General features: G+C 71.6%; 61 protein-coding genes and 2 tRNA genes (2 of these 63 running past the window's edge). 43 read left to right on the top strand and 20 right to left on the bottom strand.

Annotated features, from left to right (window positions below; genetic code table 11):
- On the bottom strand, positions 1–519 hold the 5' portion of the coding sequence (locus AC1Z4A_RS09605) for a M48 family metallopeptidase (RefSeq protein ID WP_483677461.1). The gene continues 615 nt to the left of window position 1, outside the view; 519 of the gene's 1,134 nt are visible here — the first part of the coding sequence; its start codon is at positions 517–519; the stop codon falls past the left edge of the window.
- 115 nt (positions 520–634) lie between these two features.
- Between AC1Z4A_RS09605 and AC1Z4A_RS09600 the strand changes: the two genes are divergently transcribed.
- The 16 genes from AC1Z4A_RS09600 (at position 635) to AC1Z4A_RS09525 (ending at position 17,040) form a co-directional block, all read left to right on the top strand.
- Positions 635–805, top strand: coding sequence for a hypothetical protein (locus tag AC1Z4A_RS09600; protein WP_483677460.1), 171 nt, complete (start codon positions 635–637; stop codon positions 803–805).
- 122 nt (positions 806–927) lie between these two features.
- Positions 928–1,089: a hypothetical protein gene (locus AC1Z4A_RS09595; protein ID WP_483677459.1), complete on the top strand. Its 162-nt coding sequence runs from the start codon at positions 928–930 to the stop codon at positions 1,087–1,089.
- 55 nt (positions 1,090–1,144) lie between these two features.
- Positions 1,145–1,756, top strand: a complete 612-nt coding sequence (nadD, locus tag AC1Z4A_RS09590) for a nicotinate-nucleotide adenylyltransferase (RefSeq protein ID WP_483677458.1) — start codon at positions 1,145–1,147, stop codon at positions 1,754–1,756.
- Positions 1,757–1,791: 35 nt separating this feature from the next.
- Positions 1,792–3,408: an LCP family protein gene (locus AC1Z4A_RS09585; protein ID WP_483677457.1), complete on the top strand. Its 1,617-nt coding sequence runs from the start codon at positions 1,792–1,794 to the stop codon at positions 3,406–3,408.
- A 109-nt stretch (positions 3,409–3,517) separates the two neighbouring features.
- Complete coding sequence (gene rsfS, locus AC1Z4A_RS09580) at positions 3,518–3,955, top strand: ribosome silencing factor (protein WP_483677456.1); 438 nt, start codon at positions 3,518–3,520, stop codon at positions 3,953–3,955.
- Entirely contained in the window at positions 3,952–4,605 is a 654-nt protein-coding gene (locus AC1Z4A_RS09575; protein ID WP_483683547.1) for a histidine phosphatase family protein, read from the top strand. The genes rsfS and AC1Z4A_RS09575 overlap by 4 nt, the downstream gene beginning before the upstream one ends.
- Positions 4,606–4,752: 147 nt before the next feature.
- Positions 4,753–4,825: transfer RNA gene (locus AC1Z4A_RS09570), tRNA-Ala, on the top strand.
- A 120-nt stretch (positions 4,826–4,945) separates the two neighbouring features.
- Positions 4,946–5,179: a hypothetical protein gene (locus AC1Z4A_RS09565; protein ID WP_483677455.1), complete on the top strand. Its 234-nt coding sequence runs from the start codon at positions 4,946–4,948 to the stop codon at positions 5,177–5,179.
- Between the two features lie 150 nt (positions 5,180–5,329).
- Positions 5,330–5,402: transfer RNA gene (locus AC1Z4A_RS09560), tRNA-Ala, on the top strand.
- 281 nt (positions 5,403–5,683) lie between these two features.
- A complete protein-coding gene (locus tag AC1Z4A_RS09555; RefSeq protein ID WP_483677454.1) occupies positions 5,684–7,651 on the top strand; it encodes a S53 family peptidase in 1,968 nt (655 codons plus the stop codon).
- A 273-nt stretch (positions 7,652–7,924) separates the two neighbouring features.
- Positions 7,925–10,774, top strand: a complete 2,850-nt coding sequence (gene leuS, locus AC1Z4A_RS09550) for a leucine--tRNA ligase (protein ID WP_483677453.1) — start codon at positions 7,925–7,927, stop codon at positions 10,772–10,774.
- 202 nt (positions 10,775–10,976) lie between these two features.
- Positions 10,977–11,735 (top strand): hypothetical protein, encoded by a 759-nt coding sequence (locus AC1Z4A_RS09545; protein WP_483683546.1) that lies wholly within the window; start codon positions 10,977–10,979, stop codon positions 11,733–11,735.
- A 95-nt stretch (positions 11,736–11,830) separates the two neighbouring features.
- A complete protein-coding gene (locus tag AC1Z4A_RS09540; RefSeq protein ID WP_483677452.1) occupies positions 11,831–12,676 on the top strand; it encodes a DegV family protein in 846 nt (281 codons plus the stop codon).
- A gap of 190 nt (positions 12,677–12,866) precedes the next feature.
- Positions 12,867–13,661, top strand: coding sequence for a ComEA family DNA-binding protein (locus tag AC1Z4A_RS09535; RefSeq protein WP_483677451.1), 795 nt, complete (start codon positions 12,867–12,869; stop codon positions 13,659–13,661).
- Positions 13,658–16,462, top strand: a complete 2,805-nt coding sequence (locus AC1Z4A_RS09530; protein WP_483677450.1) for a ComEC/Rec2 family competence protein — start codon at positions 13,658–13,660, stop codon at positions 16,460–16,462. The genes AC1Z4A_RS09535 and AC1Z4A_RS09530 overlap by 4 nt, the downstream gene beginning before the upstream one ends.
- Complete coding sequence (locus tag AC1Z4A_RS09525; protein WP_483683545.1) at positions 16,348–17,040, top strand: arylamine N-acetyltransferase family protein; 693 nt, start codon at positions 16,348–16,350, stop codon at positions 17,038–17,040. The genes AC1Z4A_RS09530 and AC1Z4A_RS09525 overlap by 115 nt, the downstream gene beginning before the upstream one ends.
- Positions 17,041–17,278: 238 nt before the next feature.
- Here the strand turns inward: AC1Z4A_RS09525 and AC1Z4A_RS09520 are convergent, their stop codons facing one another.
- Positions 17,279–17,560 carry a hypothetical protein gene (locus AC1Z4A_RS09520; protein WP_483683544.1) on the bottom strand — a complete coding sequence of 94 codons (282 nt, stop codon included), beginning with the start codon at positions 17,558–17,560 and terminating at the stop codon, positions 17,279–17,281.
- 65 nt (positions 17,561–17,625) lie between these two features.
- On the opposite strand from AC1Z4A_RS09520, the gene holA reads away from it, so the two are divergent.
- Entirely contained in the window at positions 17,626–18,612 is a 987-nt protein-coding gene (gene holA / locus AC1Z4A_RS09515) for a DNA polymerase III subunit delta (RefSeq protein WP_483677449.1), read from the top strand.
- Between the two features lie 314 nt (positions 18,613–18,926).
- On the opposite strand, the gene rpsT is transcribed toward holA, so the two are convergent.
- Positions 18,927–19,193, bottom strand: a complete 267-nt coding sequence (gene rpsT / locus AC1Z4A_RS09510; protein ID WP_483677448.1) for a 30S ribosomal protein S20 — start codon at positions 19,191–19,193, stop codon at positions 18,927–18,929.
- Between the two features lie 220 nt (positions 19,194–19,413).
- Here rpsT and lepA point away from each other — a divergent pair, with 220 nt between their 5' ends.
- Both lepA and AC1Z4A_RS09500 read left to right on the top strand, forming a co-directional pair.
- A complete protein-coding gene (gene lepA, locus AC1Z4A_RS09505) occupies positions 19,414–21,282 on the top strand; it encodes a translation elongation factor 4 (RefSeq protein WP_483677447.1) in 1,869 nt (622 codons plus the stop codon).
- Positions 21,283–21,498: 216 nt separating this feature from the next.
- Complete coding sequence (locus tag AC1Z4A_RS09500) at positions 21,499–23,388, top strand: AMP-dependent synthetase/ligase (protein ID WP_483677446.1); 1,890 nt, start codon at positions 21,499–21,501, stop codon at positions 23,386–23,388.
- Positions 23,389–23,505: 117 nt separating this feature from the next.
- Here AC1Z4A_RS09500 and AC1Z4A_RS09495 read toward each other — a convergent pair whose 3' ends face one another.
- Positions 23,506–24,177, bottom strand: coding sequence for a response regulator (locus AC1Z4A_RS09495; RefSeq protein ID WP_483677445.1), 672 nt, complete (start codon positions 24,175–24,177; stop codon positions 23,506–23,508).
- 146 nt (positions 24,178–24,323) lie between these two features.
- Here AC1Z4A_RS09495 and AC1Z4A_RS09490 point away from each other — a divergent pair, with 146 nt between their 5' ends.
- Both AC1Z4A_RS09490 and hemW read left to right on the top strand, forming a co-directional pair.
- A complete protein-coding gene (locus AC1Z4A_RS09490; RefSeq protein ID WP_483677444.1) occupies positions 24,324–26,174 on the top strand; it encodes a SpoIIE family protein phosphatase in 1,851 nt (616 codons plus the stop codon).
- A gap of 68 nt (positions 26,175–26,242) precedes the next feature.
- Positions 26,243–27,475: a radical SAM family heme chaperone HemW gene (gene hemW / locus AC1Z4A_RS09485; RefSeq protein WP_483677443.1), complete on the top strand. Its 1,233-nt coding sequence runs from the start codon at positions 26,243–26,245 to the stop codon at positions 27,473–27,475.
- Here hemW and AC1Z4A_RS09480 read toward each other — a convergent pair.
- Together AC1Z4A_RS09480 and AC1Z4A_RS09475 are read right to left on the bottom strand one after the other, a co-directional pair.
- A complete protein-coding gene (locus tag AC1Z4A_RS09480) occupies positions 27,456–28,289 on the bottom strand; it encodes a DUF3097 domain-containing protein (RefSeq protein ID WP_483677442.1) in 834 nt (277 codons plus the stop codon). The two genes, hemW and AC1Z4A_RS09480, sit on opposite strands and share 20 nt — an antisense overlap.
- 51 nt (positions 28,290–28,340) lie before the next feature.
- The gene (locus AC1Z4A_RS09475; RefSeq protein WP_483677441.1) at positions 28,341–29,081 is read right to left on the bottom strand and encodes an MBL fold metallo-hydrolase; all 741 of its coding nucleotides are present in this window, start codon (positions 29,079–29,081) and stop codon (positions 28,341–28,343) included.
- 219 nt (positions 29,082–29,300) lie between these two features.
- Here AC1Z4A_RS09475 and hrcA point away from each other — a divergent pair, with 219 nt between their 5' ends.
- The 8 genes from hrcA to AC1Z4A_RS09435 all read left to right on the top strand — a co-directional run bounded on the left by hrcA (position 29,301) and on the right by AC1Z4A_RS09435 (position 36,233).
- Positions 29,301–30,317, top strand: coding sequence for a heat-inducible transcriptional repressor HrcA (gene hrcA, locus AC1Z4A_RS09470; RefSeq protein ID WP_483677440.1), 1,017 nt, complete (start codon positions 29,301–29,303; stop codon positions 30,315–30,317).
- Positions 30,318–31,451, top strand: coding sequence for a molecular chaperone DnaJ (dnaJ, locus tag AC1Z4A_RS09465; RefSeq protein ID WP_483677439.1), 1,134 nt, complete (start codon positions 30,318–30,320; stop codon positions 31,449–31,451).
- Positions 31,452–31,626: 175 nt separating this feature from the next.
- The gene (locus tag AC1Z4A_RS09460; RefSeq protein WP_483677438.1) at positions 31,627–32,748 is read left to right on the top strand and encodes a nitronate monooxygenase; all 1,122 of its coding nucleotides are present in this window, start codon (positions 31,627–31,629) and stop codon (positions 32,746–32,748) included.
- A 21-nt stretch (positions 32,749–32,769) separates the two neighbouring features.
- A complete protein-coding gene (locus AC1Z4A_RS09455) occupies positions 32,770–33,519 on the top strand; it encodes a 16S rRNA (uracil(1498)-N(3))-methyltransferase (RefSeq protein WP_483677437.1) in 750 nt (249 codons plus the stop codon).
- Positions 33,520–33,559: 40 nt separating this feature from the next.
- A complete protein-coding gene (locus tag AC1Z4A_RS09450) occupies positions 33,560–34,330 on the top strand; it encodes a helix-turn-helix transcriptional regulator (RefSeq protein WP_483677436.1) in 771 nt (256 codons plus the stop codon).
- Between the two features lie 160 nt (positions 34,331–34,490).
- Positions 34,491–34,868 carry a hypothetical protein gene (locus AC1Z4A_RS09445; RefSeq protein WP_483677435.1) on the top strand — a complete coding sequence of 126 codons (378 nt, stop codon included), beginning with the start codon at positions 34,491–34,493 and terminating at the stop codon, positions 34,866–34,868.
- Positions 34,869–35,050: 182 nt separating this feature from the next.
- Positions 35,051–35,539: a GNAT family N-acetyltransferase gene (locus tag AC1Z4A_RS09440; protein ID WP_483677434.1), complete on the top strand. Its 489-nt coding sequence runs from the start codon at positions 35,051–35,053 to the stop codon at positions 35,537–35,539.
- Positions 35,540–35,657: 118 nt separating this feature from the next.
- Entirely contained in the window at positions 35,658–36,233 is a 576-nt protein-coding gene (locus AC1Z4A_RS09435; protein ID WP_483677433.1) for a hypothetical protein, read from the top strand.
- 197 nt (positions 36,234–36,430) lie between these two features.
- Here the strand turns inward: AC1Z4A_RS09435 and AC1Z4A_RS09430 are convergent, their stop codons facing one another.
- Complete coding sequence (locus AC1Z4A_RS09430; RefSeq protein WP_483677432.1) at positions 36,431–36,886, bottom strand: PPOX class F420-dependent oxidoreductase; 456 nt, start codon at positions 36,884–36,886, stop codon at positions 36,431–36,433.
- Between the two features lie 57 nt (positions 36,887–36,943).
- Here AC1Z4A_RS09430 and AC1Z4A_RS09425 point away from each other — a divergent pair, with 57 nt between their 5' ends.
- Entirely contained in the window at positions 36,944–37,435 is a 492-nt protein-coding gene (locus AC1Z4A_RS09425; protein ID WP_483677431.1) for a cupin domain-containing protein, read from the top strand.
- Positions 37,436–37,454: 19 nt separating this feature from the next.
- Positions 37,455–37,994 (top strand): GNAT family N-acetyltransferase, encoded by a 540-nt coding sequence (locus AC1Z4A_RS09420; RefSeq protein ID WP_483677430.1) that lies wholly within the window; start codon positions 37,455–37,457, stop codon positions 37,992–37,994.
- On the opposite strand, the gene AC1Z4A_RS09415 is transcribed toward AC1Z4A_RS09420, so the two are convergent.
- Positions 37,991–38,113, bottom strand: a complete 123-nt coding sequence (locus tag AC1Z4A_RS09415) for a hypothetical protein (protein WP_483677429.1) — start codon at positions 38,111–38,113, stop codon at positions 37,991–37,993. The two genes, AC1Z4A_RS09420 and AC1Z4A_RS09415, sit on opposite strands and share 4 nt — an antisense overlap.
- Before the next feature lie 111 nt (positions 38,114–38,224).
- Here AC1Z4A_RS09415 and AC1Z4A_RS09410 point away from each other — a divergent pair, with 111 nt between their 5' ends.
- Both AC1Z4A_RS09410 and AC1Z4A_RS09405 read left to right on the top strand, forming a co-directional pair.
- Positions 38,225–38,410 carry an isochorismatase family protein gene (locus AC1Z4A_RS09410; protein WP_483677428.1) on the top strand — a complete coding sequence of 62 codons (186 nt, stop codon included), beginning with the start codon at positions 38,225–38,227 and terminating at the stop codon, positions 38,408–38,410.
- 205 nt (positions 38,411–38,615) lie between these two features.
- Positions 38,616–39,098 (top strand): nitroreductase family deazaflavin-dependent oxidoreductase, encoded by a 483-nt coding sequence (locus tag AC1Z4A_RS09405; protein ID WP_483677427.1) that lies wholly within the window; start codon positions 38,616–38,618, stop codon positions 39,096–39,098.
- A 94-nt stretch (positions 39,099–39,192) separates the two neighbouring features.
- Here the strand turns inward: AC1Z4A_RS09405 and AC1Z4A_RS09400 are convergent, their stop codons facing one another.
- The 6 genes from AC1Z4A_RS09400 to AC1Z4A_RS09375 form a co-directional block, all read right to left on the bottom strand.
- Positions 39,193–39,411, bottom strand: a complete 219-nt coding sequence (locus AC1Z4A_RS09400; protein WP_483677426.1) for a hypothetical protein — start codon at positions 39,409–39,411, stop codon at positions 39,193–39,195.
- 32 nt (positions 39,412–39,443) lie between these two features.
- Positions 39,444–39,653 carry a cold-shock protein gene (locus tag AC1Z4A_RS09395; protein ID WP_483677425.1) on the bottom strand — a complete coding sequence of 70 codons (210 nt, stop codon included), beginning with the start codon at positions 39,651–39,653 and terminating at the stop codon, positions 39,444–39,446.
- 109 nt (positions 39,654–39,762) lie between these two features.
- On the bottom strand, positions 39,763–39,891 hold the full coding sequence (locus AC1Z4A_RS09390; RefSeq protein WP_483677424.1) for a hypothetical protein: 129 nt from the start codon (positions 39,889–39,891) through the stop codon (positions 39,763–39,765).
- Between the two features lie 81 nt (positions 39,892–39,972).
- Positions 39,973–40,416, bottom strand: coding sequence for a DUF2267 domain-containing protein (locus tag AC1Z4A_RS09385; RefSeq protein ID WP_483677423.1), 444 nt, complete (start codon positions 40,414–40,416; stop codon positions 39,973–39,975).
- 64 nt (positions 40,417–40,480) lie between these two features.
- The gene (locus AC1Z4A_RS09380; protein WP_483683543.1) at positions 40,481–40,876 is read right to left on the bottom strand and encodes a DUF2267 domain-containing protein; all 396 of its coding nucleotides are present in this window, start codon (positions 40,874–40,876) and stop codon (positions 40,481–40,483) included.
- 96 nt (positions 40,877–40,972) lie between these two features.
- Entirely contained in the window at positions 40,973–41,404 is a 432-nt protein-coding gene (locus AC1Z4A_RS09375; protein ID WP_483677422.1) for an Hsp20/alpha crystallin family protein, read from the bottom strand.
- Between the two features lie 128 nt (positions 41,405–41,532).
- On the opposite strand from AC1Z4A_RS09375, the gene AC1Z4A_RS09370 reads away from it, so the two are divergent.
- Positions 41,533–42,165: a type III effector protein gene (locus AC1Z4A_RS09370; protein WP_483677421.1), complete on the top strand. Its 633-nt coding sequence runs from the start codon at positions 41,533–41,535 to the stop codon at positions 42,163–42,165.
- A gap of 112 nt (positions 42,166–42,277) precedes the next feature.
- Here AC1Z4A_RS09370 and AC1Z4A_RS09365 read toward each other — a convergent pair whose 3' ends face one another.
- From AC1Z4A_RS09365 to AC1Z4A_RS09355, 3 genes are read right to left on the bottom strand one after another with little or no spacing between them, the layout of a single operon-like run.
- Positions 42,278–43,753: an FAD-binding oxidoreductase gene (locus AC1Z4A_RS09365; RefSeq protein WP_483677420.1), complete on the bottom strand. Its 1,476-nt coding sequence runs from the start codon at positions 43,751–43,753 to the stop codon at positions 42,278–42,280.
- Positions 43,754–43,795: 42 nt separating this feature from the next.
- Complete coding sequence (locus AC1Z4A_RS09360) at positions 43,796–44,005, bottom strand: DUF397 domain-containing protein (RefSeq protein WP_483677419.1); 210 nt, start codon at positions 44,003–44,005, stop codon at positions 43,796–43,798.
- A 1-nt stretch (position 44,006) separates the two neighbouring features.
- Positions 44,007–44,867: a helix-turn-helix domain-containing protein gene (locus AC1Z4A_RS09355; RefSeq protein WP_483677418.1), complete on the bottom strand. Its 861-nt coding sequence runs from the start codon at positions 44,865–44,867 to the stop codon at positions 44,007–44,009.
- Between the two features lie 153 nt (positions 44,868–45,020).
- On the opposite strand from AC1Z4A_RS09355, the gene AC1Z4A_RS09350 reads away from it, so the two are divergent.
- Together AC1Z4A_RS09350 and AC1Z4A_RS09345 are read left to right on the top strand one after the other, a co-directional pair.
- The gene (locus tag AC1Z4A_RS09350) at positions 45,021–45,593 is read left to right on the top strand and encodes an ATP-binding protein (RefSeq protein WP_483677417.1); all 573 of its coding nucleotides are present in this window, start codon (positions 45,021–45,023) and stop codon (positions 45,591–45,593) included.
- On the top strand, positions 45,587–45,850 hold the full coding sequence (locus AC1Z4A_RS09345; RefSeq protein WP_483677416.1) for a DUF6255 family natural product biosynthesis protein: 264 nt from the start codon (positions 45,587–45,589) through the stop codon (positions 45,848–45,850). Before AC1Z4A_RS09350 ends, AC1Z4A_RS09345 begins: the two co-directional genes overlap by 7 nt.
- Here AC1Z4A_RS09345 and AC1Z4A_RS09340 read toward each other — a convergent pair.
- Entirely contained in the window at positions 45,826–46,671 is an 846-nt protein-coding gene (locus AC1Z4A_RS09340) for an AraC family transcriptional regulator (protein ID WP_483677415.1), read from the bottom strand. The two genes, AC1Z4A_RS09345 and AC1Z4A_RS09340, sit on opposite strands and share 25 nt — an antisense overlap.
- 92 nt (positions 46,672–46,763) lie before the next feature.
- Between AC1Z4A_RS09340 and AC1Z4A_RS09335 the strand changes: the two genes are divergently transcribed.
- The 5 genes from AC1Z4A_RS09335 (at position 46,764) to AC1Z4A_RS09315 (ending at position 50,486) form a co-directional block, all read left to right on the top strand.
- Positions 46,764–47,651, top strand: coding sequence for an MBL fold metallo-hydrolase (locus AC1Z4A_RS09335; protein ID WP_483677414.1), 888 nt, complete (start codon positions 46,764–46,766; stop codon positions 47,649–47,651).
- A 122-nt stretch (positions 47,652–47,773) separates the two neighbouring features.
- Positions 47,774–48,235 (top strand): carboxymuconolactone decarboxylase family protein, encoded by a 462-nt coding sequence (locus tag AC1Z4A_RS09330; protein WP_483677413.1) that lies wholly within the window; start codon positions 47,774–47,776, stop codon positions 48,233–48,235.
- Positions 48,236–48,463: 228 nt separating this feature from the next.
- Positions 48,464–49,072, top strand: coding sequence for a hypothetical protein (locus tag AC1Z4A_RS09325; RefSeq protein ID WP_483677412.1), 609 nt, complete (start codon positions 48,464–48,466; stop codon positions 49,070–49,072).
- A gap of 80 nt (positions 49,073–49,152) precedes the next feature.
- Positions 49,153–49,509, top strand: coding sequence for a histidine triad nucleotide-binding protein (locus tag AC1Z4A_RS09320; protein WP_483677411.1), 357 nt, complete (start codon positions 49,153–49,155; stop codon positions 49,507–49,509).
- A gap of 68 nt (positions 49,510–49,577) precedes the next feature.
- The gene (locus AC1Z4A_RS09315) at positions 49,578–50,486 is read left to right on the top strand and encodes a ribonuclease Z (protein ID WP_483677410.1); all 909 of its coding nucleotides are present in this window, start codon (positions 49,578–49,580) and stop codon (positions 50,484–50,486) included.
- Positions 50,487–50,520: 34 nt separating this feature from the next.
- Here the strand turns inward: AC1Z4A_RS09315 and AC1Z4A_RS09310 are convergent, their stop codons facing one another.
- The gene (locus AC1Z4A_RS09310) at positions 50,521–51,330 is read right to left on the bottom strand and encodes an HAD family acid phosphatase (RefSeq protein ID WP_483677409.1); all 810 of its coding nucleotides are present in this window, start codon (positions 51,328–51,330) and stop codon (positions 50,521–50,523) included.
- A gap of 167 nt (positions 51,331–51,497) precedes the next feature.
- On the opposite strand from AC1Z4A_RS09310, the gene AC1Z4A_RS09305 reads away from it, so the two are divergent.
- Positions 51,498–52,589 carry an S-(hydroxymethyl)mycothiol dehydrogenase gene (locus AC1Z4A_RS09305; RefSeq protein ID WP_483677408.1) on the top strand — a complete coding sequence of 364 codons (1,092 nt, stop codon included), beginning with the start codon at positions 51,498–51,500 and terminating at the stop codon, positions 52,587–52,589.
- Between the two features lie 364 nt (positions 52,590–52,953).
- Here AC1Z4A_RS09305 and AC1Z4A_RS09300 read toward each other — a convergent pair whose 3' ends face one another.
- Complete coding sequence (locus AC1Z4A_RS09300; RefSeq protein ID WP_483677407.1) at positions 52,954–54,291, bottom strand: 6-phospho-beta-glucosidase; 1,338 nt, start codon at positions 54,289–54,291, stop codon at positions 52,954–52,956.
- A 78-nt stretch (positions 54,292–54,369) separates the two neighbouring features.
- Between AC1Z4A_RS09300 and AC1Z4A_RS09295 the strand changes: the two genes are divergently transcribed.
- Positions 54,370–54,657, top strand: the beginning of a protein-coding gene (locus tag AC1Z4A_RS09295; RefSeq protein ID WP_483677406.1) for a carbohydrate kinase family protein. It continues 846 nt past the right edge of the window; only the first 288 of its 1,134 coding nucleotides appear in the window; its start codon is at positions 54,370–54,372; its stop codon lies off the right edge, out of view.

Here is a 54,657-nt window from a genome sequence, read left to right as displayed (position 1 = left end):
GAAGTTCGTCAGGAACAGCAGGATCGTGCGGTAGACGGCGTGCCCCGACAGGGCGTGGCCCACCTCGTGGCCGACGACCGCCCGCATCTCCTCCTCGTCCAGCAGCTCCACCAGGCCGGTGGTCAGCACGATGATCGGCTCGTCCAGGCCGATGCACATCGCGTTGGGCTGCGGGTCCTGGGTGACGTACATCGCCGGGACCTTCTCCAGGTCCAGGACGTGGCAGGCGTCCAGCAGCATCGAGTGCAGGTGCGGGAACTGCTGCTCGCCCACCCGGACGGAGTCGGACAGGTACAGCAGCCGCAGGCTCCGCTCCGGGAGCAGCCCGCTCAGCGCCTTGAAGGCGGTGTCGAAGCCGCTCAGCTTGCGCAGCGCCACCAGCGCCGACCGGTCCGCCGGATGCTCGTACGCGCGCGAGGAGATGTCCGGGAAGCGCTTGCGCTCCCGGCCCGGCACCTGCTCGTGGCCGCCGTCCTTCTGCTGCTTCTCCTGGCCGCCGCCGCTGTTGCCGTCGCTCATCGAGACCCCCTACCTGGGCTGGATCAGTACTGGATCAATGTGCTCGATCATGGCCCGTCCCCCGGCTTCCGGACCCCAGCCTAGGCCGTGTTGCCCGCAGGGCTACCGTGGAGGCATGTCCCACATCGCTGCCCTCGCCACCCACCCCGCGTTCACGGAGTTCCTCGCCGTGTCCAAGGGCGACCAGGGGCCCGGCGCCCTGCTGCGCACCGTGCTGATCGTCTCCCTGATCGGCGTCCCCCTCGTGGCCTGGCTGCTCCTGCGCGGCTACCGCAAGGACGGCTGAGCGGCGCCCGGGAACGATCCGGCCGGGCGGACCCGCGGAGTCGGCGTGAGCGCGCCCGCACGCCCCGCATACGATGTGGCAGAAGTCTCCACCCGATCCCATCCCGGATAGGTCCTGCCGACGTGAACCTCATCTCCGCCCACAGCGCCCTCGTCGACCTCGCCTCCAAGAGCGAGCACGTGGACGAGCACGAGAGCATCAGCCCCTTCATGACCGGTGGCGCCGCCCTGGTCATCCTGCTGCTCCTGCTCTGGGTCACCACCCGCTTCAACCGCGACCGCTGAGCCGGAAGGTCCCTGAGGGGCAGGCGTGAAGGCGCGCCCAGTAGGGTCTGCACGCATGGGAGAGCAGACAGGGCCCGTGAAGCGGCGGCTCGGAGTGATGGGCGGGACGTTCGATCCCATCCACCACGGCCACCTGGTCGCCGCGAGCGAGGTGGCCTCGCAGTACCACCTGGACGAGGTCGTCTTCGTGCCGACCGGGCAGCCGTGGCAGAAGAGCCACAAGCAGGTGTCCCCGGCCGAGGACCGCTATCTGATGACGGTGATCGCCACCGCGTCGAATCCGCAGTTCTCGGTCAGCCGCATCGACATCGACCGCGGGGGCCCGACCTACACCACCGACACGCTGCGTGAGCTGCGGGACCTCAACGAGAACTCCGACCTGTTCTTCATCACCGGTGCCGATGCGCTTGCGCAGATCCTGACCTGGCGGGACACCGAGGAGCTGTTCTCGCTCGCGCACTTCATCGGCGTCACCCGCCCCGGCCACATACTGGCCAACCCCGGCCTGCCGGAGGACCGGGTCTCCTTCGTCGAGGTGCCCGCCCTCGCCATCTCCTCCTCGGACTGCCGCGCCCGCGTGGCGCGGGGCGAGCCCGTCTGGTACCTGGTGCCCGACGGTGTGGTGCGCTACATCGACAAGCGCAAGCTGTACCGTCACGACGGCTGAGACGACTTTCGGCCGATGGGCACCGAGGGGCACTGGTGAACGACCGACAGGACCCGTACGCGCACGACCCGTACGCACAACCGCAGGTGTACGGCTACGACGCCTACGGCCAACCCGTGTACCGGCCGGACGCCCCCGAACGCGTGTACGACCAGTACGGTCAGCCCCTCCAGCAGCAGCCCCCCGCCCGCCAGGGCGGCTACGGATACGACCCGTACGCGCAGCCCTACGACCCCTCGTACGAAACCCCCGCCGCCACCCCGGCCCAGGCCCCTGCTCCCGCCCAGGCCCCCGCGCCCGCCCCTGACGGGGCTCCCGCCCCGCCGCAGCAGACCGTGCGGCAGGAGCGCGTCCCGGAGCCGCGCACCGCACCGGACGCCGCGCCGGGCACCGCAGCGGATTCCGCGCCGGAGGCGTACCGCACCGAGCAGTTCTCGTTCATCGAGGAGCCCGACGAGGACTCCGAGGACGTCATCGACTGGCTCAAGTTCAGCGAGAGCCGCACCGAGCGCCGCGACGAGCGCAAGCGCAGGGGCCGCAACCGCATCGTGGCCCTCGCGGTGGTGCTCGTCCTGGCCGTCGGCGGCGGCATCGGCTGGTTCCTGCTCTCCGGCGACGACGCCAAGAAGGGCGGCGCGGCCGCGGGCGGCGGGCAGAAGCGCGACGTCATCGTGGTGCACCTGCGGGAGACCCGGGGCGGCGCCAGCTCCACGGCCCTGCTGGTCGACAACGAGACGACCAGGAAGGGCACCACGGTGCTGCTGCCCAACTCGCTCACCGTCTCCCGGGACGGCAGCGGGGCCACGACGCTCGGCAAGTCCGTCCAGGACGCGGGCACCGGCGACACCAGGGACTCCCTGAACACCCTGCTCGGCGCCGACATCAAGGGCAGCTGGCGGCTGGACACTCCGTACCTGGAGAACCTCGTCGAGCTGGTCGGCGGCATCTCCGTGGACACGGACGCCACCGTCGCCGACCCGAAGGCGGGCGACCGGCCGCTGGTGACCCAGGGCAAGGACCAGACCCTCCACGGCCCGGCCGCGGTCGCCTACGCCACCTACCGGGCCCCGGGCGAGGACCAGAACAAGCAGCTGGCGCGGTTCGGGCAGGTCATGCAGGCCGTGCTGCGGAAGGTGTCCAGCGACCCCGGGGCGGCGACCACCACCGTGGAGTCGCTCGCCCAGATCCCCGACCCCTCGCTGTCCGTGCCGCAGCTCGGCGCCTCGCTGGCCCACCTCGCGGCGAAGGCCAAGCAGGGCTCGTACGAGACCACCGTGCTGCCCGTGCAGCCGGACGGGACCCTGGGCGACCAGGCCGCCGACAAGGTGGTCAAGGACGTCCTGGGCGGCACCGTGAAGAACGCCGGCAAGAACGCACCGCCCCGGGTGGGCGTGCGGAACGCCTCGGGCGGCGCGGCCGCCGCCCGGACGGCCCAGGTCGCGCTGGTCAACGGCGGCTACACCTACCTCGACGCCGGCACCGCGGGCTCGGCCGAGGCGGCCTCCTCCGTGGTCTACGCGGACGACGGGCGGGCGGCCGAGGCCAAGGAGGTCGCCAGGACGCTGGGCCTGCCGGACCGCGCCGTGAAGAAGGGCAAGGGCGCGGGGAACGCCGACATCACCGTGGTGCTGGGCAAGGACTACAAGGGCTGACCGGCCCCGGAGGGGGGCGCACCGAGGCCCGGAAATAACCCCGGGAGCGCCCGCGGTGGGTCGTGAGACCCTTGAGGTGTACTGACCCTCTTTACCGAAAGCATGGCTTGTGACCGCCACGGACCGCTCCATCGAGCTCATCCAGGCCGCCGCCCAGGCTGCCGCCGACAAGCTCGCGCACGATGTCATCGCCTACGACGTCAGCGACGTACTGTCGATCACGGACGCCTTCCTGCTGGCCTCCGCCCCCAGTGACCGCCAGGTCAAGTCGATCGTCGACGAGATCGAGGAGCGGCTGCTCAAGGAGCTGGGCGCCAAGCCGGTCCGGCGCGAGGGCGACCGCGACGCCCGCTGGGTGCTGCTGGACTACATCGACATCGTCGTGCACGTCCAGCACAGCGAGGAGCGCGTCTTCTACGCCCTGGAGCGGCTGTGGAAGGACTGCCCGGAGATCGGGCTGCCCGCCGACGCCGTCGCCACCCGGGGCAAGGCCGAGGAGCACGCCCGGGCCCAGGGCGCCGAAGCCGCCGACGGAGAGCTGCGCTGAACGGCAGCGCGGCCGGCCGGGGCCGGCGCATCGTCCTGTGGCGTCACGGCCAGACCGCCTGGAACGTCGAGCGGCGCTTCCAGGGCTCCACGGACATCGAGCTGACCGGCACCGGCGTCGCGCAGGCGCGCCGGTCCGCCCGGCTGCTGGCCGCGCTGCGGCCGCACGCGATCGTCGCCTCCGACCTGAAGCGCGCCCGGGACACCGCCACCGAGCTGTCGACCGTCACGGGCCTCGAGGTCTCCACCCACGCCGGGCTGCGCGAGACGTACGCGGGCGTGTGGCAGGGCCTCACCCACGAGGAGATCATCGAGCGCCACGGCGAGGAGTACGCGGCGTGGAAGCGCGGCGAGCCCGTGCGGCGCGGTGGCGGCGAGCTGGAGACCGAGGTCGCCGAGCGGGCCGCCCCCGTGGTGCTCTCGCACGCCGAGAAGCTGCCGGACGGCGGCACTCTCGTCGTGGTCAGCCACGGCGGCACCATCCGCACCACCATCGGCCGGCTGCTCGGCCTGGAGCCGCGCTCCTGGGAGGCCCTGGGCGGCCTCTCCAACTGCTGCTGGTCGGTGCTGGGCGAGGGTGCCCGGGGCTGGCGGCTGCTGGAGCACAACGCCGGGACGCTGCCGGAGCCGGTCCTCGGCGACGACGACTGAGCGACGGCCGAGCGACGGCTGAGCACCGCCGGGCCTGTCGCCGGGAGGCTCCTGAGGCCCGATTTCACATCCGGGCTGGTGGCAGGCTAAAGTTCTTCTTGTTCGCGGGGAACGCGGGGGAAAACCTCCGGGGGAGCCGAGAACAGCGGGGCTATAGCTCAGTTGGTAGAGCGCCTGCATGGCATGCAGGAGGTCAGGAGTTCAATTCTCCTTAGCTCCACAGTCGAGACGATCCCGTCCTCTGGTTCAGAGGGCGGGATCGTTGCTGTTCCCGCGGGGTCTCGTGGCAGAATCGGACAGTCGGGGCCACGCGGGCCGAAGGGGAGGGAACGGGCTGCCCATGGGTGCTCACAGCCGGAAGTGCGATTGGTGCGGCAGCGGCACGCCGATCGTCCGCGACATGGAGCCGCTCAACTCCGCCTATCAGTACTGGTGTGTGGAGTGCGCACGCGCGCTGATCATAAAAGGCGACCCGATCGAGACCTACCGCGAACTCGAGGGCGAGCCGATCTACGGCCGGCTGCTCGACGAGCACTGCGCGCTGAAGCGGTTCTACTCCTTCGTCGCGGCGTAGGTCCGTCCGCAAATCCCCCCAAAGAGGGCCGGGCCGGTCCGCCCGGGGAATCGATTTGGCAGATGGGGGGTAGGTCCGTGTAATGTAATCCGTGTCGCCAGGGGGAACCGGAAGGGAAGCCCGAGGGAAACCCGGCGGAAAACAAAACAAGGGGCTATAGCTCAGTTGGTAGAGCGCCTGCATGGCATGCAGGAGGTCAGGAGTTCAATTCTCCTTAGCTCCACAGGAAACGAGAGGGCCGTCCGCAAGGGCGGCCCTCTCGTCTGTTGTGTGCGGCTCCGGCGGGACGGGGCCCCGGTCCGGCGAGTGCACCCCGGCGCGTACCACAACCCCCCTTCCCCCGGCGCCTCTTCAGTCCCGCACTTCCCAACAAACCACCCTTGCAAGGGTGTTGCTTGCCGGTTCCTGGCGCTCCCTTGATCATTTCTTGGCGAACACATGCCCCATGGATGAACTGTTCATCGACAGAGTGACGTGACCATACGCATCAATGGGGGTTTTCCTTTGACTTCACGTCGCTCCAGAGTGCGCACCGGCCTGTCCCTGACGGCCGCGCTGCCCCTGGTCGCCGGGGCCCTGGCCCTCGGCACGCCCGCCGCCCACGCCGACACCGTCCCGCCGCACCGGCAGGCGCTGGCGGGCACCAAGCCGCAGTGGGCCACTGACCAGGCCGACCGCGGCACCACCTCCTCGGACAACGCCGTCACCGCCCGGGTCTACCTGGCCGGCCGCGACGCCAAGGGGCTGGCCGACTACGCCCGTGCCGTCTCGGACCCGAAGTCGCCGTCGTACGGCAAGTACCTCACCGCCCAGCAGGCGAAGGAACGTTTCGGTGTCTCCAAGGAGCAGATAGCCAAGGTCACCGCCTGGCTGAAGTCCTCCGGCCTCAAGGTGACCGGCACCAACGACCACTACGTCACCGTGACCGGTGACGCCAAGGCGGCCCAGAAGGCGTTCGGCACCGAACTCCACGACTACGTGAAGGACGGGAAGACCTACCACGCCCCGTCCCGCACGGCCTCCGTGCCCGCCTCCCTGGACGGCGCCGTGCTGACCGTCGTGGGCCTGAACAACGCCCCCCGGCTCGCCCGTCACCAGGACACCCTGCCGGGCCCCAGCTCGGCCTTCCGCAACGCCGGGCCGTTCTCCACGTACTACGGCTCCAAGGTGAACGACAGCCTCCCCTCGGCCTTCGGCGGCCACGTGCCGTACGCGATCAAGGGCTACACCGGCAAGCAGCTGCGCGCCGTGTACGGGGCCAAGAACTTCACCGGCAAGGGCGTGACCGTCGCGATCACCGACGCGTACGCCTCGCCGACGATCGCCAAGGACATCTCGGAGTACGCCAAGCGCAACGGCGACAAGCCCTACCGCAAGGGCCAGTTCTCCCAGGTGCTGCCCGCGAACTGGACGCACGCCGACCCCAAGGAGTGCGACGCGGCCGGCTGGTACGGCGAGGAGACCCTCGACATCGAGGCCCTCCACGGCGTCGCCCCGGACGCGAACGTCGTCTACGTCGCCGGCTCCTCCTGCCAGGACGACGACCTGATCGACTCCCTGCACAAGATCGTCGACGGGCGGCTGGCCGACATCGTCTCCAACTCCTGGGGCGACATCGAGACCAACGAGACCCCCGACGTGGCCGCCGCCTACGACCAGCTCTTCCAGCAGGGCGCCGTCGAGGGCATCGGCTTCTACTTCTCCTCCGGCGACGACGGCGACAACACCGTCAAGCACGGGGTGAAGCAGGTCGACACGCCCGCCAACTCCCCTTGGGTCACCTCCGTCGGCGGCACCTCGCTCGCCGTCGGCAAGGGCGACAAGTACCTGTGGGAGACCGGCTGGGGCACCCACAAGGCCAACCTGTCCAAGGACGGCCTGACCTGGGAGGGCTTCCCCGGCGCCTTCACCGGCGGGGCCGGCGGCGGCACCAGCAAGGCCTACGAGCAGCCCTTCTACCAGCGGGGCGTCGTGCCGGACGCGCTGTCCAAGGCGAACGGCACCGCCAAGCCGATGCGCGTCGAGCCGGACATCGCGGCCGTCGCCGACTCCAGCACCGGCTTCCTGGTCGGCCAGACCCAGACCTTCCCGGACGGCTCCCAGAAGTACGACGAGTACCGCATCGGCGGCACCTCGCTCGCCGCTCCGGTGATCGCGGGCGTCCAGGCCCTGGCGCAGCAGGCCCGGCACGGCGTGCCGATCGGCTTTGCGAACCCGGGCATCTACGACCGCTACGGCACCGCCGCGTACCACGACGTCACCGACCACCCGCTGGGCCAGGGCCAGGGGCTCGGCGTCATCCGCGTCGACTACGCCAACGGTGTGGACGACAAGGGCGGCCTGGTGACCTCGCTGCGCAGCATGGGCGGCGACACCTCGCTGTCCGCGACCGTCGGCTATGACAACGTCACCGGCGTCGGCACCCCGGGCGACGGCTATGTGACCTCGTACGTGCCCCGTCAGCACCGCTGACCACGGACGCCCCGGGGCTCGCACCGGCCGCCCGGTCTCGGTGCGGGCCCCGTGGGCCCTGGGGTACCCTGAGCCCATGCGTGCCGTACGCCTCCTGCTTAGCGAGCCGCGCTGATCAGTGCCGGCCGGTGAATCCCGGTCGGAATCGGCGCGGCGTCCCCTCCTGTGCGAGGGGATTTTTCATTTCCTGGAACACCCTCCGGGGAAAGCCGGCCCCGCCGGTTCCTCGCAGCGCAGGCAGAGACGACGACGATCGATGGAGCTTTGAGGACGATGAGCGAGACCCCCACTGCCGCCGAGCCGGCCGCCCCGCACCGCTACACGGCCGCGCTGGCCGCGGACATCGAGGCGCGCTGGCAGGACCTCTGGGACGCGAACGGCACCTACGAGGCGCCCAACCCCGGCGGTGAGCTGGCCGGCGACCCGCAGATCGTGGAGCGGCCCCGGAAGTTCGTCATGGACATGTTCCCGTACCCCTCGGGCGCGGGCCTCCACGTTGGTCACCCGCTGGGCTACATCGCGACCGACGTCTACGCGCGCTTCCACCGCATGACGGGCCACAACGTCCTGCACACCCTCGGCTTCGACGCCTTCGGCCTGCCCGCCGAGCAGTACGCCGTGCAGACCGGCACCCACCCGCGGGTGTCCACCGAGGCCAACATCGTCAACATGAAGGCGCAGCTGCGCCGCCTGGGCCTGGGTCACGACAAGCGCCGGTCGTTCGCGACGATCGACCCCGCGTACTACAAGTGGACCCAGTGGATCTTCCTCCAGATCTTCAACTCCTGGTACGACGAGAAGGCGCGGACGGCCCGCCCGATCGCCGAGCTGGTCGAGCAGTTCGAGAGCGGGGAGCGTACGACTCCGGACGCGCGCCCGTGGAGTGAGCTGAGCGCCGCCGAGCGCTCCGACGTCCTGGGCGAGTACCGCCTGGCGTACGCCTCCGACTCGCCCGTCAACTGGTGCCCCGGCCTGGGTACCGTGCTGGCCAACGAGGAGGTCACCGCCGACGGCCGCTCCGAGCGCGGCAACTACCCCGTCTTCAAGTCCAAGCTGCGCCAGTGGAACATGCGGATCACCGCCTACGCGGACCGCCTGCTCGAGGACCTGGACGCCCTGGACTGGCCCGAGGCCATCAAGCTCCAGCAGCGCAACTGGATCGGCCGCAGCGAGGGCGCCCGCGTCGACTTCGCGGTCTCGGACGGTGTCGACGCCAAGGTCACCGTCTTCACCACCCGCCCCGACACCATCTTCGGCGCCACCTACATGGTGCTGGCCCCCGAGCACGAGCTGCTGGACTCCATCGTCCCGGCCGCGTGGCCCGAGGGCACCAAGGAGGCATGGACCGGCGGTGCGGGCACCCCGGCCGAGGCCGTCGCCGCGTACCGCAAGCAGGCCCAGGCGAAGTCCGACGTCGAGCGCCAGACCGAGGGCAAGGACAAGACCGGCGTCTTCACCGGCGCGTACGCCGTCAACCCGCTGACCGGCGCGAAGCTCCCCGTCTTCGTCGGCGACTACGTCCTGATGGGCTACGGCACCGGCGCGATCATGGCCGTGCCCGGACAGGACGAGCGCGACTGGGAGTTCGCCACCGCCTTCGAGCTGCCCATCATCCGCACCGTCCAGCCGCCCGAGGGCTGGGAGGGCGAGGCGTACACCGGCCAGGGCCCGGCGATCAACTCCGCCAACGAGGAGATCGACCTCAACGGCATGCCGGTCGACGAGGCCAAGCGCACCGTCATCGCCCACCTGAGCGAGCGCGGCATCGGCGAGGGCACCGTCAACTTCCGCCTGCGCGACTGGCTGTTCAGCCGTCAGCGCTACTGGGGCGAGCCCTTCCCGATCGTCTACGACGAGGACGGCATCGCCCACGCGCTGCCCGAGTCGATGCTCCCGCTGGAGCTGCCCGAGGTCGACGACTACACCCCGCGCACCTTCGATGCGGACGACGCCGACACCTCCCCGGAGACCCCGCTCTCCCGCAACGAGGACTGGGTCAACGTCGAGCTGGACCTGGGCGACGGGCCGAAGGCGTACCGCCGCGAGACCAACACCATGCCCAACTGGGCCGGTTCCTGCTGGTACGAGCTGCGCTACCTGGACCCGCACAACGACGAGCAGCTGGTCTCCGCCGACGCCGAGCGCTACTGGATGGGCCCCCGCGAGGGCAAGCCGCACGGCGGCGTCGACCTGTACGTCGGCGGCGCCGAGCACGCCGTGCTGCACCTGCTGTACGCGCGCTTCTGGTCGAAGGTCCTCTTCGACCTGGGCCACGTCTCCTCGGCCGAGCCGTTCCACAAGCTCTACAACCAGGGCATGATCCAGGCGTACGTCTACCGCGACGCGCGCGGCATCGCCGTCCCCGCCGCCGAAGTGGAGGAGCGCGGCGAGGCCTTCTACTACGAGGGCGGCAAGGTCAGCCGGCTGCTCGGCAAGATGGGCAAGTCCCTGAAGAACGCCGTGACGCCCGACGAGATCTGTGCCGAGTACGGGGCCGACACGCTGCGCCTGTACGAGATGGCCATGGGCCCGCTGGACGTCTCCCGCCCCTGGGACACGCGTGCCGTCGTCGGCCAGTACCGCCTGCTGCAGCGCCTGTGGCGCAATGTGGTGGACGAGAACACCGGCGAGGTCACGGTCGTCGACACCGAGCCCGACGAGGCGACGCTGCGCGCCCTGCACAAGGCCGTCGACGGCATCTCCCAGGACATGGCGAACCTGCGCTTCAACACCGCCATCGCCAAGGTGACGGAGCTGAACAACTTCGTCACCAAGCTGCCCGAGGTCCCGCGGACCGTCGCCGAGCAGCTGGTGCTGCTGATCGCCCCGCTGGCCCCGCACATCGCCGAGGAGCTGTGGCGCAAGCTCGGCCACACCGACTCGGTGGTCCACCGCGACTTCCCGGTCGCCGACCCGGCGTACCTGGTCGACGAGACGGTGACCTGCGTCGTGCAGATCAAGGGCAAGGTCCGGGCCCGCCTGGAGGTCGCCCCGTCGATCTCCGAGGAGGAGCTGGAGAAGACCGCGCTGGGCGACCCGGCGGTCGTCGCGGCGCTGGGCGGCGCCGGTGTCCGCAAGGTCATCGTGCGCGCGCCGAAGCTGGTGAACATCGTTCCGGCGTAAGGGCGCAGGGACGCAAGGCGCAAGGACGTAAGGGCATAAGGGTTTGTCCTTAAGGGCAGGTTGGGGGTTCTTCCGGAACCCGCGACCTGCCCCTTGCGTTTACGGTGGAGGGAAGGCGGGGGAGGTGACGGTCCCCCGCCGATGACCGCCGGGGCCGGAAGGGCCTGCCGAGGGCCGCCGGGCCGTGGAGGAGGGCATGCATGTGGAAGCCGCAGCCATGATCATCGCGTTGGTCTTCGCGATCGTCACCGCCTTCGTGGTGGTCGCCACGGTCAGGACGGTACGGGCGGTCAAGCGCGGCGTCGACCGCACGGTCACCCAGGCGCGGCGCACCGTCGAGGACACGCGGCTGAAGGCGAAGCAGTACACGCAGGCCGGCCCGGCGGGTGAGGTCGCCGAGCTGCGGCTGTCCCTGCGCACGTCGATGCGGGCCACGCAGGAGGTGCTGCGGGCGGGCGTCGCGGAGGATGCGTCCCTGTCCGAGTCCCTGGCCCTCTTCGAGCGGCTCAGCACGCACGGCCGCGAGCTGGACGAGGACCTCAGGAAGCTGGAGGCCGAGCCGGACCGGGGCCGCGTCGCCTCCTGTCTGCCGGAGCTGCGCGAGCGCACGGAGCGGATCACGCACTCGGCGGACTCGCTGCGCTGGGCGGCCCAGGACCGGGCGCGGCAGTTCGCGGAGGACGACCTGGCGGTGCTGAACGAGCAGATCCGGCTGGAGACGGGGGCGCTGCGGCACTGGGAGCCCGGCGTGGGGGCGGGTGCCGGGGCGAAGGACGGCGCGGCGGCGGGCGGGGCTACGGGTGTCCGTGCGGCCGCCGGGACCGGGGCTGCGGACGCCGCCGGCGACGTTGCGGACGCTGCCGTCGGCGAGTCCGCGCGGCCCGCGCTCACCGGGCGGAATGCCCAGTGGCAGGCGGGGTACTCCTGGCAGAAGGCGAAGCGTCCGGAGAGCACTGCCTGACGCACCCGGCGGAGGGGTCGGCGGGGCGGCCGAAACGATCATGAAGCCTGGGGCCGCACTGCCGCCGGGGCGGCCCGAGGGGTAACCTCCGGGGCATGTCCCGCCATGTCGCGATCATCACCGATTCCACGGCCTACCTGCCACCGCAGGAGATGGCGCGGCACAGCATCACCGCCGTACCGCTGACGGTCGTGCTGGGCGACGAAGCACTCGAGGAGGGCACCGGGATCTCGGCCCGGTCGGTCGCCCAGGCCCTCCAGAAACGCAGGCCGGTCACCACCTCCCGGCCGGCCCCCGAGGTCTTCGCGGCCGCCTACCGCGCCGCCGCCGAGGCCGGTGCCGAGGGCATCGTCTCCCTCCACCTCTCCGCCGAGTTCTCCGGCACGTACGACGCGGCGCTGCTCGCGGCGCGGGAGGCGCCCGTGCCCGTCCGGGTCGTCGACACCGGCATGGTCGCCATGGCCCTGGGCTTCTGCGCCCTGGCCGCGGCCGAGGCCGCGCAGGCGGGTGGCACCCTCGACGAGGCGGTGGTCGCCGCCGAGAAGCGCGCCCAGGGCACAGCCGCGTACTTCTACGTCGACACCCTCGACTACCTGCGGCGCGGCGGCCGCATCGGCGCGGCGCAGGCGCTGCTGGGCTCCGCACTGGCCGTCAAGCCGCTGCTCCAGCTGGACGGCGGCCGCATCGAGCTGCGGGAGAAGGTCCGTACGGCCGCCAAGGCGATTGCCCGCCTGGAGGAGATCGCGGTCGAGCGGGCGGGTGCCGCGCCCGTCGACATCGCGGTGCACCACCTGGCCTCTCCCGAACGGGCCGAGCGGCTGGCGGAGCGGCTGCGGGAGCGGGTGCCGGGGCTGGCGGACCTGCACGTCAGCGAGGTGGGCGCGGTCATCGGGGCGCACACGGGCCCGGGGCTGGTGGGTGTGGTGGTCTCGGCGCGGTAGGGCCGGGGTGTCTTCGGGGTGCCGGTGTGACTCATGTGAGCCTTGCGGGTGACCGGGTTTTCCACAACTGCCGGGTTTTCCACGGAATTCGATCCGTCTCTGCGCGGTGCAGCGGATCCGTCTAGGGTCGCGTGCCATGACCGCCTCGTCACACACCGTTACGGCCCCGGCTTCCCCTGTGGCTCCTCCTGTGGCTTCTCTTGTGGATGTCGGTGCGCTGCGCGACCGCGTCGCGTCGGCGTCGCCCGGCCCCGGCCGGCTGCGGGGCGGCCGGTGGGACGCCGTGCGCGAGCGGCTGCCGGGGTGGCTGCGCCCGCGGTGCGGCATCGAGCCGAGGGCGCTCGCCGCGCTGGCGGTGGTGCTGCTGGCGGCGGGGCTCTTCGCGGCGTACCACCTCTGGGCCGGGCGCCCGCGGACGGTGCGGGCGCCGGTCAGGGACGCCCCGGTCGCGGCGGTGGCCTCACCGGCCGCTTCGCCGGTCCGTGCCCCGGTCCCCGATCCTGTCCCTGCCCCGGGGCCGCCGCGGGCTCCCGCGCGGGAGGTGGTGGTGGACGTGACGGGCAAGGTGCGGCATCCCGGAGTCCTGCGCCTGCCGTCCGGTTCTCGGGTCGCCGATGCACTGGAGGCGGCGGGCGGAGCCCGGCCGGGGGTGGACACGGACGGGCTCAACCGGGCGCGGCTGCTCGCCGACGGCGAGCAGATCGTGGTGGGCGGCACCGCGGCGCCGGGGCCCGCGGGGGTGCCGGGCGCGGGCGTGGGCGTGGGCGGCCCCGACGGTCCGGGTGGCTCTGCCGGTCCGGTCAGCCTGAACTCGGCGACCCTCGAACAGCTGGAAGCCCTACCCGGCGTGGGCCCGGTCCTGGCCCGGCACATCCTGGACTACCGCACCCAGCACGGCGGTTTCCGCTCCGTCGCCGACCTCCGGCATGTCAACGGCATCGGCGCCCGCCGCTTCACCGACCTCGAACCGCTGGTCCGGCCATGACGGCCACGACAGGCATGACGGCCATGACGGCGACCGCCGGAGCCGGGAGCGACGTCCGGCCCGCGCCGCGCCAAGGCGGCCCGCCCGACCTGCGGTTGGTGCTCCCGGCGCTGGCCGTGTGGGGCGCGGCGGCGGTGGCGCTCACCGCGGACGGCGGGACGGTCGCCGCCGGATGCGCCGTGGCGGTGCTCGCGGCCGTGGCGCTGCTCGTCGTGACGCGCCGCGCCCCGGGCGGCACCGGAGGCGGAACGACTGGGGCAGGTGCGGGAGTTCGCGCCGCGGTGGCGGCCGTCCTGCTGTGCGCCGCGGCCGGTGGGGCGGTGGGGGCGGCGGCGGGCGCCGGAGCGCGCCGCGGGCCGCTGCCCGAACTGGCGCGGCGGTACGCCCGCGTGACGGTCGAGGCAACGGTCACCGCGGACCCCCGGGCCACCCGGCCCCGGGTGCGCGGCTCCGAGCACACCGAACCGGCGGTGGTGGTCGAGGCCGAGGCGACCCGGGTCACGGGCCCGCGGGGTGCGACCGCCGTCCGTACCCCGCTCCTGCTGATCGCCCCACGCTCCTGGCTGGGGCTGCTGCCCTCCAGCCGGATTCGGGCGGAGGGCCGGCTCGCCCCGCCCTCCCGCGACGGCGACCGGTTCACCGCAGTCCTGCGCATCGCCGGCCAGGACCCGCCCCGCGTCGTCGAACCGCCCTCGGCCGTGCAGCGCGCGGCCGCCCGGCTCCGCGCGGGCCTGCGGGCCGCGACGGACGGACTGCGCCCGGACGCCCGCGCGCTGCTGCCGGGACTGGTGGTCGGCGACACCTCCCGGGTCCCGCCCGACCTCGAAGAAGCCTTCCGCACCACGGACCTGACACACCTGCTGGCCGTGTCGGGCGGCAACTTCACCATCCTGCTCGCCTTCCTCATCGGGCCTCCTCACCTCGCCGGGCGCGCCGAGCGGCGCGGGCTCGCGGCGCGGCTGGGGATCCCGCTGCGGCTCACGGCCGTGCTCGGCGGCGTACTCGCCCTGGGCTTCGTGGTCGTGTGCCGCCCCGGTCCGAGCGTGCTGCGGGCCGCCGCCTGCGGCCTGATCACGCTGCTGGCCATCGGCACGGGGCGCCGCCGCAGCCTGCTGCCCGCCCTCTCGGCCGCGGTCCTGCTGCTGGTCCTCTACGACCCCTGGCTGGCGCGCAGTTACGGCTTCCTGCTGTCCGTACTGGCCACCGGGGCGCTCCTGACGGTGGCCCCGCGCTGGGGCGCGGCCCTGCGGCGGCGCGGGGTGCCGCCGCGGCTCGCCGAGGCCCTGGCCGCGGCGGGGGCGGCGCAGGCCGTGTGCGCGCCGGTGATCGTCGTGCTGGCGGCACGGGTGAGCCTGGTGGCGGTGCCCTGCAACCTCCTCGCCGAACCGGCCGTCGCCCCGGCCACGGTCCTGGGCTTCGCCGCCCTGGCCGCCGCCCCGGTGGCGCTGCCGGTCGCCAAGTGCCTCGCCTGGCTCGCCGGGTGGCCCGCCGCCTGGACGGCGGCCGTGGCCCGTACGGGCGCGGAACTGCCCGGCGCGGAGCTGTCGTGGCCCGGCGGCTGGGCCGGCGCGCTGCTGCTCGCCCTGCTCCTGCTGCCCGCCGTGCCGGTGGCCCGGCGGGTGCTGCGGAGCCCCTGGGCGCGGGCGGGCTGCGCGCTGCTGCTGGTGCTCGCGGTGGTCCGCCCGGTCCCGCTGACGCGCGCCGTCACGGGCTGGCCGCCGCCCGACTGGCGGCTGGTGGCCTGCGACGTGGGGCAGGGGGATGCGCTGGCCCTGGCCGCGGGCGACGGCGCGGCCGTGGTCGTGGACGCCGGGCCCGAGCCGCGCGCGGTCGACCGCTGCCTGCGGCGGCTGGGCGTCGAGAGGGTGCCGCTCCTGCTGCTGAGCCACTTCCACGCCGACCACGTCGACGGGCTGCCCGGCGTGCTGCGCGGCCGGGCGGTCGGGCTGATCGAGACGACCACGCTCGACCGGCCGCCCGGCCGGGCCGCGTTCGTGCGCCGCGAGGCCGAGCGGGCCCGCGTCCCGGTGGTGGCGGCCGTGGCGGGGGAGCGGCGGCACCTCGGCGGGCTCTCCTGGGAGGTGCTGTGGCCGCCGCCCGCCGGGACCTCCTTCGCCGCCGAGGACGGGCCCAACGACGCCAGCGTCGCGCTCCTCGTCCGCACCGCCGGCCTGACCGCGCTGCTCCTGGGCGACCTGGAGCCGCCGGCCCAGCGGGAGCTGTGGGCGGCCCACCCGGACCTGCCGCAGGTGGACGTCCTCAAGGTCGCCCACCACGGCTCCGCCTACCAGGACCCGGCGCTGCTGGGCGGGCTCCGCCCCCGGCTGGCACTCGTCTCCGCAGGCGCCGGGAACCCCTACGGCCACCCCGCCGCCCGCACGCTCGCGGCACTCCGCTCCTGGGGCGCGGTGGTGCTGCGCACGGACACCGACGGCCCGATCGCCGTGACCGGTGCGGCGACTGCCGTCACCGGGCGGCGGAGGGGCACCCGCCGCCGGGCGCGACCTAGGACCGCAGCCCGATGCCGAACCCTCCCCACCTGCGGCATAACTGATCCATGGACACCACAGGCATCGACGCCTACCTCCGCCGCATCAACGCCACCCGCCCGGCCGCCCCCGACGCCGCGGCCCTCCGGGACCTGCACTTCCGGCACCTGGGCGCCGTGCCGTTCGAGAACCTCTCGATCCACCTCGGCGAGGAGATCGTGCTCGAGGGCGAGGCCCTTGTGGACAAGATCGTCCACGGTGGGCGGGGCGGCTTCTGCTACGAGCTCAACGGCGCGTTCGCGGAGCTGCTGACGGCCCTCGGATTCCGGGTGAGCCTGCTGGCGGGGCGGGTCCTGGGGCCGGACGGGCGGTTCGGGATCCCCTTCGACCACCTGGCGCTGAAGGTCGAGACGGCCGGTGCGGACGGGAAGCCGGAGGCGTGGCTGGTGGACATCGGGTTCGGCCGGAACAGCCACTACCCGCTGCGGTTCGACGAGCGCGGCGAGCAGTCCGATCCGGCCGGGGTGTTCCGGATCGTGGAGGTGGCGGGCACGGACGGCGACCTGGACGTCGTCAAGGACGGCCAGGTGCAGTACCGCCTGGAGCAGCGGCCCCGGGAGCTGGGCGACTTCGAGGCCGGTGCCTGGTGGCATCGCACCTCGCAGAAGTCGCCGTTCACCCAGATGCTGCTGTGTTCGCGGCTCACCGGGACCGGCCGGGTCACCATCAGCAACCGCACGCTGGTGACGACGACGGGGCACGCGGGCGACGCCGGGGGAGAGGAGCGCCTGGAGCGGACGCTGGCCGAGGACGAGGTCCTGGCCGCCTACCGGGAGCACTTCGGTATAGCGCTGGACCGGACCCCCGAGGTGAGGGCCGCGGCCCACTGACCGCTAGGGGGTGTCTGATGGATCTCCGCGGGGAAGGAGCGCCCGCCGCGCAGCGGCCGAAGACCGCAGTCGGTGCGTGCTCTCGGCGTGCCGGCCGGAAGCCCTCGTACTGGGCGTACTTGGGCTTTCGGCCGGTGCGCCGAAGGGGGCACCTCCCTGCTCGAGCGAAGCCGAGAGCTTGGGGGCGCGTGCCGGGCGTCGCGACGCCGCGGAGATCCATCAGACACCCCCTAGGGGGTCATTCGGTCTCGAGCCAGCCGTCGTACTCCTCGGCCAGTTCGCGGAGGGCGGCGGCGCTCAGCTCGCCGTCCGGGTCCTCGATGACGACGAGCCACTGGGCGTCCTCGGCGTCGTCCTCGCCGGCGAGGGCCTCCCGCACGATCTGCGGGTCGTCGTCCAGGACGAATCGCCGGCCGGCCTCTTCCGCCACCTCTTCGGCGGCGTCGCGGTCGGGCAGCACCAGCAGGTGCCGTACGGAATCGGAGGAAGCGGAGTAGGAGAAGGCGCTGGTCACCCGCATATTGTGCGGCATGCCTCCCGGTGCTTCGGAGGGGAGTGTCACTGTTGCATGGGATGCTGGACGCGATGGCCAGGAAGACTGCAACCGACGACCCCCTCGCGCCCGTCACGCTCGCCGTGGGGCAGGAGGATCTGCTCCTCGACCGCGCCGTGCAGGAGGTGGTGGCGGCCGCCCGGGCCGCGGACGCGGACACCGACGTGCGGGACCTCGCGCCCGATGCCCTCCAGCCCGGCACGCTCGCCGAGCTGACCAGCCCGTCGCTGTTCGCCGAGCGCAAGGTCGTGATCGTCCGCAACGCCCAGGACCTGTCCGCGGACACGGTCAAGGACGTGAAGGGCTATCTCGCCGCGCCCGCCGAGGAGATCACCCTCGTGCTCCTGCACGCGGGCGGCGCCAAGGGCAAGGGCCTGCTGGACGCGGCCCGCAAGGCCGGGGCCCGGGAGGTCGCGTGCCCGAAGATGACCAAGCCCGCCGACCGTCTGGCCTTCGTCCGCTCGGAGTTCCGGGCGACGGGCCGCTCGGCCACGCCGGAGGCGTGCCAGGCCCTGGTGGACGCGATCGGCAGCGACCTGCGCGAGCTGGCGAGCGCGTGTGCGCAGCTGGTCGCGGACATCGAGGGCGTCATCGACGAGTCCGTCGTCTCCCGCTACTACACGGGCCGTGCCGAGGCGTCGAGCTTCACGGTCGCCGACCGTGCCGTGGAGGGCCGGGCGGCCGAGGCGCTGGAGGCCCTGCGCTGGGCGCTCTCCACCGGGGTCGCCCCCGTGCTGATCACCAGCGCCCTGGCCCAGGGCGTCCGCTCCATCGGCAAGCTGGCCTCCGCCCCGCGCGGCGCGCGCCCCGGCGACCTGGCCCGCGACCTGGGCATGCCGCCGTGGAAGATCGACCGGGTGCGGCAGCAGATGCGCGGCTGGTCGGCGGACGGCGTGGCAACGGCGCTCACGGCGATCGCGGAGGCGGACGCGGGCGTGAAGGGCGGCGGGGACGACCCGGAGTACGCGCTGGAAAAAGCGGTAGTGGCAGTAGCCCGAGCAGCCCGCACCCGCGGCTGAGGGGGGGGCAAAATCAGCCCGTCCGGCGTTTGAGGACGATCGCGCGCAGCGCGGTCCCGGGGTCTGGGGCGCAGCCCCAGTTTCGGGGAGGGGCGGGATCGGGGAAAAACACCCCCCCCAACGCCCGAAGGCCCCGCGTCACCCTTGGGGAAAGGGCGACCCGGGGCCTCCGAGATCGTTCATGCGAGCCGTCAGGCTCGTGCCGCACCCGCGTGGCGAACGACCGGGCGCGGCGGGTTGCCGGGAACGGAGCGGTAGAGGGGCCGCTTCAGTCCGTACCGGCGGGGGGCCGGGGCTCACGCCCCGGAGAGGCTTCAGCCCTTGAGGGAAGCAGCCTGCTTGGCCAGCGCCGACTTCTTGTTGGCGGCGGCGTTCTTGTGCAGGACACCCTTGCTGGCAGCCTTGTCGAGCTTCTTGCCGGCCAGGGCGACGGCGGCGGTGGCCTTCTCGGCGTCGCCGGCGACGATGGCCTCGCGGGCCGCACGGATGGCGGTCTTGACCGAGGACTTGACGGCCTTGTTACGCAGGCGCGCCTTCTCGTTGGTCTTGATCCGCTTCATCTGGGACTTGATGTTCGCCACGAAAAGAGCCTTTTCAGGTTCGTTGGATTTCGATCAGTGCCCGGTCGGGAGACCGAAGCCGCGTGAGAGGCACGGCAGGCACAGTGCACCAGGCTACCAGCAGCCGCTCGGCCGTCCCAAACCGGACCGTACCCGTCGCTCGTGGGACCATGGAGGAGTCGTATACCCGACTCCCGCCGAGACTGGCGTTCAAACGCCGAAGTCACCGAATGGATCCTGCGTGCCCGCGACCCCTACCAACGTGCCCGAGCCGAGCCGTACCGACCCGGCTCTGATCCGTAACTTCTGCATCATCGCGCACATCGACCACGGCAAGTCGACGCTCGCCGACCGGATGCTTCAGCTGACCGGCGTGGTCGACCAGCGGCAGATGCGCGCGCAGTACCTCGACCGGATGGACATCGAGCGCGAGCGCGGCATCACGATCAAGTCCCAGGCGGTCCGGCTGCCCTGGGCGCCCACCGAGGGCGAGGGCGCGGGCACGACCCACATCCTCAACATGATCGACACGCCGGGTCACGTGGACTTCACCTACGAGGTCTCGCGCTCCCTCGCCGCCTGCGAGGGCTGCATCCTCCTGGTGGACGCCGCCCAGGGCATCGAGGCCCAGACCCTCGCCAACCTCTACCTGGCGATGGAGAACGACCTCACGATCATCCCGGTCCTGAACAAGATCGACCTGCCGGCCGCCCAGCCCGAGAAGTTCGCCGCCGAGCTGGCCAACCTCGTCGGCTGCGAGCCCGAGGATGTGCTGCGGGTCTCCGCCAAGACCGGCGTGGGCGTCGACGCCCTGCTCGACCGCGTGGTCGCCACCGTCCCGGCGCCGGTCGGCGTCAAGGACGCCCCGGCCCGCGCGATGATCTTCGACTCGGTCTACGACGCCTACCGGGGCGTCGTGACGTACGTGAAGGTCGTCGACGGCACGCTCAGCAAGCGCGAGCGCATCAAGATGATGTCGACCGGCGCGGCCCACGAGCTGCTGGAGATCGGCACCAACTCGCCGGAGATGACCCCGGCCGACGGCCTGTCCGTCGGTGAGGTGGGCTACCTGATCACCGGTGTGAAGGACGTCCGCCAGTCCAAGGTGGGTGACACCATCACCCAGCTGAACAACGGCGCCACCGACGCCCTGGGCGGCTACAAGGACCCCAAGCCCATGGTGTTCTCCGGCCTGTACCCGCTGGACGGCTCGGACTACCCCGAGCTGCGCGAGGCCCTCGACAAGCTCCAGCTCAACGACGCCGCGCTGGTGTACGAGCCGGAGACCTCGGCGGCGCTCGGCTTCGGCTTCCGCGTGGGCTTCCTCGGCCTGCTGCACCTGGAGGTCGTCCGGGAGCGCCTGGAGCGCGAGTTCGGTCTGGACCTCATCGCCACCGCCCCCAACGTGGTCTACCGCGTGAACATGGAGGACGGTTCCGAGCACACGGTGACCAACCCGAGCGAGTTCCCCATCGGCAAGATCGCCGAGGTGCACGAGCCGGTCGTCCGGGCCACCATCCTGACCCCGAGCGAGTTCATCGGCGCGATCATGGAGCTGTGCCAGACCCGGCGCGGCGTGCTGCTCGGCATGGACTACCTCTCCGAGGACCGCGTCGAGATCCGCTACACCCTGCCCCTCGCCGAGGTCGTCTTCGACTTCTTCGACCAGCTGAAGTCCAAGACCCGCGGCTACGCCTCGCTCGACTACGAGCCCACCGGCGAGCAGACCGCCGACCTGGTCAAGGTCGACATCCTGCTGCACGGCGACAAGGTCGACGCCTTCTCGGCGATCACGCACAAGGACAAGGCGTACGCGTACGGCGTGCGGCTGGTCGCCAAGCTGCGCGAGCTGATCCCCAGGCAGAACTTCGAGGTGCCGATCCAGGCCGCCATCGGCTCCCGGGTCATCGCCCGCGAGACCGTCCGCGCCATCCGCAAGGACGTCCTCGCCAAGTGCTACGGCGGTGACATCTCCCGTAAGCGGAAGCTGCTGGAGAAGCAGAAGGAAGGCAAGAAGCGGATGAAGATGGTCGGCAACGTGGAGGTGCCGCAGGAGGCCTTCATCGCCGTCCTGTCCAGCGACGAAGGCGGCGAGAAGGGCAAGAAGTAGCCCAAGCGGCCCAAGCGGCCATTTGGGCCGGCAGGCCGGAGACCGCCGCGAGGCGGCCGAAAGGGGCCCGTTCCCGTTCCGGGGGCGGGCCCCTTTCGCATGTCGGCCCGCTATGGGCTCTTACGCGACGGCCGCCTCGGCTCTACTCTGATCACTGCTCGAGGTTACTCACGAGTCACCAGCAGTCCAGCAACGAAGCGGGCCCCGGAGGATGCCGTGACCGAGACACAGACTTTGATCGAGAACCGGCCGCCCTCCGTCGCGGCCCTCTTCCTCGAGCGGGTCGAGGCCACCCCGGACGCGGAGGCGTACCGCTATCCCGTCCCGTCCCTCTCCGGCCAGGGCCCCGACGACTGGGCGTCGCTCACCTGGCGCCAGGCCGCCGACCGGGTGACGGCCGTCGCCGCCGGCCTGATCGACCTCGGCATCCTCCCCGAGGAGCGGGTCGCCCTCGCCTCGAGCACCCGGGTGGACTGGATCCTGGCCGACCTCGGGATCATGTGCTCCGGCGCCGCCACCACCCCCGTCTACCCCAGCACCAACGCCGACGAGACGGCGTTCATGCTCGGCGACGCCGAGTGCCGGGTCCTGATCGCCGAGAACGCCGCCCAGCTCGCCAAGGCCCGCAAGCACCGCGCGGAGCTGCCCGCGCTGGCCCACGTCGTCGTCATCGAGGCCGCCGACGCCGTCCCCGCGGAGGACGACCCGGACGGCTGGGTGCTCTCCCTCGCCGAGCTGGAGAAGCGCGGGGCCGCCCGCCTCGAGGAGCAGCCCGGCCTCGTACGGGACCGCGTCGCCGCCCTGCGCGCCGACCAGCTGGCCACGCTCATCTACACCTCCGGCACCACCGGACGCCCCAAGGGCGTGCGCCTCCTGCACGACGCCTGGGCGTACATGGCCCGCGCGATCGAGGCGACCGGGCTGGCGCGCCCCGACGACGTCCAGTACCTGTGGCTGCCGCTCGCGCACGTCTTCGGGAAGGTGCTCACCGCGGGGCAGATCGCGGTCGGCCACGTCACCGCGGTCGACGGGCGGGTCGACAAGATAGTGGAGAACCTCGCGGTCGTCCGGCCCACCTACATGGCCGCTGTGCCCCGCATCTTCGAGAAGGTCTACAACGGCGTCGCGGCCAAGGCCCGCGAGGGCGGCGGGGCCAAGTACAAGATCTTCCGCTGGGCCGCGGAGACCGCCCGCGAGTACGCCCGGGTCTCCCAGGACAACTTCCGCCGCACCGGGAGCAAGAGCGTGCCCTTCGGGCTCGCCGTCCGGCACCGGGCCGCCGACGTGCTCGTCTACGCCAAGATCCGCGAGGCCTTCGGCGGCCGGCTGCGCGCCTGTGTCTCCGGCGCCTCCGCCCTCGCCCCCGACATCGGCCTGTTCTTCTCCGGCGCGGGCATCCACATCCTGGAGGGCTACGGCCTCACCGAGACCAGCGCCGCCAACCTCGTCAACCCCGGCGAGGCCTATCGCACGGGCACCGTCGGCAAGCCGCTGCCGGGCACGGAGGTCCGCATCGCCGACGACGGCGAGATCCTGCTGCGCAGCCCGGGCGTCATGGCGGGCTACCACCGGCAGCCGGAGAAGACCGCCGAAGTCCTGGAGCCCGACGGCTGGTTCCACACCGGCGACATCGGCGAGCTGTCCGCGGACGGCTACCTGCGCATCACCGACCGGAAGAAGGACCTGATCAAAACGTCCGGCGGGAAGTACATCGCCCCGGCCGAGGTCGAGGGCCGCTTCAAGGCCGTGTGCCCGTTCGTCTCCAACATCCTGGTGCACGGCGCCGACCGGAACTTCTGCACCGCGCTGATCGCCCTGGACGGCCCCGCCATCCAGGGCTGGGCGGACGAGCACGGCCTCGCGGACAAGCCCTACGCCGAGGTGGTCGCCGCCAAGGAGACCGAGGAGCTGATCCAGGGGTACGTGCAGCGGCTCAACGAGGGCCTCCAGAGCTGGCAGACGATCAAGAAGTTCCGGCTGCTGCCGCGCGACCTCGACGTCGAGCACGGCGAGCTGACGCCCAGCCTCAAGCTCAAGCGGCCGGTCGTCGAGCGGGAGTACAAGCACCTGATCGAGGAGATGTACGCGGGCGCGCGGGAGGCGTGAGCCACGGGCGACGGGACGGGCGGTACGGGCGGGACGGGGCGAGCGGGAAGAAGGTGACGCGGCCGCGGTGCGGGCGGGACGGCCGCCCGTCTGCACACCCGGGCCTGCCCGGGCCGCTCACCCCCCGCCCGCGCTGCCCGTCCCGCCCCGCATCCGCCGCAGTGAGTCCGCCACGCCCGTGACGCACGAGCGCAGCTCGGCGAGGCCCGTGCCGTCGCCGGACAGCCCCGCCTCGGCCGCCGCCAGCCGGTCCGCCAGCTCCTCCAGGCACTCGTGCTCGTGGGCCCGCTGCCGGCACAGCCGGTGCAACTGCCGGTTCTTGCGGTGCAGTTCCAGGAAGACCGCGACCTTCGCACGCAGCACCCAGGGGTCGAACGGCTTCGCGACATAGTCGGCGGCGCCCATGGCGTAGCCGGGGGAGGCGTAGTCGCGCCAGGTGTCCCAGCCGGCGTCGCCGCCGGTCAGCAGGATGATCGGGACGTCCTTGGCCCGGCCGAGCCGTTTGACGTGCGCCGCCGCCTCGAAGCCGTCCCCGCCCGGGCCGGCCGCGGCGTACGCGCCGTCCCCGTCCGGCAGCGCCGCGTCGAGCAGGACGACCGCGAAGTCCCCGCGCAGCAGGGCGGCCACGGCCTCCTCGCCGGACCGGGCCCGCACCAGGGGCTCGCCCAGCGGCGACAGCACGGCCTCCAGCGCGGTGAGGCTGTCCTCCAGGTCGTCCACGAGGAGGATGCCCGCACCCGCGCCGCCCGCCGTCCCGTCACACGTCCGAACAGCCGTTTCCCCACTCATAGCGGCTCACTTACCCGACTCGGTGCACCTGGGCACGGCCAGTCTGACACTCTGGCCGTGGTGAAATCCGCACTATGCCGTAAGCGTTCAGGAGCATCGCCGTGAGGACACCGCCGACTTCCGGGAAAGAAGGGGCGGTTGCGCATGTGCCCGCCCGCAGAGCCGACCCGCCGAACGGTCCCCTGGGCGATTCCCGGACGGACCCCGGAACGGACCTCCGCACCGATCAGCGGCCCGGGCCGCCGCCCACGGCCCGCACCAGCCTGCCCGGCGACGCCCGAGCGCCCTCCGCCGCCCGCCGGTTCGTACGCACCGTGCTCGCGGGCTGGAACGCCCACACCGTGGTCACCGACGATGCGACGCTGTTGGTCAGCGAGTTGGTCACCAACGCCGTGGTGCACGCCGGGACCTCCGTGGACCTCGAGTGCCGGCTCGACCCGGAGCGCGGCGGCAGCCTCGTCGTGGAGGTCACCGACCATCACCCCGCCCGCGAGATCCGCGCCCGCCCGCACCGCCCGCCCGGCGGCCCCGACGGCCCGGCGCACGCGGGCCACGGGCTGCGGCTGGTCGCCGAGCTGGCCGAGACCTGGGGCACCGCCTACCGCCGCACCGACAAGACCGTCTGGTTCCACCTGCCGACCAGCCCCGGGCCGGGCGGCGCGCCCCGCGGCGGCGCCCTCTCCGAGCAGGCCCTCCTGCGCGACCTGCACGTCGCCGAGGTCCTCGCCCCCGGTGCCCGGCCGCTGCCGCCCGTCCGCCGCGGCCAGCACCGCGCCCTGTCCTTCCTCGCCGAGGCGTCCGAACTGCTGGCCGGGCAGCTCGACGAGGACAAGGTCGCCTCCCTCGCCACCCAGCTGGCCGTGCCGCGCCTGGCCGACTGGTGCGCCGTCTGGCTCGACGCCGAGGCGGCGTCCGGCGCCGTCCGCCCCGGCGCGGCCCGCTCCGCCCCGCGCCTGTCCCGGGTCTGGCACGCCAGGGAGAGCCGCATCGAGCCCCTCCGGCTCGCCCTCCAGCGCACCCCGCCCGCCCTGCCCGCCGCGGGCCGTGCCGTCCCCTGGCCGTACGGGCCCGACGGACCGGCGCTGGCCTGCCGCCTCGTCGCGGGCGGCCGGGGGATCGGCACCCTCCTGCTCGGCCGGTCCGGGGCGCCCGCCATGACCGGCGAGGTGGTCTCCCTCACCGAGGACTTCGCCCGCCGCGTCGCCCTGGCCCTCGCCTCCGCCCGCCAGTACACCCGCCAGGCCACCATCAGTCACATCCTCCAGCGCGGCCTGCTGCCCCGCGGCGTCGCCCGGATCCCCGGCGTCGACCGGGCCGTCGTCTACGAGCCGCGGGGCGACGCCTCGGCGGGCGGGGACTTCTACGACGTCTTCGGGGTCGGCGGCGGCCGCTGGTGCTTCGCCCTGGGCGACGTCTGCGGCAGCGGCCCCGAGGCGGCCGTGACGACCGGGCTCGTACGCCCCTGGCTGCGGCTCCTGGCCAAGGAGGGCTACGGCGTCGGCGACGTCCTGGACCGGCTCAACCGGATGCTGGGCGAGGAGGCCGCCGAGGCGGAGGCCGGGGCGGCGCCGCGCTTCCTGTCCCTGCTCTACGGGGAGCTGGTGCCGCGCGCGGAGGGCGGCGGCGTCCGCTGCACGCTCGCCAGCGCCGGGCATCCGCTGCCGCTGCTGCTGAGCCCGGACGGCTCGGTGCGGGCCGTGGCGGCCCCGCAGATGCTGCTGGGCGTGATGGAGGACGTCGGCTACGGCAGCGACGCCTTCGACCTCGCGACCGGGGACACGCTGCTGTGCGTCACGGACGGCGTCACGGAGCGCAAGTCGGGGAACCGCCTCTTCGACGACGGCGACGGCCTCGCCGCGGCCCTCGCGGGCTGTACGGGCCTCACGGCCGAGGGCGTGGCCCGGCGCATCCGGGACACGGTGCACGGCTTCGCGCGCACGCCGCTGGACGACGACCTGGCGCTGCTGGTGCTGCGGGCGGAACGATCAGTGGAATGACCACCGGCCGATCACCGGCCGATCACCGGCCTGCCGAGCAACCCCCGGCATGCCGGACAATGGGACTCATGCCTTCCGTACTGCCCGATGGTGAGCCCATGCCCGAGGACGGGGCGCTGCCCCGCCGTGCCCTCGACGGCTCCGGGCAGCGGCCCCTCGGCTTCTACCTGCACGTCCCGTACTGCGCCACCCGCTGCGGCTACTGCGACTTCAACACCTACACCGCGAGCGAGCTGCGCGGCTCCGGCGGCGCCCTCGCCTCCCGCGACAACTACGCCGAGACGGTCGCCGAGGAGATCCGCCTGGCCCGCAAGGTCCTGGGCGACGATCCGCGGCCGGTCGAGACCGTCTTCGTCGGCGGCGGCACCCCGACCCTGCTCCCGGCCGCCGACCTGGGCCGGATGCTCGCCGCCATCCGCGACGAGTTCGGGCTCGCGCCCGGCGCCGAGGTGACCACCGAGGCCAACCCCGAGTCCGTCGACCCCCGCTACCTGGCGGAGCTGCGGGCCGCCGGCTTCAACCGCGTCTCCTTCGGCATGCAGAGCGCCCGGCAGCACGTGCTGAAGATCCTCGACCGCACGCACACCCCCGGCCGCCCGGAGGCCTGCGTGGCCGAGGCGCGCGCGGCGGGCTTCGAGCACGTCAACCTCGACCTGATCTACGGCACGCCGGGGGAGAGCGACGACGACTGGCGCGCCTCCCTGGACGCGGTCATCGGCGCGGGCCCCGACCACGTCTCGGCCTACGCCCTGATCGTCGAGGAGGGCACCCAGCTCGCCCGGCGCATCCGGCGCGGCGAGGTGCCGATGACGGACGACGACGTCCACGCCGACCGCTACCTCATCGCCGAGGAGACGCTCTCGGCGGCGGGCTTCTCCTGGTACGAGGTCTCGAACTGGGCCACGAGCGAGGCGGGCCGCTGCCGCCACAACGAGCTCTACTGGCGCGGCGCCGACTGGTGGGGCGCAGGCCCGGGCGCGCACTCCCATGTGGGGGGCGTGCGGTGGTGGAACGTCAAGCATCCGGGCGCCTATGCGCAGGCGCTGAGCGAGGGCCGGTCGCCGGGGGCGGGACGGGAGGTCCTGGCCGAGGAGGACCGGCGGGTCGAGCGGATTCTGCTGGAGCTGCGGCTGGAGGAGGGGTGCCCGCTGTCGCTGCTGAAGCCGGCGGGCCTGGCGGCGGCCGAGCACGCCCTGGCGGACGGCCTGCTGCGGCCGGAGGAGTACGAGCGCGGGCGCGCGGCGCTGACCCTGCGGGGGCGGCTGCTGGCGGATGCGGTGGTCAGGGACCTGGTGGACTGACGAAGTCGATCAGCTCCTCGACCCGGCCGAGGAGCGTCGGCTCCAGGTCCTTGTACGAGCGGACCGATCCCAGAATCCGCTGCCACGCAGCCCCCGTGTTCTCGGGCCACCCCAGCGCCCGGCACACCCCCGTCTTCCAGTCCTGCCCCCGCGGCACCGACGGCCACCCCGGAATCCCCACCGACGACGGCTTCACGGCCTCCCACACGTCCACGTACGGGTGGCCGACGACCAGCACGTGCCCGTACCCGCGCGTCACCGCAGCCGCAATCCGCGACTCCTTCGAGCCCGGCACCAGGTGGTCCACCAGGACGCCCAGCCGCGCGTCCGGCCCGGGTGCGAAGGAGGCGACGATCGCCGGCAGGTCGTCGATGCCCTCGAGGTACTCGACCACCACGCCCTCGATCCGCAGGTCGTCGCCCCACACCCGCTCCACCAGCTCCGCGTCGTGCCGCCCCTCCACATAGATCCGCCCCGCCCGGGCGACCCGGGCCCGCGCGCCGGGGACGGCGATGGACCCGGAGGCGGTGCGGGCGGGGCCACGCGGCACGGCGGCGGACGGCCGCACGAGCGTCACCACCCGCCCCTCCAGCAGGAAGCCCCGCGGCTCCATGGGGAAGACCCTGCACTTGCCGAAGCGGTCCTCCAGCGTGACCGTCGGCCCCTGCGCCGTCTTCTCGCACCGGATCACCGCCCCGCAGAAGCCGGTCGTGACCTCCTCGACCACCAGATCGGGCTCGGCGGGGACCTCAGGGACGGGGGCAGACCGCTTCCACGGCGGGGTCAGGTCGGGGCTGTACCGCTTGCTCCACATGCGGGCCATTGTCGTTCAAGATCGACACCGCGGTCACGACGGCCACGACGGTCACGACACGCCGAACCGCTCCGCCAGCGCCGCCCGCTGCCCCCGCACGAACGCCGCATCCACCACGGCCCCGTGCCCCGGCACGTACACCGCGTCCTCGCCGCCCAGCGCCAGCAGCCGGTCCAGCGCCGCGGGCCATGCGTGCGGCAGCGCGTCCGGGCCGGCCTGCGGTTCGCCGGACTCCTCGACGAGGTCGCCGCAGAAGACCACCGGGCGCCCGCCGGGCACGGCCACCAGCACCGCCAGGTCGTGCGCCGTGTGCCCCGGCCCCACGTTGACGAGCACCGCCCGCCGCCCGCCGCCCAGATCCACCGTCAGCTCCCCGGAGACCGCGTGCCGGGGCCGGACGAGCAGGTCCACCGACTCGGCCACCAGCTCGGGGTCCAGGCCGTGGCGCACCGCGTCCCGGCGCATCTCGTCCTGCTCGCGCAGCAGCAGGTCGTCCGCGCCCACCGCGCCGTACACTTGCACGCCCGAGAACGCCGCCGTGCCCAGCACGTGGTCGAAGTGCGGATGGGTCAGTGCGATGTGTGTCACGGACCGGCCGAACAGCTCCTGCAGCTCGCCCCGGATCTCCGCGCCCTCGCGCAGCGACGAGCCGGTGTCCACGACCAGCACTCCGTCGGCCCCGGCGATCGCGCCCGTCGTCGCGTCCCAGCCCGGCAGCCGACGGCGCACGACACCCGGCGCGAGCCGTTCCCAGCGCGCCCCCGGGCCGCCGGATTCCCCTCGGTTCTCCATGCCGCTCTCCATACCGTGACGCTAGCTCCCGGGCGGTACGGTTGCCCGCCCGGAGGGGCCTCGGCCGCCCGTGACGGGGACGGCCCTTGCCCTTGCCGTGGTGCCCGGCCGTACACTTGGCGGGAGGGGTCTGGCACTCGTGACCATTGAGTGCCAAGAGTGGAGACACTGTGAGCGACCCCGTACGACGGCTTGACCACAGGACTGGAGGTGCGCGCGATGCTGAGTGAACGCAGGCTCGAAGTGCTGCGCGCCATCGTCCAGGACTATGTGGGCACCGAGGAGCCAGTGGGCTCCAAGGCTCTCACCGAGCGCCACAAACTGGGCGTCTCCCCGGCCACCGTGCGCAACGACATGGCCGCGCTGGAGGAGGAGGGCTTCATCGCCCAGCCGCACACCAGCGCCGGCCGCATCCCGACGGACAAGGGCTACCGCCTCTTCGTCGACAGGCTGGCGGGCGTCAAGCCCCTGTCGACGCCGGAGCGGCGCGCCATCCAGAACTTCCTGGACGGAGCCGTCGACCTGGACGACGTCGTGGCCCGCACGGTCCGGCTGCTGGCGCAGCTGACCCGGCAGGTCGCGGTGGTGCAGTACCCCTCGCTGAGCCGTTCGACCGTGCGGCACGTGGAGCTGCTCTCGCTCGCTCCCGCCCGCATCATGCTCGTCCTGATCACCGACACCGGCCGGGTCGAGCAGCGCATGATCGACTGCCCGGCGCCCGTCGGCGAGAACACGCTGGCGGATCTGCGCGCCCGGCTGAACAGCCGGGTCGTGGGGCGGCGCTTCAAGGACGTGCCGCCGCTGGTGCAGGACCTCCCCGAGGCCTTCGAGCAGGACGACCGAGGAACCGTTTCCACGGTCCTGTCCACGCTGCTGGAGACGCTCGTCGAGGAGACCGAGGAACGGCTGATGATCGGCGGCACCGCCAATCTCACTCGTTTCGGTCATGACTTCCCGCTGACGATCCGGCCCGTGCTGGAGGCGTTGGAGGAGCAGGTCGTCCTGCTCAAGCTGCTCGGTGAGACCAAGGACTCGGCGATGACCGTGCGCATCGGTCACGAGAACGCCCACGAGGGTCTGAACTCCACATCGGTCGTCGCCGTCGGCTACGGTTCGGGCGACGAGGCCGTCGCCAAACTCGGCGTGGTCGGACCGACCCGCATGGACTACCCCGGAACGATGGGAGCGGTACGCGCAGTGGCACGTTACGTCGGACAGATCCTGGCGGAGTCGTAAGTGGCCACGGACTACTACGCGGTCCTGGGCGTACGGCGTGATGCCTCGCAGGACGAGATCAAGAAGGCCTTCCGCCGTCTCGCGCGCGAGCTGCACCCGGACGTGAACCCGGACCCCAAGACGCAGGAGCGGTTCAAGGAGATCAACGCCGCCTACGAGGTGCTCTCGGACCCGCAGAAGAAGCAGGTCTACGACCTCGGCGGCGACCCGCTCTCCTCCTCGGGCGGCGCGGGCGCCGGCGGCTTCGGCGCCGGTTTCGGCAACTTCTCCGACATCATGGACGCCTTCTTCGGCCAGGCGTCGCAGCGCGGGCCCCGCTCGCGCACGCGGCGCGGCCAGGACGCCATGATCCGCCTCGAAGTCAGCCTCACCGAGGCCGCCTTCGGCACCACCAAGGACATCCAGGTCGACACGGCCGTCGTCTGCACCACGTGCAGCGGCGAGGGCGCGGCCCCCGGCACGTCCGCCCAGACCTGTGACATGTGCCGCGGCCGCGGCGAGGTCTCCCAGGTCACGCGGTCCTTCCTGGGCCAGGTCATGACCTCCCGGCCGTGCCCGCAGTGCCAGGGCTTCGGCACGGTCGTGCCGACCCCGTGCCCGGAGTGCGCGGGCGACGGCCGCGTCCGCTCGCGCCGCAACCTGACCGTCAAGATCCCCGCCGGTGTCGACAACGGCACCCGCATCCAGCTGGCGGGCGAGGGCGAGGTCGGCCCCGGCGGCGGCCCCGCCGGCGACCTCTACGTGGAGATCCACGAGAGCAAGCACCCGGTCTTCCAGCGCCGCGGCGACGACCTGCACTGCACGGTCACCATCCCGATGACGGCGGCGGCGCTGGGCACCAAGGTGCCGCTGGAGACCCTGGACGGCGTCGAGGAGATCGACATCCGCCCCGGCACCCAGTCCGGCCAGTCCATCCCGCTGCACCAGCGCGGCGTCACGCACCTGCGCGGCGGCGGACGGGGCGACCTCGTCGTGCACGTCGAGGTGATGACCCCGAGCAAGCTGGACCCGCAGCAGGAGGAGCTGCTCCGCCAGCTGGCCAAGCTCCGCGGCGAGGAGCGCCCGATGGGCGAGTTCAAGCCGGGCCAGCAGGGCTTGTTCTCCCGCCTGAAGGACGCGTTCAACGGCCGTTAGCCGCAAATGCCGGACGGGCTGGAAAATCAGCCCGTCCGGGGGCACCTCCCAGCGGTAGCTGGGGGAGTTTGAGGACCGGGGGTCCGGGGGCGTAGCCCCCGGTTTCGGGAAGGGGCGGGACAGGGGAGAAAACCACGCCCCAAGCCCCCGCACCCCCATGTGACACGATGACCCCATGGCCTTTGATTCCAGGGGAGCCGAGGGAGCCGGGGCACTGACGGACCTGTTCCGGCACCCGATCGTGCAAGCCCCCATGGCCGGCGGCATCTCCGCCCCACCCCTGGCCGCCGCCGTCTGCGAAGCCGGCGGCCTCGGCTTCCTCGCCGCCGGCTACAAGACGCCCGCGGCGATGTACGAGGAGATCAAGCAGCTCCGCGCCCGCACCGCACGCCCCTTCGGCGTGAACCTCTTCATGCCGCAGCCCCCCGCCGCCGACCCGGCCGCCGTCGAGGTCTACGCCGAGCAGCTCGCGGGCGAGTCCACCTGGTACGAGACGCCGCTCGGGGACACCGACCTCGGCGGCGACGACGCCTACGACGCCAAGCTCGCCGTGCTCCTCGACGACCCGGTGCCGGTCGTGTCCTTCACTTTCGGGTGCCCCTCCCGTACGACCGTGGACGCGCTCGCCCGCGCCGGGACGGTCACGGTGGTGACCGTCACCTCGGCCGCGGAGGCGGTGGCGGCGCAGGAGGCGGGCGCGGACGCGGTCTGCGTCCAGGGCATCGAGGCGGGCGGCCACCAGGGCACCCACCACGACGACCCGCACGCCGACGGCGCGGGCGCGGGCATGGGTCTGCTCGCACTGCTGACGGAGGTCCGCGAGACCGTGCGGATCCCGGCCGTCGCGACGGGCGGCCTGATGCGCGGCGCCCAGATAGCGGCCGTCCTCGCAGCGGGCGCCTGCGCCGCACAGCTCGGCACGGCCTTCCTGGCCTGCCCGGAGTCGGGCGCGCAGCCGATCCACAAGCGCGCCCTGACCGACCCGCTGTTCGTCCGGACCGAACTGACCCGGGCCTTCACGGGCCGCCCGGCACGCGGCCTGGTGAACCGTTTCATGCGTGAGCACGGGCCGTACGCCCCGGCCGCGTACCCCCAGCTCCACCACCTGACCTCCGGCCTGCGCAAGGCGGCCGCCGCCAAGGGCGACCCCCAGGCGATGGCCCTCTGGGCCGGCCAGGGTCACCGCCTGGCGCGCGAGCTGCCGGCGGCCGAACTGATCGACGTACTGGTCGCCGAACTGGACGCGGCACGCGCGTCGTCTACGTCGTCCGCGTCGTCCGCGTCGTCGAACCGTTGAACCGAGAGAGCGAGTAAGAAAATGACAGCGCCGGTCTTCCTGGTCGAAGAGGACGCCCTCACCGGTGTCTTCCCCGGCACCGTCTTCTCCCTGAGCGGCCCCGAGGGACGCCACGCGGTCTCGGTGCGCCGGCTCCGTGTGGGCGAGGAGATCGTCCTGACGGACGGCGCGGGCACGGGGGCGTACGGCACGGTGGCGGCCGTGGAGGGCAAGGACCACCTCGAGGTCTCCGTCACCTCCGTGCGCTCCGAGCCCGAGCCCCGGCCCCGCATCACGGTCGTCCAGGCCCTGCCCAAGGGCGACCGGGGCGAACTCGCCGTGGAGACGATGACGGAGACGGGCGTCGACGCCGTGGTCCCGTGGACGGCCTCGCGCTGCGTCACGCAGTGGAAGGGCGACCGCGGCCAGAAGTCCCTGGGCAAGTGGCGCGCCACGGCCCGCGAGGCGGGCAAGCAGTCGCGCCGGCTGCGCTTCCCGACGGTGGCCGAGGCGATGACGACCCGGCAGGTCGCGCAGCTGCTGGCGGAGGCGGACTTCGCCGCGGTCCTGCACGAGGAGGGCAGCACTCCGCTGGCCACGGCGGAGCTGCCGGAGACGGGCCACATCGTCCTGGTGGTCGGCCCGGAGGGCGGCGTCTCCCCGGAGGAGCTGACCGCGTTCGAGGAGGCGGGAGCCCACCCGTACCGCCTGGGCCCGAGCGTGCTGCGCACCTCGACGGCGGGCACGGCAGCGGTGGCGCTGCTGCTGGGGCGCACGGGCCGCTGGGGCTGACGGGCTGTTTGACGGGCTCCGGGGAGGGGCGGACCGCCGTATGACGCAGTTACGGAAACGGGACTACGAGCGCATGCTCGACCTGGTCGTCTCCGTCCTGGAGAGCGACGACACGGACGCGGCATGGCATCTGATCACCCATCAGCTGCTGGAGGTGGCGGGCTGTGACTCGGCGACGTTCTCGGTGGTGGACCTGAGGGACGGCACCGGCCAGGTGGAGGGATGGGCGCCGGAACGGATCGGCCGATTTACGGACGATCTGGTGCAGCGGCGGGTGGCCCAGCGTCACCCGCTGATCGCGTATGCGGAGAGCGGCGACCGCGCCCCGGTGACGGTGGGCGAGCTGTGCCGGGAGTGGCGCCACACCCAGTGGTACAGCGAGGCGCGGCGGGACTTCAACATCACCCAGCAGCTGGGCCTCCCGCTCGCCGGCGAGCCCAACGCCATACGGATGGTCCTGATAGGCCGCGACGGCCGCTTCGGCGCCCGGGACATGGCACTGGAGACCCGGCTCAGACCGCTGCTGAACAGCGTGAGCGGCCACATACGGGAACTGCACCGCCTGCGCTCGGCGGCAGCCGCGGTGCCTGCACCCACTCCCGCTCCGGCGACGGGCCACGGCCTGACACCCCGTGAACTGACCGTGCTGGGTCTGCTGGCAGAGGGCCTGACGACGGAGACGATGGGCCGCCGCCTGGTGATCTCCCCGCACACGGTCAACCGCCACCTGGAGAAGATCTACCGGAAGCTGGGCACCAACAACCGGCTCTCCACGGTGCTGCTCGCGCGGAGCGCGGGGCTGGTGAAGTAGGAAGTTCTTCCCATGGCGGGGGACTGCCGGAGCAGGCATGATCATTCCCGCACACAGGCGAACGCCGACGCCGAACGCGGGGGGATCGACGTCGGCGCGCTTGTGCACGGAGCGATCGAGCGATCGGGGGAGCGCGCGGTCGCGATGGCAGGATGACGGCATGGTGACGAATCAGCCGTGGTCAGGGCTTCACGAGGACCTGCTGGCGGCAAAGGCGCTGGTGTACGACCCGAGCGGTTTCGCCTGCTCGCTCCCGGTGCCCGAACCGGATGAGTTGAGCGAACCGGGAAGTCGGGTGGTTCCCTGGGGTTCGACGGACAACGGGGAGTTTCTCTACTGGCTCGCTCGTTCGGGCCAGAGCCCTGCCGAGTGGACAGTGCTCGTAAACGAGGCCCGCGGAGAAGCCTGGGAGCATTACCCCATGGGTTGTGTTGAATTTCTCGTGTCCACTCTGGAAAGTAGGGTGAGATCCGGCATTCTGTCCTCGGCGTACCCAGCTTCAATTCACGACTTTCAAGCGGCTATTGACTTTGTTTAACCGATAGCCCGTTGACCAGGGCGATCAATGTTCAGTGTCAGAAAGGCTCGGGGTCTTGGCCGGAGCTGAGTGCTGAAGAGGTCGTGGAGCGGGCGCTTGCGTATCGGTCTATTGCCCTGTAGCCCTTCCGGGCACGGAAATTCGGTGGCGAGGCCGACCGTCCTGTGGTCACACTGCGGCTCATGACTACTGCCGAGCAAATGGTTCTCTCCGTCGGTGACCAGGATGCCGGGCTCACCGAGCGGTTGGAGCACGAGCTGGGCGCCTTCAACGACGCGGCCACGGGGCATGTCGCGCGCGGTGAACTGTCGGTGCAGGTGACCGATGCGGACGGGCAGCTCGTGGGTGGGCTCACCGCGTGGACCTGGGGCGGGTTGTGCGGCATCGAGTTGCTGTGGGTGCGTGAGGACTGCCGCACGGGGGGCTGGGGGTCGAAGCTGCTGTTGGCCGCCGAGGCGGAGGCTGTGCGGCGCGGGTGCGATCGTGCGATGGTCTCGTCCTACACGTTCCAGGCCCCGGGCTTCTACCAGCGGCACGGGTACGCCGAGGTCGGCCGTGTGCCGGGGGTTCCGGGTGGGCATGCGGATGTGTACCTGTACAAGCCCTTGGCGGGGGCGGAGTGCCAAGGCGCGTCCCCTGGCACGGCCTCCGGCACAGCCCGCGGGTGCTGACGCCCGATACGCACAAGGAGGCCGGCCCTGTTGACGAGTCCGTATCTCCCCCGGCAGGGGGACGTCTCCGGCCCTCCAGGAGGACGTGACGCCGCCGCCCATGGGCAAGGCTGGACGCATGACGAACACTCCGGCTCCGGCACCCCGTTGGGCGGTCCGGGCCGCACACGCCGCGGCCCTCACCACCGTGCCCTCAGGGCTGTGGCGGATCGCGCTGGCCCTCGGTATTCCGGCGGGTTACAGCGACCAGGTGCTCCGCGACGACTTCCACATCCCCGGCTGGGGTGCGGCCTACGTTGTCGGGCTCAGTGTGGTTTCCGAGGCCTTCGCCCTGCTGACGCTCGGCCTGGTCCAGCCCTGGGGCGAGGTGGTGCCGCGGTGGATCCCGTTCATCGGCGGTCGGCGCGTTCACCCGCTCGCCGCCGTCATTCCCGCTGCCCTCGGCTCACTGGCCCTCATTTTCCTCTGGAGCGACTTCGTGTTCTGGTGGAACGTCGACGAGACTCCAGCGATGCTCGGGCCCTGGCACACCATTGTCGGCATCCTCTACCAGCCCCTGGTCCTGTGGGGCCCGCTGCTTGCCGCCGTGACGGTCTCCTACTACCGCCGCCACCGGACGCCGCCAATCGTCAGCCAGCACCCTTCAGCCGTTGGCGTACCGATCAAGAGGATTGCTGATCGAACGAAGTCCTGATCGGGTGATCGCGGGGTGGCCCCGCGCGAACAGTTCGCCGTCAGAGCGTTAGACCGTCACCCTCGCCAGAATGCCTCAGCGATGTCTTCCGTCGCATCGAGAACGATCGTGTGTGAGCCGGCGATCCGGGACACGATGGCCTCACGCGGGCCGCTGACACCCCCACCTGCCGGTAGCTTCACACTGCGAGGCACGCGTTAGAGCATGTCCGACGGGCCGTTCGTTCCGGGTGCCCCTCCGGGGAACGGCTCGACTCCCACCACGCGACGTACTCGTGACGGCTCGATCAGCACGATGACCCGCCGTTCACCGGGGATCCGCCACTCGAACCGCTCGGACCCCAGGTAGACGCGCGCCAGCCTGTCGATGTTCCGGTCCGCCTCCGGGCCTTCCACGAACCGGACGGCACGGCCGCAGATCTGTACCCGGTCGTAGGGGTCGGCCGGGTCCGCATGGGAAAGGCACACGCGTGGGTCACGCCGCAGGTTGCGTTCCTTGACCCGGCTGATCGCGGTGTTGAACAGGAGCAGGTCCCCTTCGAGGCCCAGCCACATCGGGCTCACATGGGGCGACCCGTCCCGGTTGACCGTGCCGACGTACCAGATGTGCGGTGCTTCGATCCTCAGGCGTATGTCCTTCGGGAGCGCAGCCATGGGACAAGTGCTGCCCAACTGCGGCTCGTCGGACACGTCCTGGGTCACAATTCAGCCATGACCGAAGATCAGTCCCGCATTCCCGCCCGCGCCCTGCTGCGTCGCCGCCAGGACGGCGAACTCATTGACGTCGCCGGTGTCGCGCACTTCTTCCGGCTCACCGCCGAGCACACGGACGGGCACTTCGCCTTCGAGGAGTTCAGCCTCGCCCCCGGGACCATTGGTGCCCGGCCGCATGTGCACGACGGCCACGACGAGTACTTCTACGTCCTCGAGGGCGAGTTGACGCTCCACAACGGGGACGGTGAAGTGACCGCCGGTCCCGGGGATCTGCTCGCCGCCACCCGCGGCACCCCGCACGGTTTCCGCAATGCGGGTACGGTCGTCGCCCGCGCCCTGTGCCTCTACACCCCGGCCGGCTACGAGAACTACTTCCGCGACGTCCACGCCGCCGTGAGCGCCGGAGCCGAAGCGACCGACGAGCTGCTGGCCGAATTCCGCAGCCGTTACCGGACCAGCTCCTACCCGGTTCCCCCGGAGAAGTCCTAGCGGAAGCGTCGTCGGACGAATGTGCGAGGATCCCGGGGTGAATGATCTATGCGTTCGCCCCGCCGCCGAGGCCGATCTGGCCACCCTCGTCCGCCTCCGCGACGACGCGGCACGCTGGATGCTGTCCCGCGGCATCACTGGGCAGTGGCGGCCGGGAGAGCTGGACGAGGACCACTTCCGCCGCATCATGGCGCATGGCGAGGTCTGGCTCGCGGAGGCAGACGGGCGCACCGTCGGCGCCTGGGAACTGTGGTGGGAGGACGAGGACGCCTGGGGCCCGCAGCCGCCCGTGGCCGGATACGTGCACCGGCTCATGGTGGACCGGGGCACCGCCGCGCCGGGGACCGGGCGGCGGCTGCTGGGGGCCGCGGAACGCCGAGTGGCTGCGGTGGGACGGACATGCGTGCGCTTGGACTGCTTGGCCGGTAATGCCCAGCTCAACGGCTACTACCGGGAAGCCGGTTACCGAGTTGTGGGCCACAAGGAGGGCAAGCCGCAGCCGGGCGGGGCGCCCAAGTCGTTCACGCTGCTGGAGAAGGAGCTTCGGCCCATCCTCTAGCCGAGCAAGTGGCTGATGCCGCCCTGTCCGTCCGTGCCGTTCCAGATCACGGCTCCCACCCAGATCGGGAACCAGAACACCTGATCCGGCAGGACGGCGGCGGCGAGGAGCCAGAGCACTGGCAAGAGGGTGAAGAACAGGCAGCAGCAAAAGCCGGCTCTGCCGTCGGATGAAGGCTGTGATGTCGAGTTCTCGGGCACCCGGAGAAGCTACGTGGTGCCACCTCTCGGTTGGCTCTTGGGTCGTCGGTCCACGAGACCGTCACCTCGCGCCCCTACGACCACCTCGTCGAGAAGGCGCTGCCCTCCTCCTTCACTGGGACCGATCTCGACGAATGGCTTCGCGCCCGCGGCATCGGCACGATCACCATCGTCGGTAGCACGGAGGCGGGGCGCCGCCAGGCGGCCGAGGTCTGACGCAGAGTTTCGCGCAGTACAAGGCCCCGGCCCGCAGCCGCCGGGGGATGCCCTGACCTGCGGAGACACAAAGCCGGGTGCGACACCGGAACCTTGCCATCTCACTTGAAGTTGTCGGCGGAGCGGGAGCGGCGGTCTCCCCTTCGCGCGAGGCTTGTGCTGGACTGTCCCGACATAACCCGTACACGGCAATGGGGTGAATGCGATGCCTCTTGAGGGCGAGTACGAGCCGAGTCCGGCGCAGTGGGTGCGCGAACAGGTCGAGCTGTATGAGAGTTCGGGTGGCACACAGGGCACAACGCTCTGGGACACGGGCCTGCCGATCGTCATTGTCACGATGCGCGGCGCGAAGAGCGGCAGGATCCGCAAGATTCCGCTGATGCGCGTGGAGCACGAGGGGCGGTACGCGGCGGTGGCCTCGAAGGGCGGCTTCCCGCGCCACCCGGTCTGGTACTTCAACCTCAAGGCCGACCCGCAGGTGGATCTCCAGGACGGCCCCAGACGCCAGGGCATGATGGCCCGTGAGCTCACCGGGGACGAGAGGGCCCAGTGGTGGCAGCGCGCGGTTGCCGCGTATCCGCCGTACGCCGAATACCAGGAGAAGACCGACCGCGTGATCCCGGTCTTCGTACTCGAACCCGAGCACCTGGCCGGGCCGGCGAAGGCCCCGGCGCCGACGAGGAACTGAGCTTCGGACCCCACTCGCTCGGCCCGGCAAGGCGCCGCGCGGCTGGGAGAGGACTCCTCACGCGCCCGAATCCCCGCGGGTACATCGCGGGCTGTCAGGCCGGGGAGTCCTCGTTGGCGCAGGTCAGCCAGGACCGGGTGATCGTCCTTGCCTCGTCCGCCTGTTCTGGGGTGACGACGCCCTCCATGTCCGGGCCGCGGCCCAGGAATTCCCTGACGCGTTCGCGTTCATCGGCGCTGACTACCCAGATGGACGAGGTGGAGGATCCGTCGTCGTGCCAGTCGAGCACGCTCAAGGTATGCCGGTGGGTCATCGCGTCCTCCCAGCTCCTCGGTAACGGGATGCTCAGAGCGGCCTGACGTTCTCGGCCTGCAGTCCCTTCTGGCCCTGGGTGACGTCGTACTCCACCTTCTGGTTCTCCTCCAGGGAGCGGTACGAGCCCGGGCCTGCCTCGATCGCCGAGAAGTGGACGAAGACGTCGGCGCCGCCGTCGTCCTGCTCAATGAAGCCGAAGCCCTTCTCGGCGTTGAACCACTTGACCTTGCCTGTAGCCACGGCCCCTCCTGAGGGGGGTGAGGGCGGCGTCCCGCTGATTGATCAGCGGATATACCGCCAGACAGCGACTGCCGGTTCCACGGTATCGCCGACGCCCCCTCGCCGCGCGTCACCGGAACTCGCAGCGCAGGATCCGCCCCATGTCGCGGAATCCGGGGGTGTGTGCCAGCACCCGCATGGCCAGCCGGCCCGTACCCGACGTATCGGCGCTGCCGACCACATCGAGGCCAGCTCCCACAACCCGCCGAGGTAGTCGTCGGCAGACCGGCGCAGCAGCAGGACCGGCCGCCTTCTTGCGGCCGGTACTACGGCGACCCGTCTACGCGGCGGGGGTGAGTTCGGCGCGGCCGAACAGCAGCGCGTAGCCGGAGGGGAGCTGGTGGAGGATGCGGGTCAGGAGGTCGGGGCCGGCACAGGCCGCAACGGCGGAGAAGACGGAGCCGGTGTCCCAGCGGGTGGTGGCGAGGGAGGCGCCGGTGCGGGCGGCGAGGTCCTTGACGAAGGCCCATCCGGTCAGCGGCTGCGTGTCGGGGATCTGCGCGGTCAGGACACGTGCGGCCTCCAGGGGCAGCCGGGCGGCCAGGTCGACGCGTTCGTCGCCGGTCAGCTGGCGTCCCAGCCCCGCCAGGACCAGGCGGACAGCCTCCTCGGCTTTCTCGCGGGTGGGGTAGGCGCCTTCGTAGCGGACCTTCTCCAGCATCTGCTCATACGCCGTCCCGTATGGCTGCTGGTGCTCGAGCGGTACGCGCACGTCGGTGATCACTGCGGTGCATGCCTTTCGTGGAGCCAGGGTGATGTGGTGCCGGTGTGCGGCACCGAGCCAGTGGTCAGGTGGGCTGGGGGTGGCCGAAGAGGAGGTCGTAGCCGGCGGGGAGCTGGAGCAGGATCTCTTTGAGGAGGTCGTCGCCGGCGGTGTCGGCGACCGTGGACAGTACGGCGCTGACGTCCCACGTCGCGGTCTGCTCGGTGGCGCCCTCGATCCAGGCTGCGGTCGCCCGCACGAACCGCTCCGGCGACAGCGGTTCGGCGCTCTGGAGCGGGTTGAGGAGGATCAGGGCGAAGCCCTCCGGCAGGCGGGCTGCGAGCTGGGCGCGGACTTCGCCGACCAGGTCCGCGCCGAGCAGGGCGAGCACCACGCGGGCGGCGCGCTCGGCTTCCTCCACAGTGTCGTACTCACCGCGTTCCTTCACATGGTCGAGGAACGCCTCGCGTCGCAGAGTCATCTCGGCCATCACCCCTTGTTCTTCGGACTGCCCACGGGGGTGCGGAGGGCGGGATGAGGGGAAGATCAGGTGCCCTCCGCACCCGTCCGGCCGGTGTCAGCCGGAGATCTCCTTGCGGCCGGATCCGACGCCGATGGAGATCTTGCGGGGCTTGGCACGCTCGGCGATCGGGATGCGCAGGGTGAGCACGCCCGCGTCGTAGTCGGCCTGGATGTGCTCGGTGTCGAGGGTGTCGGCGAGCACGATCTGGCGGGAGAAGACGCCCAGCGGCCGCTCGGACAGCTCCATCTGCACGTCGTCGGACTTCGCCACCGGCCGGCGCTCGGCCTTGACGGTGAGCATGTTCCGCTCGACGTCGATGTCGATCGCGTCCGCGGTGACGCCGGGAAGGTCGAAGGCCACCACGTACTCGTCACCCTCGCGGTAGGCGTCCATCGCCATCGCCGACGGCCTCGACCAGGTGCCCGGGCCCATCAGCTGCTGCGCCAGACGGTCCAGCTCACGGAAGGGGTCAGTGCGCATCAACATCGTGAAAACACCTCCAGCAGGTTCGGGCAGTTGCTGCCAATGCGCCTCACTCACACCGTTGTAACATGTCATCCAATGGATGACAAACATGATGTCGTCGACATGATGACAACCCGAGGGAGGTGTCCGTGACCCCGGCCGGCCAGCCGCCCACGACCAGCACGAATGCCCGCATCCCGGCGTCGTTCCTCGCCGCCGCGGCGGCCCTCAACGCCATAGACGACGCCCTGCGTGACGCCCGGCGAGAGTCCCCGGACACCCCCGATGTGCCCGGTCCCGAGCCGGAGCAGGCGCTGGCCTCCCTGCTGCTGCTGCGGCAGGTCCGCGAGCAGCTCGCCGGATGGGAGACCGGTCTGATCGAAACCGCCCGCGACGCGGGCGCCAGCTGGGCCGACCTCGCCCACCCCCTCGGCGTCGCCAGCCGCCAGGCCGCCGAGCGCCGCTATCTGCGCGGCCGTCCCGGCCCCGCCGGGACCACCGGCGAACAGCGCGTGACGGCCACCCGCCAGGCTCGGGCCGCCGAGCGCAGCACCGCCACCTGGGCCCGCCGCAACGCAGCCGACCTGCGCCGCATCGCCGGCCAGATCACCGCCCTCACCGATCTGCCCGCCGCAGCACGGCGTCCGCTCAGCGAGCTGCACGCGGCCCTCGCCCACGACGATCCCGCCGACCTCATCGCCCCCCTGGCCGCCGCCCGCCCCCACCTGGCCGCCGCCCACCCCGACCTCGCCGCCCGGCTCGACACCCTCACGTCCCCCTGATCCCGCCCATCGCCGCCCCGTTGTCCACGGTGCACCGCGACATGGCCAGGGCCGGCCGGAGGTCGATCGACCGTTACTGAACGTAGTCAGTGCTAGCCGAATCGCGGATTTGCTACCACTTCATTGCTGATGGAGTCGCGGATCCTAGAGGGTCATAGGCGGCCTTGGCCGCGACCAGCCGGGGCAAGTTGTCGCCGTAGTAGGCGCGGCCGGGGTTCCGGAGGTACGGGTCGGCGTAGTTCACGTACGCGCTGTCGTTCGTCCACGGGGCCATGGCCTGCCGCAGTTCCTGTTGCCAGCGGACCGCGCCGTCCAGCGAGGATCCCGGGGCGAGTTCGCTGTAGTACTGGCCGCTGAACAAGGCCGAGCGATAGGCGAATGCGGTGGCATGCGGAGCGACGCGGCCGATGGCGCCGCGCATGCTGTCCAAGAGGACGTAGTCCGATCCGCTGTCGGCGGCCCGGCGGCTGACGCTGCCGGTCAGTGCCTCGATCCCGGCAGCCGACAGCCTGCGCAGGAAGAAGTTGGACGCGGCCACGAACTGCTCCCGTTCCACCTTGCCGTCCGGCGTCTGGCCGGGCAGATGGCATTGCGACAGAGTGTCGCCCTCGCACTTGGCCGCCGCGTAGATCATGTCCCGGTAGGAGCCGACGCGGCTGGATGTCTCGGTCGGACTCTTCCCGACGATTCCGGCGAGTTCACCGGCGGTCTCCGGTCTCTTGCCGAGTACGACCAGTTTCACGCGGATCGAGCACTTGCCGTGGTCTTCGGCGGCCAGGGAGAGACTGGACCAGACCTCGTCATCCTGGGTCGGCGCCCACCGCTGCCAGGCGGCGACGACGTGCGCGGCGTCGGTCCAGTCCCAGTGCAGCACGGCTTGCGTGACGTCGGAGGTCGGGTGGGTGAGGTAGGTGAATTCGGTGACCACTCCGAAATTGCCGCCGCCTCCGCCGCGCAGCGCCCAGAACAGCTCCGCTTCCTGCTCGCCCGAACAATTCCGGATGCGGCCGTCCGCAGTGACCACTCGGGCGGCTGCCAGCCGGTCGCAGGTCAGCCCGTAAGCCCGGGTGACCGGCCCCAGGCCGCCGCCCTGGGTCAGCCCCGCGACGCCGATCGTCGGACAGGTCCCGCCGGGAATGGAGCGTCCTTGGGACAGCAGTGCCTCGTACACGTCGATGAGCACCGCGCCCGCACCGACCGCGGCACGGTCCCCGTCGACGCTTACCGACTTGATGCGCGACAAGTCGAGGGTGATGCCGGGGCTCGTCGACCATCCCGCGTAACAGTGGCCACCGCCGCGGGCGGCCAATGCCAGGCCGTACCGGCGGGCGAAGGCGAGGGTGTGCACCACGTCGGATTCCTGCTGTGCGAACACCACGGCCTGCGGGTGGATGTCGAAGCGCGCGTTGTACGGCAACCGGGCCTGTGCGTATGCAGCGTCGTCCGGACGGACGACAGTGCCCGCGAGGTCGCGGGCGAGCCCGGCCCAGTCCGCCGGACCAGGGCGCGAAGCCGTGTGGTTGCCTGCGCCGAAGCAACCGACTCCGACCGCACCGACTGCTGCTCCGAGCAGGCCGCGTCGCCTCATGGAAATCTCCCGTGACGGTGGAATCGGTGTTTGCGGGCAAGGCTATCGAGATGTGGTGGAATCCTCCTGAACCGGATCGAGGGAGCCCGCTTTGATTCGGGATATGAGGGGGCGGAGTCTGGCGGGGGTGATGGCGAGTATGACGTCGGGGGTGTCGCTCTCGCGGAGGCGGAGGGTTCCGGCGCGGGCTATGTAGAGGCAGGCGTTGCCTTCGCCGCTGAATGATGACTTCTGCCAATTTATGCTGCGCACGTCAGTTTCCCTTGAGTGACTGCATGATGCCGTGGATCAACTTGCGTGACTCGGTCGAGTCAAGTGCGACTGCTTCCATGCGATCCAGAACGACACGGTACTTTTCCAGCAGGGCCTCGGCGTCGATGAGTTCTGAGCCGTGCTCTGTATCAAGTTGCACGGTGTCGAGCTGAGGTACTGGGCCGGTCGCGTAGAGGATGGTCTGGCCCGATCCAGGAAATGCGCCGGCGTCGAACGGAATAACCAGCACGCGAATGTGCTCGCGCTCGGACATGTCGAGGATGTGTTGCAGCTGTTGCAGCGCCGTGGACGCTCCCCCGAAGCGCATACGTAGAGCGGCTTCATGGACGATGGCTGTGTACGGTGTCGGCTCGGCGCGGTAGAGCACTGCCTGCCGTTTGACCCTGTGCGAAACGCGATGTTCGACCTCGGGTGGCGAAAGTGGTGGCACGACTTGCCGGAAGATCTCGCGTGCATGCTCGGCGGTTTGTAGCAAGCCTGGTAGGTGGGCGACATAGGCCGTGCGCAGGGCAACCGCGTGATGTTCAAGTTCTGCAAGGTCGAGGAGCCCCGTGGGCAGGATGTCCCGATACTCCTCCCACCAACCCCGCTTGCGTTCGCGGGCCATGTTGATGAGTGATTCTACGAGTGCCTCGTCGGAGCATGAATAGTTGCGTGCCAACGCGCGTACACGGTCGGGGCTCACCCCGAAGCGGCTTGCCTCGATGTTGCTGATCTGCGCCTGGTTGGTGCCGAGGAGGCGGCCGGCCTCCGTAGAAGACAGTCCGGCGCGCTCGCGCATCTTCCTGAGTTCGGCCCCGAAGCGGACCTGGCGTGCAGTCGGACTGTTCCTGACTGGCATGTGCTGGGCTCTCTCTGTCCGTACACAGTGCGCGGGTGTCACCCACGCGAGTGGATGCTCTATAGATTCTGCCGAATCCGCTGAATACCTTTTGCGGGCGACGCTACGGTGTGACCCAAGCCACTCAACCCGTAACTCCGCCAGGAGACCTCCATGGCCACCGTATCGCCGCCGCACCCCTGGTCGTACACCCTCGAACTGCCCCGTGACCCACGCGCACCCGGCATCGCCAGGATCACGCTTCGAGCTGTCCTGGACAGTCACAACATGTCAGAACTGATCTACCGCGCCGAGCTGTTGGCCAGCGAGCTGGTCACCAACGCCTGCCTGCACACCAACGGCCCCTGCACGCTGCGGCTGAACGGTCGCGAGGACGGGCGCCTGCGCGTCACCGTATGGGACACCAGCCCCGTCGTTCCCCCGCTGTTCAGCCCGGGGGAGGGCCACACCAGGTGCCGTCCCGACGGTGAGGCCGGGCGCGGGCTGTGGCTCGTACGGCTGCATGCCGACGCCTGGGGCAGCCACACCTACGACAACCGCCGCTTCGGCAAGTCGCTCTGGTTCGAGCTGCTGAACGCCGCCGATTGCGCCGAGTGCGGCGAGCTGGTCACGGCGCAGCGGGCGGCCGTGGACCGCGGTGACAGGGTGGAGGCCGTAGCCGCGACGATCGAGGTGTACGGGCACTACCGCGAGGCTCACTTGTCCCATGCGGGAGACGCGTGGTGAGCGGCCTTCGGGCAAGCGACTGCCGGCACGTACGAGGCTGGACCCACGCCCGAGGCGAATCGCGCTGCGACGGGTGCGGCACCCGGCGGTTCACGGACTACGGCGCCCTGCGGCCCAAAGAGCTGCCGGACGCCGTGGCGCCGAGCGCAACCGATCGTCGTGCAGCCGATCGCGCCGCGGCCTGGTGGATCGCGCAGACCATGCGCGGCGTCACCCACTGGGGCAGGGGCTGTCAGGGCCTGCGCTCCTGGCGGTAGCGCCCCGCCGAAGTCCCGTACTCGCGCTTGAAGGCATGAGCGAACGCGAACTGCGAGGTGTAGCCGACCCGTTCGGCGATGGTCGCCAGGGTCGCGTCCGACTCGCGCAGCAGTCGGGCCGCCAGGGTCAGTCGCCACCACGTCACATACGTCAGCGGCGGTCTGCCGGCCAGCATCGTGAACCGGCGGGCGAACGCCGCCCGGGACAGGCCGGCCGTCGTCGCGAGTGCCGCCACCGTCCACGGCCGCGCCGGTTCCGCGTGCAGGGCGCGTAGCGCGGTGCCCAGTGCCGGGTCGGCCAGGGCCTTGCACCAGCCGGTGGTCGTCTCGGCGGATCGCGCCTCGTACACGGCGCGCATCAAGTAGACCAGCAGCAGTTCGAGGAGGGCGGGCAGGGCGGCGTCCGTGCCCACGCCCGGAGACTCCAGTTCACCGCTGAGCAGCCGGATGGTCGTGTGCAGCGCCGGGTGCTGTGCGGCGCGCGCGGACAGTGGGATGACCTCGGGGAAGTCCTGCACAAGGGGGTGTGCCCGGGCCTGGTCCATCCGGTAGCCGCCGCTCAGCAGCACCGCGGGCACGTCGGCGCAGGTCTCGGTGAGCGTGTGCGGGGTGCCGTGCGGCAGGTAGACGGCGTCGCCCTTGCCGAGCGTCACCGGCTCCCCGGCACGGTGCCTCAGCCGGCACGAGCCGTCCAGCACCACGTGGAAGCCCACTCCTGCGAAGGGGGCGACCTCCGTCGTCCACCGTCCCTGCTGCCTGCTCAGGGACGAGTACGGGCGGCCGGTGCGCAGGGCGGAGAGGGTGTCGCTCAGTACGTCCATGTGGAGAGCGTACGGACGAGTGAGACGATCGCGTATATCCAGTGGACTCTGGCGCATTGGGCGTCTCGTCCGCGCTCCCTAGCCTCGTACCCATGCAAACGATCACCTTGGGCGCGGTGGAGATCACCCGTGTCGTCGAATGGCACGCGGCGATGCCCGCAGCAGACGTCTTCCCTGACAGCACACCCCGGATGTGGCAGGAGAACGAGTCCTGGCTGGCCCCGGACTTCTGGGACCCGCAAACCGATGGCCTCGCCTTCAACATGCAGACCTGGCTCCTGCGTAGCGAAGGTCGCACGATCCTCGTCGACACGGGGATCGGCGACGACAAGGAACGTGCGGACCGGCCTGCCTGGTCGCACCTGCGCACCGGCTTCCTCGACCGGCTGGCCGCCGCCGGGGTGCGGCCGGAGGACGTGGACGTCGTGGTCAATACTCATCTGCACAGCGATCATGTCGGCTGGAATACGCGGCTTGCGGGCGATGAGTGGGTCCCCACTTTCCCCAACGCCACCTATCTCCTCCCCAAGGCCGACTTCGACCACTGGAACCGGCCGGGCGGACTCGGCGGCCTCTCCGGTGCCGCGTTCGCGGACAGTGTCCTCCCGGTGCACCGCGCCGGGCAGGCAGTGCTGTGGGAGGGGGAGTACCGCATCGACGCGGGCCTCGTGCTCGAGCCCGCCCCCGGGCACACCCCTGGCTCGTCCATCCTCCGGCTCGATTCCGGTACGGACCGCGCCCTGTTCGTGGGCGACCTCGTGCACAGCCCGCTCCAGTTCGCCGAGCCCGACTGCGACACCTGCCTGAGCGAGGATCAGGTGGCGGCGACCCGCTCGCGGCGCCGGATCCTGGAACAGGCCGCCGATACGCGGTCGCTCGTCCTCCCGGCACACCTGCCGGGGCACGGAGCCGCCGAAGTGCGCCGGGAGGGTGCGAAGTTCTCGGTGACGCGCTGGGCGCCGTTCACGGCGGATCGATGAGCCTTCGCCGTCGGTGACGTGTGCTACGTCACTCGCTTCTCGCCGCCCCTCCGTCACATTCTCGCGTCGCGATCCGTCAGTGCAGTGACAGTGCACGACACGCGACGCAGAGGAGACCAGCCATGCAGGCACGTATCCAGAACCCCGCCGGCCTCATTCCCGAGGCCATGCCCGCCATCCTCGACCTGGTCAAGGCCGCCAAGAAGGGCGGCGTGCCCGAGGAGACGCTCCAGCTGGTGCACCTGCGCGCCAGTCAGATCAACGGGTGCAGCTACTGCGTGGACGCCGGTCTGCGCACCGCCCGGAAGTCGGGCGTGGGCGACGAGAAGCTCTTCGCCGTGGCGGCCTGGCGGGAGACGTCCTACTTCACCGACGCCGAGCGCGCCGCCCTGGCGCTCTCCGAGTCCGCCACCCGGCTCAGCGACCGCGCGGACGCGGTGCCGGACGAGATCTGGAACGAGGCGGCGAAGCACTTCGACGAGCGGCAGCTGGCGGGGCTGACCATGTGGATCGCCCTCACCAACTTCTTCAACCGGATCAACGCCACCACCAAGCAGCCCGCGGGCGTCGCCAGCTGGGAGTAGTCCGGTACGCAGGCTGTCGGGGGAGGGGAGGGCGGCCGGACCGGCCCCACACGACTCCGGCCACCCTCCCCGCACGTTCGGCTACGGCACGCCCAGCCCGTCCTTTGCGAACGTCGAACATCCGCTTCCGTCAAGCAAGTTGGCGAAGACCTTTACCGGACGGGGACCGGGGCCCCTGGCCGATGGGCGTTCTTCCGTACGGAACGGGCCGGTGGGACACTCCCGGCTATGGGTGCGTTCGGGCGCATACGCATACGGGCACGCATACGGGTGCCGTTGCCCGCCCGCCGCGCGGGGTGGGCGGCGGGCGCCGTTGTCCTCGCGGGCGCGGCCGTCGTCGGGCTCACCGGCTGCGAGCCCGCCGCGGGGCTCGACCCGGTGGGCGTCGCGGTCACCACCCAGCGGCAGGCGGCCCCCGCGCTGGACCGCGAGGGCGTCCGCGTCTCCTGGCTGACCTGCCGGGGCAAGGCGGAGAACGGCGGTGGGGACGGTTCCGGGCACACCCAGCCGGTGACGGTCGTCGGCGTCGACTGCGAGGGCCGCACCGACAAGGGCCAGAAGATCATCGTCTTCGGCCGCGTCTCGGGCGTCACCGACAAGGCGTGCGTGCGCGGCCTGCTGACCGCCAAGGTCGACGGCAGGACGGTCTTCACCACGGGCGTGCTGGGCGACTGCACGCACACGGGCGGCGGCAGCGGTGGCAATGGCGGCAGCGGCGGCAACACCCCGCCGCCCCCGCCGAGCGCGCCGTCCACGCGGACCCCGCACCCCACCGAGAGCTGCTCCGGCAAGCCACCGCAGCACGACGGCCACAGCCGGCCCCCGCCGGGCAAGTAGCGGGGCGGGTAGCCCGGTCCGTACGGACGGACCGGTAACATCCGGGGCGTACGTGCCGACGACCCGGGAGGAGCCATCCGGTGGCGGGAGAACCGCAGGCCGACTGCCTGTTCTGCAAGATCGTCAAGAGGGAGGTGCCGGCGACGATCGTCAAGGAGACGGAGACGACCGTGGCCTTCCGCGACATCAATCCCCAGGCCCCGGTGCACTGCCTGGTGGTCCCCAAGGTGCACTACCCGGACGCCGCCTCCCTGGCCGCCGCCGAGCCGTCGATCGCCGCCGACATACTGCGCGAGGCGGGCGAGGTCGCCCTCCAGGAGAACGGGGACAAGGGCTTCCGCATCGTCTTCAACACCGGTGCGGGCGCCGGTCAGACGGTCTTCCACGCCCACGCCCACGTCCTCGGCGGCCGCGGCTTCAACTGGCCCCCCGGCTAGAGAGAACCGGACCGGCAGGCCCCGGCAGACCCGGTGGCCCCCGGTAGACACAGCTAGGTGGAACACCCTTGTCCGTACGCGAACTCGTCGTCCTCGGCACCGCCAGCCAGGTGCCCACGCGCCACCGCAACCACAACGGCTACGTCCTGCTCTGGGACGGCGAGGGGATCCTCTTCGACCCCGGGGAGGGCACCCAGCGGCAGATGCTGCGGGCAGGGGTGGCCGCACACGACCTCAACCGGATCTGCGTCACCCACTTCCACGGTGACCACTCGCTCGGCCTCGCCGGGGTCGTCCAGCGCATCAACCTCGACCGGGTGCCGCACCCGGTCACCGCGCACTATCCGGCGAGCGGGCAGCGGTTCTTCGACCGGCTGCGGTACGCCACCGCGTACAAGGAGACCGTCAAGCTGGCCGAGGAGCCGGTCGCGGGCACGGGTGCGCTGCTCGCCGACACGGGCTCGTACGTCCTGGAGGCGCGCCGGCTCTCCCACCCCGTCGAGTCCTACGGCTATCGCATCGTCGAGCCCGACGGGCGGCGCATGCTGCCCGAGCGGCTGGCCGAGCACGGCATCGCCGGGCCGGACGTGGGCCGACTGGTGCGCGAGGGTGCGTTCGGCGGGGTCACCCTGGACGAGGTGAGCGAGGTGCGGCGCGGGCAGCGCTTCGCATTCGTGATGGACACCCGGCTGTGCGAGGGCGTGCACGCCCTGGCCGAGGAGTGCGACATGCTCGTCATCGAGTCGACGTTCGTCGACGAGGACCAGGATCTGGCCGCCGAGCACGGTCATCTGACGGCGGGCCAGGCCGGGCGGGTGGCGGCGCGGGCGGGTGTGCGGCACCTGGTGCTGACGCACTTCTCGCAGCGCTACGACGACCCGGCCGTCTTCGAGCGCCAGGCCCGGGCGGCGGGCTTCGACGGTGAGCTGACCGTCGCCCGGGACCTGATGCGCGTGCCGCTGCCGAAGCGGCGCTGAGCGCCGCCGGGCACGGTTCTAGGGCCGTAAGGCCTTACGGCAGGAAGTACATCGGGTTCGGCAGCTTGTAGGTGCGCTCGGCGTAGCCGCCCTGGAGGTCGCTGAACTGGTCGCCGAAGTTGGCGACGATGCGGTAGCCCTCGGACTCGATGTGCTTGCGGGTACCCGACTTGTACTCGACGGTGGTGCAGGCCGAGCCGCAGGACAGGTAGGCCGGCGGGTTCTTCTTGTTCTTCAGGAAGAAGTGCTCGGTGTCGGCAGCGGGCTTGTAGCCGGCGTTCTTGAGGTTGCGGACGCTCCAGTCGCGCTGGTGCTCGTCGCGGCCGGTCACGAAGAAGACCGTGATGCCCTTGGACTGCGCCCAGTTGACGAGCTGCGGCATGCCGAAGACCGGGGCCATGTCGGTGGACTTCAGGTAGGCGTCCTGCGAGTCGGGCGTGAAGTGGAAGCCCTGCTGCAGCTCGTAGTTGTAGGTCAGCAGGGTGGTGTCGTCCACGTCCAGGACGATCGCGGGCTTGCCCTTGCCGTCCTTGCCCTTGGCGGTGTTCTTCACGACGGTCTCGAGGTGGGCCTTGGCCTTCTTCTCGATCTCCGCCACCTGCTTGGCGTAGTTGCTGTCGGCCGAGGCGTAGTGCTGGCCCGTCTTCTTGTCGACGGTGTCGCCGTAGTAGGAGGTGATCTTCTCCTCGACCTTGGTGAGGTTCGGGATCTCCTTGTCCGTGCGGGGCGCCTTGTGGTCGGCGGAGGCCGCACCGGCGGTGAAGAGACCGGCGCCCGTCACGGCGGCGGCGAGGGCCGCGCCGGCGATGCGGGCGCGCTTGGAGGCGAGGGGAGAGCGTGACACGTGTGAACTCCTGAGTAACAAGGACGGTGCAGCGCGAAGCTAAAGGGCTTGATCTGGTCTGGTCAAGAGTTCGGCGGGGGGTTCTCTACGCGCGAAGATGATCGCCCCCGGCGTACGGTGAGATCCACAGCAGTGAGGGCAGTGTGGACAGAAGGGCGGGGCCAGCCATGGCGCAGGAAGTACGCGGAGTCGTCGCACCCGGCAAGAACCAGCCGGTCCGGGTGGAGACCATCCTGGTGCCGGACCCGGGCCCCGGCGAGGCCCTGGTGAAGGTCCAGGCGTGCGGGGTGTGCCACACCGATCTGCACTACAAGCAGGGCGGCATCAACGACGACTTCCCCTTCCTCCTCGGCCACGAGGCGGCGGGCGTCGTCGAGGCCGTGGGCGAGGGCGTGACCGAGGTGGCCCCCGGCGACTTCGTCGTCCTCAACTGGCGCGCCGTGTGCGGCCAGTGCCGCGCCTGCCTGCGGGGCCGTCCGCAGTACTGCTTCGCCACGCACAACGCCAAGCAGAAGATGACCCTCGCGGACGGCGGCGCGGAGCTGACGCCCGCCCTCGGCATCGGCGCCTTCGCCGAGAAGACCCTGGTGGCGGCCGGCCAGTGCACCAAGGTCGACCCCGCGGTGTCCCCGGCGGTGGCGGGCCTGCTCGGCTGCGGAGTGATGGCGGGCATCGGCGCCGCGATCAACACCGGCGGGGTGGGGCGGGGCGACTCCGTCGCCGTCATCGGCTGCGGCGGCGTCGGCGACGCGGCGATCGCCGGCTCCCGGCTCGCGGGCGCGGCCCGGATCATCGCCGTCGACATCGACGACCGCAAGCTCGAGAAGGCGCGGGCGATGGGGGCGACCCACACGGTCAACTCCCGGACGGTCGGCGACCCGGTCGAGGCGATCCGGGATCTGACGGGCGGCTTCGGCGCGGACGTCGTCATCGAGGCGGTCGGCCGCCCCGAGACGTACGAGCAGGCGTTCTACGCCCGGGACCTGGCCGGGACGGTGGTCCTGGTCGGCGTCCCGACGCCGGAGATGAAGCTGGAGCTGCCGCTGCTGGACGTCTTCGGGCGGGGCGGGGCGCTGAAGTCGTCGTGGTACGGGGACTGTCTGCCGTCGCGGGACTTCCCGGTGCTGATCGATCTGCATCTGCAGGGGCGGCTGGATCTGGGGGCGTTCGTGACGGAGACGATTGAGCTGGGGGATGTGGAGAAGGCGTTCGAGCGGATGGGGGAGGGGGACGTGCTGCGGTCGGTTGTGCTGCTGTAGCCGTCGGCGGGGGCGGGGTGCGCCTGCGGCGGGCCTTCCCCACCCCGCCCCTTCCCGGCTGCATCGATTTGCGGCTCCGCCGCGTGGGGGGCTGCGCCCCAGACCCCGGGACTGCGCTGCGCGCGGCCGCGCGGCGGAGCCGCGAATCGAGCACAGCCTCAAACGCCGGACGGGCTGGAAAAGCCAGCCCGTCCGGGGGCACCTCCTGGGGGCACCCCCAGCGGTAGCTGGGGGAGGTAGCTGGGGGAGTTTGAGGACCGGGGGTCCGGGGGCAGAGCCCCCGGGTCCTGCCCCCGCGCGCAGCGCGAGGGGCCCGGGGGTCCGGGGCGAAGCCCAGGTTTCGGGAAGGGGCGGGATCGGGGAATCAAACCCCCGCCCGCGCCAGGATGCGGGCCGCCACCGCAGGGGAGTCCACCAGCGGGTGCAGGGCCATGGCCCTGAGCGCCGCGCCGGGGCGGGCGCGGAGCGCCGCGTCGATCGTCGCCCGCTCCACCGCCTTCAGCTGAAGCATCAGCCCCAGCTGATCCTCCCGCAGCGGCGCACACGGCAACGGCCGAGCCCCCTTCGAATCCACCTCGCACACCGTCTCGATGATCGCATCGGGGTCGAGCGCCGAAACGGTCGTGCCGTTGCGGACGTTCAGGATCAGCCTTGCCCCCGCATCCCCCGCAATCGCCCGCATCAGCGCGAGCGCCACCCGGTCGTAGCCGCCCCCCTCCAGGTCGCAGGAGTCCCGCTCCCAGCCGCCGCTGGCCGCCCGGCTCTCCGCCATGTACGTCTCCTCGCGGCGCAGCCGCGCCCGCTCCCACAGCTCGTACGCCCGCTCGGGGCGGCCCACGGCCGCGGCCTGCGCGGCCGCCGCGAAGAAGCCGCTCTGCTGCTCGTCCAGGAATTCGCCCCGCGTCCGCTCCGCCTCCTGCACGGAGCGCAGGGTCTCGCGCCGGAAGTAGTAGTAGTGCAGGTATTCGTTGGGCAGGGCCTCCAGCGCCCGCAGCCACTCCGCGCCGAAGAGCTTGCCCTCCTCGAAGGAGGTCAGGGCCGCCGTGTCGGCGAGCAGCCCGGGCAGCAGCTCCCGCTCGTCCAGGGAGAGCCCGCGCAGCCAGCCCAGGTGGTTGAGCCCCACGTAGTCGTACGCGACCCGGTCCGGGTCCGCGCCAAGCGCCCGCGCGGCGCGGCGGACCAGCCCCACGGGTGAGTCGCAGATGCCGATCACCTTGTCACCCAGTACGGCCGACATGGCCTCCGTGACCATGCCGGCGGGGTTGGTGAAGTTGATGACCCAGGCCTCGGGGGCGAGTTCCGCGATCCGCTCCGCGATGCGCACCGCCACCGGGATCGTGCGCAACCCGTAGAGCACGCCGCCCGCGCCGACGGTCTCCTGTCCCAACACCCCCTCCGCGAGCGGAATGCGCTCGTCCAGCACCCGTCCGGCCGTACCGCCCACCCGGATCGCGGAGAAGACGAAGTCCGTGCCGCGCACGGCCTCGTCCAGGTCGCCGGTGGCGCGCACGGACGGCGCGCCCGGCACCGCGGCCGCTCTCGCCTCCAGCACCGCCGACATCACCTTCAGGCGCGTCGAATCCGTGTCGTAGAGCACGAGTTCGGTGCAGCGTCCCGGCGCGTCGCGCCGGGCGTCGTCCAACAGGGCCCGGTGCACCAACGGCACCCGGAAACCGCCACCGCCGAGAATCGTCAGCCTCATGGTCCGGAACGTACCGCAGCATCGGGCACACTGTCCGGACCCGCACCCGTGCATCCCTGAGAGGAGCAACGAGCGAGCATGACGGTCCCTTCCCACCAGCCGGCCCGTGCCCACGGCGAGCGCTTCGAGGGGGCGGCCCCCGTGCTCGATCCCCTCGCCGAAGTCCGTTCGGAGGACGACCCGGTGACGGACGTCTACCTGACCGGGACCGTCTTCCTCGACATCATCTTCACCGGCCTGGACTCCGCCCCCGTGCGCGGCACCGAGTCCTGGGCCCGGGGCATGGGCTCCAGCCCCGGCGGCATCGCCAACATGGCGACCGCCCTGGCCCGGCTGGGCCTGCGCACCTCGCTCGCGGCCGCGTTC

Source organism: Streptomyces sp. 17_S59, assembly GCF_056930295.1.
Note: the sequence above shows the minus strand (reverse complement) of the source record. Positions and strands in the feature narration are given on the sequence as shown.

What these genes read in the sequence shown, in the direction of transcription:
- AC1Z4A_RS09600 (WP_483677460.1), top strand. Translation starts at nt 635, where the DNA reads ATGTCCCACATCGCTGCCCTCGCCACCCACCCCGCGTTCACGGAGTTC.
- nadD (WP_483677458.1), top strand. Translation starts at nt 1,145, where the DNA reads ATGGGAGAGCAGACAGGGCCCGTGAAGCGGCGGCTCGGAGTGATGGGC.
- AC1Z4A_RS09565 (WP_483677455.1), top strand. Translation starts at nt 4,946, where the DNA reads ATGGGTGCTCACAGCCGGAAGTGCGATTGGTGCGGCAGCGGCACGCCG.
- leuS (WP_483677453.1), top strand. Translation starts at nt 7,925, where the DNA reads ATGAGCGAGACCCCCACTGCCGCCGAGCCGGCCGCCCCGCACCGCTAC.
- AC1Z4A_RS09540 (WP_483677452.1), top strand. Translation starts at nt 11,831, where the DNA reads ATGTCCCGCCATGTCGCGATCATCACCGATTCCACGGCCTACCTGCCA.
- AC1Z4A_RS09530 (WP_483677450.1), top strand. Translation starts at nt 13,658, where the DNA reads ATGACGGCCACGACAGGCATGACGGCCATGACGGCGACCGCCGGAGCC.
- AC1Z4A_RS09520 (WP_483683544.1), bottom strand. Translation starts at nt 17,560, where the DNA reads ATGCGGGTGACCAGCGCCTTCTCCTACTCCGCTTCCTCCGATTCCGTA.
- holA (WP_483677449.1), top strand. Translation starts at nt 17,626, where the DNA reads ATGGCCAGGAAGACTGCAACCGACGACCCCCTCGCGCCCGTCACGCTC.
- AC1Z4A_RS09495 (WP_483677445.1), bottom strand. Translation starts at nt 24,177, where the DNA reads ATGAGTGGGGAAACGGCTGTTCGGACGTGTGACGGGACGGCGGGCGGC.
- hemW (WP_483677443.1), top strand. Translation starts at nt 26,243, where the DNA reads ATGCCTTCCGTACTGCCCGATGGTGAGCCCATGCCCGAGGACGGGGCG.
- AC1Z4A_RS09480 (WP_483677442.1), bottom strand. Translation starts at nt 28,289, where the DNA reads ATGTGGAGCAAGCGGTACAGCCCCGACCTGACCCCGCCGTGGAAGCGG.
- AC1Z4A_RS09475 (WP_483677441.1), bottom strand. Translation starts at nt 29,081, where the DNA reads ATGGAGAACCGAGGGGAATCCGGCGGCCCGGGGGCGCGCTGGGAACGG.
- hrcA (WP_483677440.1), top strand. Translation starts at nt 29,301, where the DNA reads ATGCTGAGTGAACGCAGGCTCGAAGTGCTGCGCGCCATCGTCCAGGAC.
- AC1Z4A_RS09460 (WP_483677438.1), top strand. Translation starts at nt 31,627, where the DNA reads ATGGCCTTTGATTCCAGGGGAGCCGAGGGAGCCGGGGCACTGACGGAC.
- AC1Z4A_RS09455 (WP_483677437.1), top strand. Translation starts at nt 32,770, where the DNA reads ATGACAGCGCCGGTCTTCCTGGTCGAAGAGGACGCCCTCACCGGTGTC.
- AC1Z4A_RS09450 (WP_483677436.1), top strand. Translation starts at nt 33,560, where the DNA reads ATGACGCAGTTACGGAAACGGGACTACGAGCGCATGCTCGACCTGGTC.
- AC1Z4A_RS09445 (WP_483677435.1), top strand. Translation starts at nt 34,491, where the DNA reads ATGGTGACGAATCAGCCGTGGTCAGGGCTTCACGAGGACCTGCTGGCG.
- AC1Z4A_RS09440 (WP_483677434.1), top strand. Translation starts at nt 35,051, where the DNA reads ATGACTACTGCCGAGCAAATGGTTCTCTCCGTCGGTGACCAGGATGCC.
- AC1Z4A_RS09435 (WP_483677433.1), top strand. Translation starts at nt 35,658, where the DNA reads ATGACGAACACTCCGGCTCCGGCACCCCGTTGGGCGGTCCGGGCCGCA.
- AC1Z4A_RS09430 (WP_483677432.1), bottom strand. Translation starts at nt 36,886, where the DNA reads ATGGCTGCGCTCCCGAAGGACATACGCCTGAGGATCGAAGCACCGCAC.
- AC1Z4A_RS09425 (WP_483677431.1), top strand. Translation starts at nt 36,944, where the DNA reads ATGACCGAAGATCAGTCCCGCATTCCCGCCCGCGCCCTGCTGCGTCGC.
- AC1Z4A_RS09420 (WP_483677430.1), top strand. Translation starts at nt 37,455, where the DNA reads ATGTGCGAGGATCCCGGGGTGAATGATCTATGCGTTCGCCCCGCCGCC.
- AC1Z4A_RS09405 (WP_483677427.1), top strand. Translation starts at nt 38,616, where the DNA reads ATGCCTCTTGAGGGCGAGTACGAGCCGAGTCCGGCGCAGTGGGTGCGC.
- AC1Z4A_RS09400 (WP_483677426.1), bottom strand. Translation starts at nt 39,411, where the DNA reads ATGACCCACCGGCATACCTTGAGCGTGCTCGACTGGCACGACGACGGA.
- AC1Z4A_RS09380 (WP_483683543.1), bottom strand. Translation starts at nt 40,876, where the DNA reads ATGACTCTGCGACGCGAGGCGTTCCTCGACCATGTGAAGGAACGCGGT.
- AC1Z4A_RS09375 (WP_483677422.1), bottom strand. Translation starts at nt 41,404, where the DNA reads ATGTTGATGCGCACTGACCCCTTCCGTGAGCTGGACCGTCTGGCGCAG.
- AC1Z4A_RS09365 (WP_483677420.1), bottom strand. Translation starts at nt 43,753, where the DNA reads ATGAGGCGACGCGGCCTGCTCGGAGCAGCAGTCGGTGCGGTCGGAGTC.
- AC1Z4A_RS09355 (WP_483677418.1), bottom strand. Translation starts at nt 44,867, where the DNA reads ATGCCAGTCAGGAACAGTCCGACTGCACGCCAGGTCCGCTTCGGGGCC.
- AC1Z4A_RS09350 (WP_483677417.1), top strand. Translation starts at nt 45,021, where the DNA reads ATGGCCACCGTATCGCCGCCGCACCCCTGGTCGTACACCCTCGAACTG.
- AC1Z4A_RS09340 (WP_483677415.1), bottom strand. Translation starts at nt 46,671, where the DNA reads ATGGACGTACTGAGCGACACCCTCTCCGCCCTGCGCACCGGCCGCCCG.
- AC1Z4A_RS09335 (WP_483677414.1), top strand. Translation starts at nt 46,764, where the DNA reads ATGCAAACGATCACCTTGGGCGCGGTGGAGATCACCCGTGTCGTCGAA.
- AC1Z4A_RS09330 (WP_483677413.1), top strand. Translation starts at nt 47,774, where the DNA reads ATGCAGGCACGTATCCAGAACCCCGCCGGCCTCATTCCCGAGGCCATG.
- AC1Z4A_RS09325 (WP_483677412.1), top strand. Translation starts at nt 48,464, where the DNA reads ATGGGTGCGTTCGGGCGCATACGCATACGGGCACGCATACGGGTGCCG.
- AC1Z4A_RS09305 (WP_483677408.1), top strand. Translation starts at nt 51,498, where the DNA reads ATGGCGCAGGAAGTACGCGGAGTCGTCGCACCCGGCAAGAACCAGCCG.
- AC1Z4A_RS09300 (WP_483677407.1), bottom strand. Translation starts at nt 54,291, where the DNA reads ATGAGGCTGACGATTCTCGGCGGTGGCGGTTTCCGGGTGCCGTTGGTG.